Below are 56321 nucleotides of genomic sequence, written 5' to 3' on the forward strand. Positions count from 1 at the left end.
CTTCGCCTTCGGCGGAGTCCGCGAACTCGGGGGTGTCGAAGACCTCGCCGCCGAGCGGATCGACCGGCTCGTCGTGCTCCGAGTACTGAACGGCGCCGGTGTCCGGGTCGATCTGAAGTCGGCTCTGCGGTACCGACTGGACCGCGAGCAGCCCGGACGGAGTGGACAGGCCGTCCTTCGACGGGGACAGACCGGCGAACGTGGTGGAGATACCGCCGCGCTCCGGCCGTCGCGCCGGTGTCGCGCGGTCCACGGGCGGTGCATCTCCGGCAGGGGTGATCCGGACGTAGGACGGCGTGGTGGCCACCTCGTAGCGGAAGGCCTTCAGGAGTGACACGCACGCCAGCACCATGATGATCGAGAACGGCACCGCGGTCGCGATCGACGCCGTCTGCAAGGCCGTGAGTGATCCGGATCCACCGATCAGCAGCAGAACAGCGGCAGCGACGCCCTCGAGCACGGTCCAGTAGACGCGGGTGATCTTGGGTGTGTCGAGATCACCACCGGTGGAGAGGATGTCGATGACCAGCGAGCCGGAGTCCGAGGAGGTGACGAAGAAGAACACGATCACCGCGATGGCGAGAACGCTCGTGACGGTCGCGAGCGGAAGACCGTCGAGAAGCTGGAACAGGCTCGTGTCCGTGCCGACCGTTCCGTCGTCGGCGAGCATGGTGCCCTCGTTGCGCTGACGGAGGATTCCGGAGTCACCGAAGATGGTGAACCACAGCGAGCCGACGAGAGTCGGTGCGAGCAGCACGCCGAAGACGAATTCGCGGATCGTGCGGCCGCGCGAGATCCGTGCGATGAACATGCCGACGAACGGTGCCCAGCTCATCCACCATCCCCAGTAGAAGATGGTCCAGGCGCCGGCCCACCCGTCCTCGGCGAAAGGCGATGTACGGAGCATCAATTCCGGCAGTGCCTGGACGTACCCACCGAGGTTCTGCACCCACGACTGCATGAGGAACAGCGTCGGTCCGGCGATCAGGACGAACACAGCCAAGCCGGCGGCGAGTGCCATGTTTATGTTGGAGAGCCATTTCAGGCCCTTCGACACACCCGAGACGACGGAATACGTAGCGAGCAACGTGACGAAGGCAATGAGGGCGATGGTCAGCCAATTGTTCGTCTCCACCCAGCCGAGGTAGGACAGACCGGCGGAAATCTGCTGAACACCGAAACCGAGTGAGGTCGCGACGCCGAACAGCGTTCCGATGATGGCGATCGCGTCGATGGCGTGACCGATACCGCCCTCGATCCGTTGCCGTCCGAGCAGTGGCTCGAGGAGCCAGCGAACCGACAGGGGGCGGCCCTTGCGGTAGGTCATGTACGCGAGTCCGAGACCGACGACGACGTAGATCGCCCATGCGTGCAGACCCCAGTGGTACAGGGTGAGCTCCATGGCCTGGTTGGCGGCCGCGTCGGTCGATCCGTCGACACCCCCGGCAACCGGGGGAGTGATGTAGTGCGACAACGGTTCTGCGACGCCGTAAAACACCAGGCCGATGCCCATACCGGCGCTGAAGAGCATAGCGAACCAGGAGAGGACGCCGAATTCGGGGCTCTCGTCGTCGCGGCCGAGGCGAATGTTGCCGATACGACTGGCGCCGCAGTACAGAGCGAACACGACGAATCCCGTCGCCGTGAGGATGTACCACCATCCGACACCATCGGTGATGGCCCCGTTGAGGGCCTCGAAGGCGTCGGCAGCGGTACCCGCGAAAATGACGGAGAAAACGATCATGGCGACGATGATCGCGGACGCGGGAATGAATACCGGTTTGCGTATTCCGCGCCAGGCGGACCGTACTGAATTCACTTGTTCACATCCTGAGAAATAGACGATCGGTCAGTCGATCATGGCGGTGAGGCCGGGGTGGACGCGAATCCGCTACGTCCGGACCCGTCGATCGACCCGCTCGACCGCGGCGGTGAGCGCCCGCGGGCATTCGTGTTCCGGGAGGTGACCGCAGTCGTCGAGCACCGTCGTGTCCCGACCGGTGATCTCCCACACCTGGTCGTCCAGTCGACGGTGGTCGAGCACCGGATCACACGATCCCGCCACCACTTCGAGCGGCACCGCGCGGCTCCACTCCGCGAGCCGCCGCTCCGAGATGTGGCGATCCGCGCGCGTTCCGGCGCAATGCGTCGACACCAGAAGTCGCCATTCCACCAGGTCGTCGTCCGGACGGAAATGCTGTCCGCAGAGTGCGGCCACCGCCCTGGAGGTGCTGTGCGCTGACGTGCGGCGTCGCAGGAACCGCCCATCGGGGCGAGAGACCGGGACGATGCCTTCGGGACGGACCAGCACCATCGCGCCGACCGACGATCGGCAGGTGGCGGAGAGGGCCGCCGCGGCGCCGCTCCCGATGCCCAGCAGAACCGGCCGCGGGGCGCCGATCTGCGTCAGGGTGTCCTCCAGCCAGCGACCGTAGTCGGCCGAGGCCCGGCCCCGGCGCGGGCGCACCCCCGAACTGAGCCCGGGCTGGCCGGGCATGTCGGCGACGTGCACCGTGGCGTCGGGCATCGCATCGATCAGCGGCGTCAGAAGTGCCGCGCAGGACAGCTCGCCGGGCACCACCACGACGGTGCGCTGCGCGTCGGGTCGAACGACGGACGTGACGACGGTCGAGCCGAGCGAGGTGTCGATCCGGCGAACGGTGTGCGGCGTGGACCAGTCGGCGAGTCTGCGTCGGCACCATTCCTGCACGGCGTCTCGGCCTGCTGTGGTCCGGTACGTGCCCGTGTCGACGGCGAGCATCATGTCGAGGTGCCTCTTCCTGCTGGACGTCGTTCGGGGTCGCGGAAGCGACCGCCGACCAGACTTCCCGGCACACCGTGGGAGGACATTACTCGTGCGGTCGGCGGGTTGCCACTCGGCGACAGAGGTCCCGCGGAAGGACACGCGCCGGGCGTGCTCGACCGGCATGATCGGGCAATGGCGACGACCAGGCACCACCGCATCGACTACATCGAGCTGTCGGTCACCGACCTGACGGTCGCTCGGGCCTTCTACGCGGGTGCCTTCGGATGGACGTTCGTCGACTACGGCCCGACGTACGCCGGCATCGTGGGAGCCGACGGCGCCGAGGTCGGTGGGCTGGCCGTGGTCGAGACCCCCGCGCCGGCGGGAGGACCACTCGTGCTGCTCTACTCCGACGACCTGGACGCATCGGCTGAGGCGGTCGAGGCCGCCGGCGGATCGGTGGTGTCCGGCCCCTACGACTTCCCGGGTGGACGACGCTTCCACTTCGCCGATCCGAGCGGCACCGTGCTGGGTGTGTGGGCGGCGTCCTGAACCACGCGATGACGACAGTGGAATCGAGACCCCGGATTCCGGGGTCGGGAGTACACGATCAGCGGGCTGCTTCAGTCGACCAGGACCCCAGCAGTCGCAGTCGATCCGCGCTCGGGGATCCGGGCTCCGCTGTGTAGACCATGAGGACGGAACCGGGGTCCGCGGTGATCACCAGTTCCTCGTAGGCGAGGTGGACCTCGCCGACGACGGGATGGTGGAAGCGTTTGGTCCCGGCGCCGTGAGTGCGGACGTCGTGCGCTCCCCACAGCCTGCGAAAGGTCTCGTCGCGTGTGGACAGTTCGCCGACGAGGTCCTGCAGGCCCTTGTCGTGTGGGTCCCGGCCGGCCTCCGCACGCATGATGGAGACGCACATCTGCGCGAACAGGTCCCAGTCGGGATAGAACTCCCGCGACAGCGGATCGAGGAACTGGAACCGAGCCAGGTTGGGCACCCGGCCGCCGTCACCGATGACGGGCGCGTAGAACGCTTTTCCCAGTTCGTTGGTGGCCAGCAGATCCTGCCGTCGATTGCGTACGAAGGCGACGCCGTCGGTGATGGAGTCGAGTGCCCACTGCAGGCTGATGCGCGGTGGGGTGATGCGCTCCGCCCTGCGACGGGGGCGTCCCGACGTGGGGACACCGTCGGCCGCGCGAGCCAGATCGAGCAGATGCGCATGTTCGGTGTCGGTGAGCTGCAGGGCGCGCGAGAGCGCGTCGAGCACCGACGACGATGCACCGCCGATGGCGCCCCGCTCGATGCGGGCGTAGTACTCGACCGACAGGCCGGCCAACGACGCCACTTCGCTGCGACGCAGGCCGGCCACCCGACGGGTACCACTGGTCGTGATGCCTGCTGCCTCCGGTGTCAACCTCGCGCGGCGGGTCATGAGGAACTCGCGAACCTCGGCCTTGGTGTCCATGAATTCAGCGTAGGACGACCGGAGGCGATGAGGGAGGCCCTGTCATGACACCCCTCGCGCGGTCAGGCCAGCGTCGCCGTGTCGATGACGAACCGGTAGCGGACATCGGAGGCGAGCACCCGTTCCCACGCATCGTCGATCTTGTCTGCGGAGATGACCTCGATCTCGGCTCGGGACAGTGGCTCGTCTGCTGCGGTGGCGGCTCACGCCTTCACGGACGTGGTCATGTCTCCAGTCGACACCCGCGTCGGCGGTCGAGGGAGTCCCCGATGGAGGGTGTACCCGCAGGGCACCTCTCGTGGAGAAGGTCAGTCGAGAGGTGCTGCGAACGTGCGGAATTCGCCGCGCTCGGTGTGCATGGTCCACAGCCGTTCCGCGAGCGCGTCCGGTTCGTGCGACGGCTCGCCCGCGCCGATGCCCCGCGGAATGATCAGCTGGCCGACGTGCAGCCCCTCCGGTGCGAGTGCGTCGTGCAGCAGTTGGGCGTAGGCACTCTCGCCGGCGAAGGCGACCGAGGTCCCGGCGACGGTCGCGCCGGGACGAACTGCACTGCCTCCGTTCACGAACAGCACGGTGCCGCGTCCCAGCGACCGCATTCCCGGCAGTGCCCAGTTCACCGCGGTGACGGGTCCGTAGATGGAGAACTCGACCGGACCGACGAGATCGGCCACGCGTGTCTCGAGGACCGGCTTCATGAATTCCCTTGCCGGGACAGGGCTGTACTGCAGCACCTCGACCGGTCCGAGTCGCTCGGCCGCCGAGTCCAGCGCGGTGGTCAGGGACTCGGGGTTCCGGACGTCGGCCGCGAAGCCCGCGGCGGTGATCCCGGCATCGCCCAGCGAGTCGGCGATGCGGTCGACATTGCCCTGCTCTCGTGAGATCAGGGCGACCGAGAACCCCTCGCGGCCGAAGCGGCGAGCGACGGCGGCTCCGAGTCCCTCACCCGCACCGATGATGGCGATCGTGGTCATGGTCGTTACTCCTCTGATCGAGTGGAAGTCAGGACACCAGTGCGTCGTGCTGCGGGGTGGTGCCGGCGCGGTGGCCGTGTCCGGGCCTGGCCATGATCACGAGGGTAGCCAGCGGAACGAGCAGCGCGGCGGCGAACGCTGCGCCGACGACCGGGATCGAGGCCGGGCCGAACACACCGATGGCCCGCGCGGTGACCGCACTCCCCATCGCGGTGCCGAGGTTGAACATGGACGTGCACAGCGAAGTGGCCAGGGTGGGTGCACCCTCGGCGAACCTGAGGGCCATCGACATGAGGACCGGGTTCATACCGAGACCGGCGAGACCGGCGATCGCGAGAAGTGCGATCGACGGTGCGGCGTGGCCCGACACCGCGCCGAGCAGGGCGAGTGCCGCCGCGACGGCCATGCCCCCGCTCAGAGCAGTCCCGTACGGCGCGCGGCCTGCGAGCCGGCCACTGCCGAGTGTGCCGGTGACGGCACCGACGCCGAAGATCGCGAGACCCACCGGGAGGAGTTCGGCGGACAGGCCCGCACGCTCCGTCAGCAGCGGGGCGATGAACGAGTAGGTGGACATCACGGCCGAGGTGACGAGGACGCAGGCAGCCATGACCACCCACAGGCGCCGCGACATCAGCGCCGCCGTCTGCTCTCGCAGCGGGACGGTGGTCGAGGCGGAGCGACCGCCGGGAACGATGCGAGCGACCGGAACAGTCGCGAGCAGCGCCAGCCCGGCGAGGATCCAGAACGGGCCACGCCACCCGACGAGCTGACCGGCGACGGACCCGAGGGGCACGCCGATGACGGTCGCCAGGATGCCCCCGCTGAGGACCATGCCGATGGCACGCGCGGCGTCGTCCGGGCCGGACACTCGAGCACCGACGGACGCTGCGATCGACCAGAACGCCCCCGTGACCAGCGCGGTCACGAAGCGGGCGACGAGGACGACGGAGAGCTCGTCGGTAAGTGCCACGACGACATGTCCGGCGGCGAACACGGCGAGCGAGAGCAGCAGCGTCGTGCGCTCGGGAACTCGCAGCACCGCCACCGCCACCGCCGGCGTGGCGATCATGCCGATCGCGAATGCCGTGACCAGGAGACCCGCCTCGGAGATCCCGATGGCCAGGTCGCCGGCGATGTCGGGCAGCAACCCGGCCACGACGAACTCGGACGTGCCCATGAGGAACGTGCCCATCGCCAGGACGGAGACGAGGAAGGGCAGCGGTCGACGTTCGGTGGTGGAAGGCACGGTCGTCGACGCTATCGACGTCCTCGCGGCGCAACGAGACCCTGACGAGGCACCCTTCGGTAGGGCACCCGACGGTCGTCGAGGCGAAGTTTGTCAATCGTGCTCGACGAGACCATGCTGTGTCGGATGCCCACGCTCTCGCGCTGTCTGTCGTGACCGACCCGGCGCTGGACGCTGCCGTCCTGCGCTCGCTGCTCGAACGATCTCCGGACATGATCATGCTGTCGGAGTTCTCCGGTGCGGTCGTCCACGTCAACCCGGTGGGGCTGACACTCCTCGGTCTGGCCGCGCTGCCGGCTGCGGGTGTCACCACCGCGGAGGTCTTCACCACGCGGGGGCTCGAGGTCGCCGGCGACGTCGAAGCGGCGCTTCGGACGGTCGGACACTGGCAGGGGCGGACCGAACTTCGACACTTCGGCACCGACGTCGGTGTCCCGGTGGCACTGTCCACCTTCGTCGTACGTCGATCTCGAGGTACGCCCGACCTGATCGCCACCATCATCCGCGACCGCACGCACGGTCACCGTCGGGACGCGGATCTCGTCGCTGCAGCCCGTTCGGCGCTGCGCTCCGCAGCCGAACATCGTGCTCTCGCGGAACTGAGCGGTCTCGCGGTCTCCGCCGACATGCCGTCGCTGTTGGTGGCTGCCACGAGCACGGCGGCCACGGTGGTCGGCGTCGAGTCGGCTGCCATCGCCAGAAGCGTCGAGGACGCCGGGACGCTGCGCTTCGACGCGGTCACCCGCGAACTCAGACCCGACGTCGTGATCGCGGCCGGAACCGGCTCGCTCTCCGGGTATGCCCTGGCGCACCACGAGGCCACCGTGTGCGTCGACACGAGGGAGGAATCGCGGTTCGACGTCTCGGCGATGAACCTCATGGGTTATCGCAGCGGCGCAGCTGTTCCCATCACCACCGGAGCAGGCCAGTGGGGTGCGCTGATCGTCTTCGGCACCGAGCCGAGTGTGGTCGGCGAGGGTGAGCTGACCTTCCTGTCCGCGGTGGCCGGAGTGCTGTCGGGGGCGCTCGAACGAGTCGACCTCGATCGAAGGCTGCACCGTCGCAGCATGCACGACCCGCTGACCGGACTGCCGAATCGAGCGCTGGTCTACGAGGCCATCGACTCCGCGCTCGCCGACGAGAACGGATCCGTCGCCCTGCTGCTGCTCGACGTCGACGACTTCAAGATCATCAACGACAGCCTGGGTCACGACGCCGGGGACCGTGCGCTCGTCCGCTTCGCTCGCCGGCTGGTCACGGCGACTCGCCCCGAGGACATGGTCGCCAGGCTGGGCGGTGACGAGTTCTTGATCGTCTGCAGCGGAGTCGAGGACGCATCCCATGCCGAACGGCTGGCCGCCCACGTGCTCACCGCTCTCGCCACGACGTCCACGTTGGACGGCGCGCCGACGCCGGTGAGTGCGAGCATGGGTGTTGCTGTCTCCGAACGGGACTCGACTCGACGCGAACTTCTGAGGCGTGCCGATCTCGCGATGTACCGCGCGAAGGACACCGGTGCCGGTGGGTACGCCGTGTTCGACCCGGACGACCTTTACGACGCCGACCGCGTGCGCACGCTGTCCGTCGATCTGCGCGGTGCGCTCGCCCGTGACGAACTGTCGCTGCACTATCAGCCGGTGGTCGACGTGGGGACGGGACGCATCGTCGCGGTGGAGGCACTCGCTCGGTGGACGCACCCGAGCCTCGGCCCCATCGCGCCGTCGGAATTCGTCGCCGTCGCCGAGCGCACCGGCCTCACCACCCCGCTGGGCGAGTGGTCGTTGGGGAGTGCCTGCCGCCAGGTGGTGCAGTGGCGCCGGTTCTGCGACGTGAGCGTGCGCGTCAACATCAGCGGTCTGCAGCTGCGCGACCCGGCGTTCCCTGCGCGCGTAGCCGCAACCCTCCGCGAGACGGGTGCACTGCCCGGCGAGGTGGGTCTCGAGATCACGGAGACCGTCTGGCTCGCCGACACCGGCCGCGTCGCGGCGAACCTCTCCGCGCTGCGCGACCTCGGCGTCGCGTTGCTGCTCGACGACGTGGGCAAGGGGTACAACAGCCTGTCCTACCTCGAGCGGTTCCCGGTGTTCGAGAGCTTCAAGATCGACAAGGCGTACATCGACGCGGTGAGCACCCCGCGTGGGCGGGCCGTGGTGTCCGCCATCGTCCTGCTGGCCAAGGCCTATGACGTGACCGTGGTGGGGGAAGGGGTGGAGACACTCGAGCAGTGGGAGGCGCTCGCCGCCGCCGGGTGCGATCTGGTGCAGGGCTTCCTTCTCGGCCGCCCCGCGGATGTCGCCCGCACGACGGCCCTGCTGCACGAGCAGGCGGCGGGCCCGGTGTGAACCGCACTCGGTGATGATTTCATCAGAAACTCTTGACTGGGTGTCCGATCATGAGTGACGATGTGATCACCTACTTCAGGAGCGGCCATGACGATCGACCACGCGCACCGGATCCGCGACGTCGACGGGCATCAGGGGATGCACGTCGATCAGGGCGCGCTGCCCGGCGAGCATCCCGGACGCGCCGCGAATCCGGTGATCAAGGTTCAGGACATCGCATGGCTGGAGTTCCGTAAGCCCGATCTGGACCGTGCGCAGACGTTCGCGGAGGCGTTCGGATTCCGCGTGACCGTGCGGACCGACGACGAGCTGCACCTGCGGGGTCTCGCCGGCCGGGCGCCGTGCGTGATCATCCGAAAGGGGCGTCGGACGTCCTACGTCGGCGCTGCGTTCCGCGCTGCGGAGTCCGCCGACGTACTTCGTCTCGCCGAGGTCACGGGCCACCGAGCCGAGCGGTTGCCCGACTCGATCGGGGGGATCGGGGTGACCGTGACCGACCCGAGCGGTCAGCCGGTCCGGGTGGTCGCCGACCTCGACGACGGTCGGCAACTGCCGGGACAACGCACCCACGACTACAACTTCGGGGCGCTCGACGACGCGGGAATCACGCGCACCAATGCCACGCAGCGGCCACCGCACGAGCCCGCCCTCGTGGAACGGCTCGGTCACGTGGTGCTGCAACGTACGCGCTACCTCGAGAACCTGAACTGGTACCTCGAACACCTGGGACTGATCGTCAGCGACTTCCTCTACTACGACGGGCAACGTCACCGTGGCCCGGTCATGAGTTTCATCCGCTGCGACCGGGGGTCCGAACCGACCGACCATCACACCCTCGCGATGACGTTGGGTCCGTCGGACCGCTACGTCCACTCGGCGTACCAGGTGTGCGATCTGGACGCGATCGGTGCGGGCAGTCGCTATCTGACCGAACGCGGGTATCGGCACTCCTGGGGCATCGGCCGCCACATCCAGGGCAGTCAGATCTTCGACTACTGGCGTGATCCCGACGGGTTCCTCGTCGAGCACTTCAGTGACGGTGACCGTTTCGATGCGACGCTGGATCCGGGCTGGGCGCCGATGACGGCATCCGGTCTCGCGCAGTGGGGGCCGCCCGCCAGCAAGGACTTCCTGGGAATCGCTCCGAACCGGCGATCACTCTCCGAACTGCGCTCCATCCTCACCGGACTGCGCAGCGACAACGAATTCGACTCCGAACGCCTTCTCGGCCTGATGAAAGTAGCCTCGTCATGAGCATTGCCGTTCTCCGTACCGTCGACTCATGGTGGGTGCAGACCCGCGAGGGTGCTGTTCGGGTGGACACCGCGGCAGTCACCACCGCGGAGCTGCTCGCCGACCGTTCGGCCGTCGATGCCGCCGCGGCCGGCGCCGAGACCGTGCCGGTGGCCTCACTCGAGCTCGTCTCGCCCGTCACCGCACCGTGTCGGGTGGTGGCCCAGATGACCAACTACGTGTCACACGTGAAGGATTCCGGTATGAATCCGGAGACGGTGCCACTGACATTCTTCCGGAAGTCGTCGGGGTCGATCAGCGGACCGACCGCCGACATCGTCCGGCCGGCCCATGTCACCCTGCTCGACTACGAGGTGGAGATCGGGCTCGTGGTGGGGACGACCCTTCCCGTCGGATCGACGATCGACGACACGACGGTCGCCCGCCACATCGCGGCACTGGTGATCACCAACGACGTGTCGGCCCGCGACGTCCAGCTGCCCAAGACCCAGTTCTACGAGGCGAAGTCGTACCCGACCTTCACCCCCGTCGGCCCCGTCCTGTTGATTCTCGAGGACGGCGACCTGGCGCGGTTCGATCAGCTCCGGTTGATGCTGCGCGTCAACGGGGAGATCCGGCAGAACAGTACGGTCGCCGACATGATCTACAAGCCGGTGGAGGCGCTGCGCACTCTGACCGGATTCCAGCGCGTCGACCCGGGCGACCTGATCCTGACCGGCACGCCCGGGGGAACTGCGCTGAAGGCGCCGGCGAAGGTGATCGAGATGATCGGCGCCCTGGTGCCGCCGGCGGTCAAGTGGAAGACCTTCTTCAAGAAGCAGGCGAGCAACCCGGCGTACCTGCAGGACGGCGACGTCGTGGAGGTGACCATCGCCACCGACGACGCGATGCTCGACCTGGGGATGCAGCGCACGACGGTGCGGTACGCGTGACGCACCACCCGGCCGTCGTCGTCGGCGCGGGACCCACCGGCATGGTGGCGGCCTCGCTGCTGGCTCGGCACGGTGTCGAGACGCTCGTGCTGGACAGGTGGGAGGACATCTTCCCGCAGCCGCGTGCCGTCCACCTCGACGACGAGGTGCACCGCATCCTCGGCGATCTGGGCGTCGCCGACGCGTTCACCGACATCTCTCGCCCCGGACACGGCCTGCGCCTGGTCGACTCGGACATGGCCACCATCGCCGAGTTCGAGCGTGACCCGGAGTCTCGCCCCCACGGCTTCCCGCCGGCCAACATGTTCGACCAGCCAGAACTCGAGCGCATCCTGCGCACGGCGATGACACGCGACCCGCATGTGGAGTTTCGCGGTGGTGTGGAGATCATCGACGTCGCCACGATGAAGGACCACGTGGAGGTGGTCTTGCGAGACATCGCCACGGGTGAACGCAGCGCCGTCACCGCGGACGTCGTTCTCGGGTGCGACGGTGCGAACAGCGCTGTTCGCGCCGCACTCGGAACCTCCATGGAGACTCTGGCGCCCGAGCAGCGGTGGCTCGTCGTCGACGTGTCGAGCCCGGTCGACCCGGGTCTGTGGGACGGGGTGCATCAGCTCTGCGATCCACACCGCGCGGGAACGTTCATGCGCATCGGCGCCACTCGCTACCGGTGGGAGTTCGAGCTGCTGCAACACGAGACCGTCGACGACTACTCGGATCTCGACTCGCTCACACCCCTGCTCGATCCGTGGCTACGCGGCGCTCCGAACGCCGATCTCGAGCTGGTACGGGTCACGGAGTACACCTTCCGTGCCCAGATCGCGGACCGGTGGCGTGATCGACGGGTCTTCCTGCTGGGAGACGCCGCGCATCTGACACCGCCCTTCATCGGTCAGGGCATGGGTGCCGGACTGCGAGACGCCTACAACCTCACGTGGAAGGTGGCCGGTGTGTTGCGCGGCACCCTTCCCGAGCAGGCACTCGACACGTACGAGCAGGAACGAGTGCCGCACGCGCGGGCCATGATTCGCCAGGCCGTCGCCGTGGGCTGGGCGATGAACGGCGGCGGCGAACGTGTCGCCGGCCTGCGGCGCCGGGCCTTTCCGATGCTCACGCGCGTTCCCGGTCTGACTTCCCTCGTCACGGACAGCGCGACCCCGCGCCTGCATCCATCGGCGTTCGTGCGACGGGGGTCGATGTCGCCGCGTCGGCTCGAGGGAACGTTGTGTCCGAACGCACCGACGGAGCGCGGCGTGCGCTTCGATGCCGTCGCCCCGTATCGGTTCACAGTGGTCACCGCCGTGGTGCCCGAACCCGCTCAGCGTCAGGAGATCACGCGCCGTGGCGCGGAGATCCTGCTGGTCAGCCCCGGGTCGGACCACGGCAGATGGTTGCGTGGCGGACGTGTGTCCGCGGCCCTGGTCCGTCCCGACCGGACCGTGATGGCGACCGCGCGGTCCCTGTCCGCCCTGCACACGCTCATACCCCCTTCTCCACATCCGTTCCCCCCGAATCAGATCGGACGTGCCGATGAGAACTGACACGGCGATCCCGCGGTACACGCAGGACATCTACTCCACCGCCGCCATCCTCGATCCGTACCCGCACTACGCAGAGATGCGTGCGCTGGGTCCGGTCGTGTGGCTGTCTCGTCAGAAGGTGTACGCGGTCACGCGCTACGCGGAGTGCAAACAGGTACTGCTCGACGACGCGACGTTCATCTCCGGCGATGGAGTCGCCCTGAACCCCGTCGCCAACAGGCTCGGTCGGGGTACGACCCTGAACAGTGACGGCGACGACCACACCCTGAAGCGTTCGGTGCTCGCGCATCGGCTCACTCCGAAGGCCGTCCGGAAGATGGCCTCGGCGGTGCAGGAGAAGGCCGAGCACATCGTCGACGCGGCGATCGCGAAGCGGTGGGTCGACGGGGTCGACGACCTCGCCACGGCGCTACCCACCTCGATCGTGCCTGATCTCGTCGGCTGGCCCGAAGATGGCCGCGACGAGTTGTTGCGCTGGGCCGGAGCGACATTCGATGCGCTCGGTCCACTGAACCGGCACTCCGTGGCGGCGACCAGAGCAGCGACGGAGATGATGGCCTACTCCCGACGCGTGGTCGAGGAACGGTCGGTGCTGCCGGGCAGCATGGGCGCGGATGTCCTCGCCGCTGCCGACGAGGGCCGCATCGAGAAGTCACAGTGCCCGGCGCTGATGATCGATTATCTCGGTCCGTCCCTCGACACGACCATCGGCGCCATCTCCGGTGCACTCCATCTCTTCTCGAAGCACCCGGATCAATGGCAGGCGGTTCGCGAGGATCCGGCTCTGATTCCCAACGCGATCAACGAGGTGGTGCGGTACGAGTCGCCCATCCGTGCGTTCTCGCGCCGGGCCGTGCGACAGGAGGTGATCGGCGGTGTGGTGATCCCGCGGGACGCCCGGGTACTGGTGCTGTACGCCTCGGCGAACCGTGATCCGCGTGAATGGCACGACCCGGACTCGTTCGACATCACCCGGGACGCGTCGCGCCAACTCGGATTCGGATCGGGAGTGCACGGGTGCGCCGGCCAGGGTCTCGCTCGCCTCGAAGCGTCCACGATCCTGCGGGTCCTGGCCGAGCGCGTCGAGCGCATCGAACCGGCCGGAACTCCTTCGCGCGCAGTCAACAACGTCATCCACAGATTCGATCGGCTCCCACTGAGACTGGTCGCAGCAGAAAGGACACCATCATGATCGTCGATGTCGACTGGGATCGATGCGAGGGACACGGCATCTGCGCAGAGCAGGCTCCCGAGGTGTTCAGCCTCGATGACGAGGGCGAGCTGCACCACGCCTACGACGGCGCGGACATACCGGACGAGTTGGTGTCCGGTGCTCGATCCGCCGTGGGTGTCTGCCCCGTCGCGGCTCTGCGTGAGCGCACGTGAGCGGTGCGGAACGCCGAGTGGTGATCGTCGGCGACTCCATCGCCGGGTGCACCGCGGCACGTGAACTCCGTGCGATCGGTCACGAGGGTCCGATCACCATGATCGGATGCGATCCCGACGGCTGCTATGCCCGGCCGCCGCTGTCCAAACGCGTTCTCGCGGAGGGCATCGGTGCGTCCGATGTCTGGGACCTGTCCGATCTCGACCTGACCGCCGTCACCGCGCTGGCGACCGGAGTCGATGTCGGGCGACGAGTGATCACTCTCGCGGAGGGTGACGACGTTCCGTACGACGCTCTCATCGTGGCGACGGGGGCGGACGCTCGCAGACTGGCTGCACCCGACCAGAGCGGTGAGCTGGTGGTGCGCAGCCTTGCCGATGCTCGTCTGCTGCGGGAGCGGCTGGAGAATGCGACGTCCGCGATCGTCGTCGGCGCAGGGTTCCTGGGGATGGAAGTGGTGAGTGCCTGTGCGGCACGCGATGTTCCGGTCACGGTCATCGACGTGGATCCGCCGTTGCAGCGGATACTCGGCCCGTTCCTGTCCGAGGCGATCACCGCACGGGCGGCTGAACGCTCGGTCGACGTCCGCCGGGTGGACCGGCCCGTCGAGTTGATCGGCGATCCGGTGGGTGGGGTCCGGATCGACGGCATCGAGTCGACGGCCGATCTCGTGGTCAGCTGTGTCGGTGAGGTCCCCGGCACGCACTGGCTCGACGGCAGCGGGATCGGTGACGGCGGCGGCGTGGACGTCGACGACCGCTGTGCGACCGCGGTGCCGGGAGTGTTCGCTGCGGGAGACGTCACTCGTGGCTCGGACGAGAACGGCCGGGTTCGCCGTACCCCGTTCTGGTCCACTGCGATCGCGCAGGGCAGGGTCGCCGCGGCATCGGTGTTGGATGTGCCGCCCCGGTGCGCACCGACGGACGACTACTTCTGGACCGAGGTACTGGGATTGTCCATCAAGGTCGTCGGTCCGCTGCCTCTCGTCGGTGCACCCACCGTGTTGGAGGGATCGGTGAAGGACGGCTCGGCTCTCCTCGAGTGGACTCACGACGACGGTCGCAGGACCGTCGTGGCCTACGGGATGAAGAAGGCTGTCGGGTTGTTGCGACGCATGGTGTCGTGATCACCGATGCGGCACTGCGCGAACGAGAGTCGCGCAGTGCCGCATCGGTGAACTGTCAGATCACTTCCCGAGTTCGCCGAACGTGGCGTCGATGTCGGCCATCTCCATCTCTGCGGTCTGCTGGATCAGCTCCATGAGCTCCGGATCGAGCCCGGGTGCGAACTCCTCCGGTCGCTCGGGCGCGATGTCGAGGGGTGCACCCGCCGGCGCCTGTTCGCTCGCGTCGAGATCCGTTCCGTCCTTCGACGGCGACATGCCCTGGTAGATACGGCCCGCCTCGGACGCGCCGGTGAGGTCGAAGGTGTACTGCTTGCTCTGCAGGCCCATCTCCACGAGCTTCTTCACCTCGGGGAACTGCTCGGCGTTCGTCTTCGGAATGGGCAGCGTCTTCTTCCAGTCGACACCCAGTGTCTCGAGTGCCTTCGCGTAGCCGTTCTCGTGCGCCTGGTCCCGAACGATGAGGTAGGAGATGGTGGACCGGGCGGTCTTGTTGTCGGTCATCTCGTACATGCGGCACTTCTGTAGGCGCCCCGTCGATTCGAGCATGAGGTTGTACAGCAGATCGAGCACGAGGTTGCCCGAGTTGTAGACGTAACTGCCGCTCCACGGGTTGCCCACCGAGTCGACGGGCATCGCGCCCTGAGCACCGACGAGGTGGTGATGGATGTTGCCCTCGGACAGGGCGATGTTCAGCGGCACCGCGCCGCCTGCGCCCGGCGTGTCGAGCGGATCGTTCTGCTTGCCCTGGTATCGCGGCGACCCGTCGAGCAGGCGAGAGATGGTGGTGCCGATGAGTTCGACGTGACTGATCTCCTCGGTACCGATGCCCTGGATCAGGTCCCGGTAGGGCTTGGCCGCGGCGCCGCGGAAGTTCATCGACTGGAACAGGTACTGCATCATCGTGCGCATCTCGCCGAACTGGCCACCGAGGCCCTCCTGCAGCGCGTTCGCTGCGGCGGGATCGGGCTCGTCGGGAACGATGTCGTGGATCAGCTTCTGTACGTGCAGATACATGGGGCCTCCTCAGGCGTGGGGCGGAACTGCCGCCCACGCAGCACGGGTGCCCCGAGTCTGACCACCCTCAATCCTTCGGTGTTGTTCCAGCCTTCGGAGAACGCTGTTGTGACCCACCACATTTCACTGGTGTTAAGCATCTTTATTGTTCTGTGATACACGCCTCACGGAGCCGTCCGAGCACATTCCGTTCGGAGAATGACAGGTATGACCTCATCTGTGGCGATCAGCCGTGACACAGCAGTCGGCCCGGAAGCCCGGTTGTCCTGGATTCTGTCGGGCCTCGCCGGGATGGTCGGCGCCGTCGCATTTCTGCATTCCGCCGGATACTTCGTCACCTTCATGACGGGAAATACCGAACGCGCGGTCGTGGGACATTTCGGTGAGCCCGCCGGCAAGGAGGTGGCTCCGGGCGCATCTCCCTGGGCCGCACTGGCACTGATGGGATCGTTCCTGCTCGGCGTGGTCATCGCGTCGATCTGCCGACGGAAGTACTGGTCGAACCATCCGCACGGTGCCACCGTGGTGACGACGATCGCGCTCGCGGTGGCGGGGTCGACCGACATCGCACTGTCCGGGTGGTCGTCCGCCGACGTGAACTTCTATCCGATCCTTCTCATCGCTTTCGCGCTCGGCGCGTTGAACACCGCCTTCACCAAGAAGGAGGAGACCTACATTCCGCTGAGTTATGTCACCGGAACGCTGGTCAAGCTGGGGCAGGGAATCGAACGCCACCTCTGCGGTGGCGGAACCCGCTACGACTGGCTCTGCTACCTCATGCTGCTGGGGTCGTTCTCGCTCGGCGGTGCGATCGGCGCTTTCATCGGCGTCGTCATCACCGGTCCCCAGGTGCTCCTGCTCGCCGCGCTGTTCAGCTTCGGTGCCACGATCTTCACCTTCACCCACACCGAACGGCAGACGGTCTTCGGCTGACAGGTGCCTCGTCGGCTCAGATCGCGTGGAACGCCCTCCGCGCTGTCGCTGCCAGTGCCGCTCGTCGGCGATCGTGGTCGGACGCGCTCTCACCCGCGTGCGCGGTGTGGACGATCGCGGACTGCGCCCACGTGGCGGCGAGCGACACCAGCATCGACCAGAGATCCTCCGCCGCGACGTCGTCGACGAGAGTGCCCCGCTTCTGTGCGTCGCGGATGGCGTCCAACTCGGCGCGACCGGCATCCTCGCGGTGCGCGAAGAGGGGGCCGATCGGAGTCCGCTCCAACCGCGCCCAGGTCACCAGGCGCACCAGCTCGGGATCGCCGAGGTACATGTCGTAGAGGGCCGCGACGTATCCGGGCAGGTCGTCCGCGTCGAGCGGGACGTCCGCCATGTCGACGTCCACCCGGTTGTCGAAGACCGCGTCGAACAGTGCCTGTTTGCTGCCGAAGTACGCATAGATCTGCGACTTGTTGATGGCGGCGTTCGCAGCGATGCGGTCGACGCGCGCCCCCGCGATGCCGTGCTCGGCGAACTCGGCCGTCCCTGCACGGAGTATTCGTCGTCTCGTCTCGGCGGCGTCACCCATGGGTCGAGCCTACGCAGTGACCAACTGGTTGGTCACTGCGATCGTTCCCGGTTACGATTCCAACTAACCAGTTGGTTGTCACCGACCGGTCCACTTCGAAGGGACATCCAGTGAGAACCGTGGCCGCCTACAGCGCATCCGCACCCGGAGCCCCGTTGATCCGGGACTCGGTGGAGCGACGGGACCTGCGGGCCGACGACGTCGCCGTGCTCGTGAGCCACTGCGGTGTGTGCCATTCCGATCTGCACGCGCTCCGGGACGACGCGGGGTCCTTCCCGCTCACCCCGGGCCACGAGTTCGTCGGAACGGTGCTCGACGTGGGCAGCGGCGTCACGGACTTCGCCCCTGGGGACCCCGTGGCCGTCGGCAACATCGTCGACTCGTGCGACGTGTGCGACATGTGCGCTGCGGGGCAGGAGAACTACTGCCGTGAGTTCCCCACCCTCACCTACGGCGGGCGGGACCGCGTCGACGGATCGACGACGGCAGGAGCCTTCTCGGCGGAGTACGTCGTGCGGGATCGGTTCGTCTACCACCGGCCGAAAGGCCTCGATGCGGCCGCGGTCGCTCCCCTGATGTGCGCGGGCATCACGGTGTGGGAGCCGTTGCGCCGCTGGAACATCGGTCCCGGCTCTCGTGTCGGTGTTGCCGGAATCGGTGGCCTCGGTAATCTCGCCATGCGATTCGCGGCGACGCTGGGCGCCGAGGTCACCGTGTTCACCACCTCGTCGGCCAAGGCGGAGGAGGCGCGGGAACTGGGTGCTCACAACACCGTACTGTCGACCGACGACGCCGCGATGGCGGCGGTGCAGGGCGGACTGGATCTCGTCGTCGACTGCATCCCGGTCGCTCACGATCCGCAGCCGTACCTCGCGAGCCTGGCGCTCGACGGAACCCTCTGTCTGGTGGGCCACCTCGGCTCGGTCTCGATCGAGACGGTGGATCTCCTGGTCGGTCGCAAATCGGTGAGCTCGTCCGGCAGCGGTGGTCGCCGGCACACGCAGGAGATGCTCGACTTCTGCGGCGACCACGGCATCACCGCGCAGGTGGAGGTGCTGCCGTCGGCCCTCGTCGGCATCGCTCTCGATCGCCTCGAGGCCGGAGACGTGCGCTACCGGTTCGTGCTCGACATGGGTGATCTGGTCGGCGACGGCACACCCGCCTGAGGGTTGCGGAATCGGGGCGCGGGGCATTCAGGGCGTGACCCGACCACCGATCAGAGAGCAGGACCCCGCGATGACGATGCCCAGTGATGCTGCGGACGCCGTGCCCGCCGCCGGAAGCAACGACGGACCGCGCGAGCACGAGCAGGACACCGAGCACACCGCGTACGTCGACGAGGAGAACGTGCCGCACCCCGGGGATGCGAACACCGACTCCTGATCGGCGACCGTGGGTATCGACACCAGCGGGAAGACGCTGACACTCACCATCGGACACGACGAGTTGATCGTCCGTCAGCGGTGGGAAGTGGTCAGCATCGTCAACGACATCGCGATCGCGGTGTGGTTCATCGCGGGCAGTGTGCTGTTCTTCAGTGAGTCGACGACCGAGATCGGCACTGTCCTCTTCCTCCTCGGAAGCATCGAGCTTCTGATCCGTCCTGTCATCCGCCTGTGTCGACGTGTGCACATTCGCCGAGTACGCGGCGCGACCGACGGAGTGGACAGCCTCGACTTCTGACAGCGGGACGATTCGACGACCGTGTCCACGACGTCGTTCAGTAGCTGTACGTGTTCGACGGCGCCTCCGTCGGTGTCACCGCTGTCACCCGGAGGTCCGGCGTCCACCGATCGTCCTCGGTGGCGCTGCCCGAGACCACGACACCTGTCACGATCCACCACTGATCGGCACCCGCGCTGCGCATCGACTCTGTGCCGGGACCCACGAGGTGCAGCCTCGTCGTCCGGGCGTCGGCGGCGCAGCAGATGATGAGGATGCGCGCCAGATCGACGCCGCCGTCCTCGCGGGGCATCGCGTATCCCCGGACCGCGATCTCGCGGTCGTCGAGTGTGCCCGCCGTGTCCGACCGGGCGCGCTGCAGGACGTCGATCATCGTCAATTCGGGCGTGCCGTCGGCCGGCAACGGGGGAAACGCTCGCCCGCCCGCGACGGTGATCGGCGGTTCCGCCTGGCGCTGTACGAACGATCCTGGTCCCAGCGCAGGGGGCGCGAGAAACAGGACGACCAGCGCCGGAGCGAGGAGCAACCACGGCATGCGATGCGAGTGCGCGTGACCGTCATCGTGCTCGTGCACACCGCCTGCCCTGATGTCGGAGACGATCGCCGCCGCCGCCAGCAGGAGGACGACCACCGCGCTGACGATCAGGTACGGGCCCAGCCCCGGTTTGACGTAGCGGACGTACGTGCCGTCGAGGGTGGTCTTCAGGACGGCGATGCCGAGAAACACCAGGAACAGGTTCTGCGTCTCCCGGCTCACGACGACAGTCCCGGGACGAGTACGCCGGCCAGGCACGCGCACAGAACCGCCGCGCAGAACACGACCGGTGCGAAGCGCACCGCGAACGTGCGTCCGAACGTTCCCGCGTGCATCGCGAAGAGCTTCACGTCGATCGCCGGGCCGACCACCATGAACACCAGCTTCGGGAGCGCCGGCAGGGTGGAGAAACTCGCGGCGACGAAGGCGTCGGCCTCCGAGCACACCGAGAGCACGACGGCGAGGACGGCCATGGCTGCGATGGCGAGCATCAGTTGTCCTGCCAGAGTATCGAACACGCTCTGCGGAACGACGACGTTCAGCATCGCCACGAACAGCGCTCCGAACGTGAGGTAGGCAGCAGACTGCAGGAGGTCCGCTCTGGCCGACTCGGCGAACACCGCCCAGCGGGGCGCGTCCTCGTCCGGGCTTCTCGCCTCGGCGAGCCGGCGCGTGATCCACGTCGGATCCGCGAAGCGCGTCCACAGACCTGCGACGACGACGGACGTCGCGAGCGATCCGAGCGCTCGCGCCACCACCATTCGTGGCTCGCCCGGAAAGGCGACGGCTGTCGAGACGAGCACGACGGGGTTGATCGCGGGTGCGGACAACAGGAAGGCCAGCGCGGGGCCGACGGGCACACCCCGGTCCAGCAGTCGACGGGCGATGGGGACCGATCCGCACTCGCACCCCGGCATCACCGCGCCGGACAGGCTCGCAGCGGTGATGGCCAGCGGCGTTCTGCGGGGCAGGATCCGCCGCACCATGGCAGGGGTGATCCACGCGGCGATTGCTCCGCTGACGAGCGTCCCGAGTACGAGGAACGGAATTGCCTGCACGACGACGCCGACGAAGATCGCTGCCGCGGTACTCGCCCGCGCGTTCGACATCACCACGTCGGACACGGGCACGGCGAGCAGTGCGGTGACCAGGACGATGCCGACGAACACCAGGGTGGAGGCGGACCTGGCCCGCGTCTCCGTCGCGGGGGTTCCGTCGCCCGGATCCGCCGCTGTGCTGTGGTCGTCGATGGAGCCACCCTAGGCCGACCGCAGACGCACTCGCGAGGTCGGCCGATTTCGCCGCGGGAGTACCGCAGGTTAGCCTGTGCTAACTCCACACCGTCGTGTGGTGGGCCGCCGGCGTATGTCGGCGGCTTCTCGCTGTCACACGAAGGAATCGTCTGTGGTGCACGCTGCTCGGCGCGTCGGCATTCTCGCCGCCGCCACCCTCGTTCTCGGTTCGCTCGTCGCCTGCGGCGCGTCCGAGGAGGTGACCGAGACCGCGGCCGCGACCACCGACGGCGGCACCACGTATCCCCTGACCGTCGACAACTGCGGTGAGACGGTCACGTTCGACTCGGCCCCGACCAGGGTGGTCTCGCTGGATCAGGACTCCACCGAGATCCTGCTGTCGCTGGGTCTCGCGGACCGCATCGTGGGCACGGCGTCGTGGACCGATCCGGTGCTGGACGAACTCGCCGACGCGAACGCCGGCGTGCCCCGGCTCGCCGACAACGCGCCCACCTACGAGGTCGTCGTCGATGCGGAACCCGATCTGGTGACCGCCTCCTTCGGTCGCCATTTCAGGCAGGGCGGCGTCGCAGAGCGGTCACGCTTCACCGAGACCTCGACCGCGACGTACCTCTCGCCGACCGATTGCGACAAGGGCCTGAGCGTCAACGGCGGCAACACGCGCACCACCCCGTTGACCATGGACTCGCTGTACCAGGAGATCACCGAGCTCGCGGCCGTCTTCGACGTCAACGAGCGCGGCGCGGAGTTCGTCGCCGAGCTGAAGGAGCGCATGGCCGCCGCGACGGCTCCGACGACGACCGACGGTGTGACGGTGGCATTCTGGTTCGCCGACACGAAGAGCCCGTACGTCGGTGGCGGTCTGGGCGCGGCGAACCTCCTGGCCACCTCTGTCGGAACGACCAACGTCTTCGCGGACCAGACCGACGACTTCCCCGCCGTCGGCTGGGAGACGGTCGTCGACCGTGATCCCACCGTGCTGGTGCTGGGAGATCTCACGCGAGCACGATTCCCCGGTGACCTCCTGGCCGACAAGATCGCATTCCTCGAGTCCGATCCGGTCACGAGCACGATGCAGGCCGTCCGTGACAAGCGCTACGTCTCGCTCCACGGCGCCGAGATGAACCCCTCCATCCGCACCGTCGACGGCGTCGAGAAGATGGTGGCCGGTCTCCGCGAGATGGGACTGTCGTCCTGACCTCCGCCGTCCTCGACACCGGGTCCCCGACGACCCCGCGTCGTGGTCGGGGACACACGGTCCGCGTCGCTGCGGTGTCGATCGGCGCGCTCGCTGCCGTGGTGTTCTCCGTACTGGTCGCCATCACTCTGGGGCCGGCGAACATCTCGATGGTCAACGTCCGCGACATCGTGCTGAATCACCTCGGTCTCGCGGACGTTCCCGTGAAGATGTCCAAGGACGCGATCGTCTGGCAGGAGCGGTTGCCCCGTGCTCTGGTCGCGGCGGCCAGCGGTGTCGGACTGGGTATCTGCGGTGTCGTCATGCAGTCGTTGCTGCGCAACCCCCTGGCCGACCCGTTCATCCTCGGGATCTCGTCGGGTGCCTCCACCGGCGCCGTGGTGGTCGGCGTGCTCGGCATCGGGGGAGCGGCGTTCGGGTTGTCGAGCGGCGCGTTCGTCGGTGCCCTGCTGGCCTTCGGGTTGGTGCTGTTCCTCGGCCGGCTCGCCGGGAACGGCACCGACCGCATCATTCTCGCGGGTGTGGCCGCGACGCAGTTGTTCTCGGCCCTCACGTCCTTTCTCATCTTCGCGTTCGCCGACTCCGACGAGACGCGTGGCGTGATGTTCTGGCTGCTCGGATCGTTCGAGGGTGTGCGCTGGAACGACGTGGCCCTGTGCGCCGGCGTCGCCCTGGTCGGCGTGGCGTTGTGCACTCGCCATGCGTACGTGTTGGACGCCTTCACCTTCGGTGACTCCGTCGCCTCCTCGCTCGGATTCGACGTCCGACGAGTGCGACTCGTGCTGCTGGTAGGCACCGCCCTGGTCACCGCGACATTGGTCAGTGTGGCGGGAGCCATCGGCTTCGTCGGTCTGGTGCTGCCCCACGCAGCGCGATTGCTGGTGGGTCCGAACCACAGTCGCCTCGTTCCGGCGACCGCGATCATCGGCGCGATCTTCATGGTGTGGGTCGACGCGGTCTCGCGCGTCGCGTTCGCGCCCACCCCACTGCCGGTGGGAGTGGGAACCGCACTGGTGGGCGTTCCCGCCTTCATCGTCATCATGGCGAGGCGAGGTCGGGACCGATGACCCTCCACGCACGGGACGTCTCGTGGAAGAGAGGCGCCGCACTCGTGGTCGACGGTGTGACCCTGACGCCGGAACCGGGGGACGTCGTCGGGCTGCTCGGTCCGAACGGATCGGGCAAATCCTCGCTGCTGCAGCTGATGTCCGGAGCGACGAACCCCACGTCGGGGGTGGTGCATCTCGACGGCGACGACGTGTCGTCCCTGCGCCGCCGCGACGTGGCCAAGGCCGTCGCCGTCGTCGATCAGGACACGCACACCGACGTGGACGTCACGGTCCGAGACGTGGTGCGGCTCGGGCGGATCCCACACCGCGGCATGTTCGGCGGATCCGATGGCGACGAGCTCGCCGTCGACGAGGCTCTGGCGCACACCGGTCTCGAGGACAAAGCGGATCGGCTGTGGCGCAGACTGTCCGGTGGCGAGCGCCAGCGCGTGCACATCGCGAGGGCGCTGGCGCAACAGCCGCGCGAACTGCTGCTCGACGAGCCGACCAACCACCTCGACATCCACCACCAACTCGAGATCCTGGCACTGGTCGCCCGGCTGCCCGTCACCAGTGTGGTGGCCCTGCACGATCTCAATCTGGCCGCCATGTTCTGCGACCGGGTGATGGTGCTGAAGAACGGCCGCGTCGTCGCCGGCGGTACCCCCGAGGACGTGCTCACCGAGGAGCTGATCGCCGACGTCTACGACGTGCGGGCGCGCGTCTCGGTCGACGCGCCCGGCGGGCGTGTACACGTCCGATTCGAACCCGGAGCGGTGCAGCGCGTTCCCGCCGGGTGACCGCAGGGTCGCTGTCTCGGGCGGTTCCTCGGCGCCGGCGTCATCGAGGTCCGGGTCCGCGGCGATCTCGACGGGCTCGGCGCCGCAGCGCTCGGACTCGGGGGTACGGCTCGCCGGACGGGACCACCACGGGTCCCGACGGGCTCCGATCGATGCATCGCGATCCGTTCCTTCGGAGCCGCCGGGAACTGCGGACGAGGATCGGGCGCATACTTACCGGATGCCCCCCAACGCGAAGCGCACGATTCTGAGCAACGGCGCCGACCGCGTCACCGTCTTCCACGACGGGAGGGTGAAGGTCACCTCGAGTTCGCACGTCTGGGACATCGTCGACCGCGGCCGTCACAGCGCCCTCGGCCAGTACGTCACCCTCGCGCCCGCACCGGCCCGCCACGCGGACGTTCGGGCGGACGACCGCGAGGCCGCACCGGGCACCCCCGACTTCGTCGCGGAGCTGGATCCGGAGCTCGGATCGGCCGTCGCCGGAACCGCTGCGGCCACCAACGGAACCTTCGTCCAGTTCGTGCACGACGGGACCATCATCGTCGGCAACGACGGTCGCGACCTCGCCGAGACGTTCAACACCGGCCGTGAGGCCACGGAGGAGGCGGCGGCGGAACGCGGCGGCGCGGTGACCGTGACGTTCAAGGGGTCCTACCGGCCGAGAGACGTCCGAGACCACGACTGGCTCATCGAGATCCCGCCGAAGGAGAAGCCCTTCAGCAATCGTCTGTACCGCGGGGACTACGAGAACCCCGAGAACAAGGTGGGTCCGCACCGCAGGTAGTTCACAGTCCACCGGCCACCCGGAGCACCGCACCCGTCACGTAACTCGCGTCCTCGGACATGAGCCAGACGACGGCTCCCGCGATGTCGTCGACGGTGCCCGCTCGACCGAGCGGCACCGTCGGGGCGACCTGCGCGGGCCGGTCCGGCTCCTGGTGGAAGTCGGTCCAGATCGTGCCGGGCGACACGGCGTTCACGCGAATCGCGGGGGCAAGTTCTTTCGACAGTCCGAGTGTCAGTGCGTCGACTCCGGCTTTCGCTGCCGCGTAGTGGACGTACCTCGACGGACTTCCGAGCGTCGCGGCCGCGGACGAGATCGAGACGATCGATCCACCGCCCTGTCTCATGAGTGCTGCCTGCGCGAACTTGCAGCAGACGATCACTCCGAAGAGGTCGACGTCGAGGTCCCGGTGGATCGCCGCGAGGTCGTTGTCCTCGAGCCGCCCCACTGCGGTGGCCGCGCCGGCGTTGTTCACCACCCCGGTCACCGGCCCGAACGTCTCCGCTGCCGCGAAGAACGCGGCGACGGAATCCTCGTCGACGATGTCGACCGCGCAGCACAACGCGCGGCGACCGAGGGCTGTGACGTCAGCTGCGACGGCGTCGGCCGAGTCCGCGTCGGAGTGGTAGCCGATCACCACGTCCCACCCGGCGCGGGCCAGGGCCAGGCTGATGGCCCGTCCGATCCCGCGTCCACCGCCGGTCACGATGGCGACCCTCGTGTCAGTCATGGGCACAGTCAACCCCGTCGGTTCCGGTGTTGCCGAAGGAATCGGAGCGCGGAACCCTCGACATGCCGCTGTCACCGCATCGGATAGTGCTGGCGCCAGCGTTCGAGGAATCTCGTCAACTCGGCCACACCCGACGACGCCGGCGAGGTCGTACGCCAGGCCACGTGCCCGTCCGGGCGGACCAGCACGGCTCCCTTCTCGCCGACCTCCAGCAGGTCGATCAGTCGACGTCGGTCTGCGGGATCCGGTGCGTCGACGGGGGCCACCACGACGCCCGGGCCCACGATGCGGTGAGTGCCGAGCTCGTTCTCCCACCCGTCGTCGTCGAGGGCGAGGAGGGTCAACGAGGTCCGGTGGAGTACGTCGTGGATGCCCGTGGTGAGCCCGCGCGTCGAGATCATCGCGTGGGGAAGCCGGGCGCCGGGGTAGGTGGTGGGGAGATAGTCGACCACGTCCTCGGGCGGCCGCACTGCAGGGTCGTCGTCGGCGACGAGGTCGCTCGTGTGCAGATAGCCGAACTGCAGACCGGTGGAGACGAAGTGTTCGATCTGACCGGGCAACGCCTCCGTGATCTGCCCGCGCAGTGCCGTCGAACCCGGAGCCCGAGGATGCAGTCGCCGCGCTCGACGCATCTGCCGACGCATCATCGCCGTGGCCATCGGCGCGACGAGCCGGTCGGGGAGCGACGCGAGCGGTGCACGCGCCGCGACCCGGGTCGCGACCGCCAGCATCCTGTTGGTGATGCCGATGCGTCCACCGATGTCGTCGAGCCGGAAATGGTTGGCCACACTCTGCTCCGCGAACTTCTCCACCACCGGTCGGCGTTCCGTCTCGTAGGTGTCGAGCAGAGTGGGAGAGGCAGTGCCGGACAGCACCGCGTCGAGCTTCCACGCGAGATTGTGCGCGTCCTGCACCCCGGAGTTCAGGCCGAAGCCGCCGGTGTGCGGGAACCGATGCGCAGCGTCACCGAGGAGCAGGAGCCGCCCGCGGCGGAACGAGTCCGCGGTCTGCGACGTCATCACCCAGGTGCCGGTCGACTCCAGCTCGAAGTCTTTGTCACCGAGCACCTTCGGCAACATGTCGGCCCAGAACTGGCGGCTGTTCGCGGCGATCTCCTGGGCCGGGTGCAGGTAGGCCGTCATGAGGATGTACCGGTGATCGGCGTGCGAGATCAGGACGCCGCACAGATCCGGCGTGTAGATCCAGCTCAGAAGTGGACGAGCGTCGTCCGGGAACAGCGTGTGCGAGGTGAAGAACGCGCTGCCCATGTTCGCCAGGACCGGCCCGTCGAGGTCGATTCCACTGGCATCGCGAACAGGGCTGTTGGCCCCGTCGCACCCCAAGACGTACCGAGCGGTCAGCTCTCCGTCGTCATCTCCACTGCGCGTTCGCACTCGGGCGACCTCGGGTGTGGACTCGACATCCAGAACCGTGACGCCGCGGCGGAAGTCGATGAGCGGGTCCTCGTCCAGCGCGTTCCACATCACGGGCATGAGCAGGTGCTGTCCGATGTGGGAGACCATGTACGGGCTCTGGCTCTCGACGACTGCTTTCCGCTCGGGATCGGACAGCAGGTCGATGGACCCGATGGGGCCGTCGTCGATGCCGCCGAACCAACTGATGAGGTTCACCTCGTCGTGCGGAGGCGACATCGACGCGATGACCGACGCGAGATCGGGGCTGTACTCGTGCCAGATCTCGAGCGTGCGGGCATTGATCACGTGTGCGGCCGGATGGAAGAGCGGCGTGGCTCGACGCTCCAGGACAGCGGTGCGGATACCCCTGCGAGCCAACAGCAGTGCGGCTGTGGCGCCTGCCGGACCCGCGCCGACGATCACCACCGGAGTCGTCATCGGACGACGGTCCGCTGAGTGCCGAGGTCGATGGTGCCGTCGGCCGTGCGGATGGTGGCGGTCACGACGTCGTCGACGGAGAGATAATGCGGATTGCGCGCCTGTCGAGCGAAGAAGATCTTCCACTTGACCGCCGGCGGAAGGAGTTCGCCGATCTTCTGCACGATCTTCGGTGGGGCGGAGATGGCGGTTCCGACGGGCGTGCCCGTCAGGAGAACGTCTCCTGCGGAGAGGGACTGGAAACGAGACAGGCGGGTGAGTGCCTCGGCGGGTGGCGTGATCAGGTCATCGCCGATGGTCTGATCCTGACGGACGTCGCCGTTGACTGACAGGGTCATGTGCAACTCGGGAAGCCGCGCCCAGTCCGCTGCGTCGAACAGGACGAGTCGCGGGCCGAGTGGCGTGAAGGTGGGATAGGACTTGCTCTCGTAGACCTGGACGCGGGTCAGCTGGATCTCGCGCGCCGACACGTCGTCGGCCACGACCACCCCCGCGGCGTAGTGCGGCAGGGTGTCCTGCGTGACCGTGGTCCCGACAGGGACGTCCGCCCCGATGACGATGCCCAGCTCGATCTCGTGATCCAGCAGGGCGACGTCGGCGGGTTGGCGGATCGGATCGTTGGGGCCGCTGATGGAGGCCGACGATTTCCGGAAGAACGTGGGGTACAGCGTTGCCGGGTCGGCTCCGATGTCCAGCGCGTGCGACCGGTAGTTGAGCAACTGAGCCACGACGCGGCACGGTGCGGTGATCGGCGAGAGGACGTCGAGATCCGCCGCGACGGCGTCCTCGCCGTGTGCGCTCTCGACGGCCGCACGATCGGCGAGCAGATCACGGGTGGTGTCGGCCGTGGTGTCGATGCGGGCCGCGGTCTCACCGTGCAGGCGCCACCATCCCTCGGCAGTGCGAACAATGTTCACGGGCATGGTGATTCGCTTTCTCGAGAAGGGATCACAAGGTACGGAACGAGATGGTCTTCTTGTTCGCCACGACCGGCCGGCCCGGCCTGGTCCCGGCCTCCCGCCGCCGCAGCTCCTTCGGCGACTCGCCGTTGCGCAGTCGGCTCAGCAGGTAGTCGGGGTCGATGTTCACGCCGATCGGATTGCGGGCGAACTCGTCGCTGTAGAAGAACGCCGCGGTGTGATCCGGGTCGAAGTTCTCCACCTGGAACTCGAGTCGGATGCCGTCGGGATCCTCGTAGTAGAGGGAGATGGTCGGGCCGTGGTTGATGGACCAGACCGGGCGGATGCCCTGGCGCTTCAACCGCACGTAGTTCTCGAGCAGCCGTTCGAGGGACGTGAAGGTCAGCGCGATGTGGTCGATGCCGTAGACCTTGCGCTTGAGCCTCGCGAGCGGGAAGAGAAGCCGCAGAACCGGGGGCACGGCGATGATCGCCAGGCGGTGCGACTCGTCGTCCCAGGTCAGGAACGTGATCTCGTCGTCCTGATACGCGACCTGCGCCCCGAAGACGGTGCCGTACCACCGCACCATCTCGTCGGTGCGAGTCGATTTCACCACCCAGTGGGCGATGCGATCCGGTCCGTGCCTGCCGAGACCGGCCGAGCCGGTGTGGTCACCCGTCGCGTTCATCGTCGCCTCTCGTCGTGGGGAAGTGACCGCGACGCTACGAGCACTTTGACTGTCAGTCAAGAAATTGACTCGTGCTCGAGGTGCAGGGCGGGGTGCACTACCCTCGGTGCCATGTCCGCGAACCCCCCCGACGGCGCGCGTCGTCCGCGACGGGATCGTCGACAGGCACTCATCGATGCGGCCATCGCCCTCATGAGCGAGGGCGGCGACGCGGACATCAGCGCGGCCGCCATCTCCCGGCGGGCCGACGTGGCACACGGGTTGCTGTTCTACTACTTCACCGACAAGCAGGGCCTGGTGGCCGCGGCGCTCGCAGACGTGTTGTCGCGCTTGGTGCATCACCAGAGCCCGAGGGTGGACGAGCAGACTCCGGAGCAACGCCTCGACGGTTTCGTCCGACGGCACATCGAGTTTCTGGAGAACCATCGGACGCTGTACGTCCGCGTCGTCGTCGAGGGCGTGCTGGGAGATCAGGCCGTCGAACGTGCGCTCCGCGAGGCACGCGCGGCAGGCGCGCGTCAGGTGGCGGACATCGTCGGACTGGAGCAGCCCCTGACTCCGGTGATGCAGACGGCGGTCGTCGCCTGGACGGGATTCCTCGACCGGGCGGCCGACGAGTACGTCGAGCGCGACGACCTGTCGCTCGACGACGTCGTGGACCTCGTGGTGAGAGCCTTCGGCGTGGTCACCGGGCACTGACGCCGCGCATCCCTCGTGGCGGTGGGCACGTGCACAACGCAACGTGCGGCGCCGTGTCGCGACAGCCATCGTGCGCGACGCTCCCGAAGGCCACACTCGAGTGATCGATACCGTCGTCCGGCAAGGAGTGGCCCGTGATCATGATGCTGCGCTGGGTCCTCCGCATGCACTCGTTCGGACGGACGGCGCGAGTGGGTGATCCTCTCGAGACACGGTTCCGCGTACTCCCGGCGGATCTCGACATCCTGATGCACATGACCAACGGCCGGTACCTGTCCGTTCTGGACGCGGCCCGCATCGCGTACTACGCGAGAACCGGTCTGTGGCGCCAGTTCCGCGTGCGGGGCTGGAGTCCCGTCGTCACGGCGCAGAGCATCACCTACCGGCGCTCGCTGACCTTCCCGCGTGCTTATCGCGTGCGGACCCGTCTGATCGGTACCGATGCCAAGAACCTGTACTTCGAGCAGGTCTTCCACATTCGCGACGTCGATCATGCCACCGCGGTGGTGTCCGTCCGACTGACCGATCGGGGCGGCGGGTCGGTGCCGCCGGCGCGGATCCTCGCTCTCGACGGCACGTTCGTGCTGCCCGACCGCATCCCGACAGCAGTCGCGGAATGGTCGGAGTTCGCCCGTCACCACCACGCAGGGAAAGAGGGTCAGTGATGACATCGTCCGGGACCACCACGAGTTCCGACCACCACACGCTGGCGGTCATCGGCTCGGGTTTCGCGGGAGTCGGAGCAGCGATCGGGCTGGCACCGTTGCACCAGGGAAGCGTCGTCATCTTCGAGCGCGCGGCGACGCTCGGCGGGGTATGGCGCGACAACGACTATCCGGGTGCTGCGTGCGACGTCCAGAGCCTCCTCTATTCGTTCTCGTTCGCTCCCAGCCACCGGTGGCGTCACACCTACGCACGGCAGCCCGAGATCCGCGAGTACCTCGACCGGGTGGCGCGGGACCACGGGTTGCTCCCGCGACTCCGGACGCAGTGCCCGGTCACGTCCCTCACCTGGGACGCGAGCGCGGCGCGATGGACTCTCGAGACGCCGCGCGGGACGTCGACCGCGGATCACGTCGTTCTCGCCACGGGATCCCTCGCCGACCCCTCTCTCCCCGCCGTCGACGGCATCGAGTCCTTCGCGGGTCCGATGTTCCACTCGTCGCAGTGGGACCACGACACGGATCTGACGGGAATGCGCGTCGCCGTCGTCGGTACCGGTGCCTCCGCGATCCAGTTCGTCCCGAGAATCCAACCGCTGGTGGAGTCCCTGACCCTGTTCCAGCGCACGGCACCGTGGGTGATGCCGCGCGACGACAAGCCCATCTCCGCACGCACGCGGACCCTGCTGAAGTCGGTTCCCGGATACCAGCGTGCTGCGCGCGCGGCCGTCTACCTCGAGCGGGAGGTGAAGCTCCTGGCCTTCCGGCACCCTGCGTTGATGGCGATCGGGGAGCGCGAGGGTCGTGCGCACCTCGCACATGCCGTGAGCGATCCTGTTCTGCGGCAGAAACTCACACCGGACTATCGGATGGGCTGCAAGCGGATCCTGTTGTCCGACGAGTACTACCCGGCCCTGGCGCAACCCAACGTGTCCGTCGAGACGGCGGGCGTGGCGACGGTGACTCCCACCGGAGTGATCGACACGAACGGCACCGCGCACGAGGTGGACGCCGTCATCTTCGGCACCGGGTTCGACACCAGTCGACTTCCGCTGACGGACAGTGTCTTCGACGGGTCGGGTCGATCGATGGCGGACACGTGGGGCGACAGTCCGCGGGCCTACCTGGGAACGACCGTCGCGGGATTCCCGAATCTCTATCTGATGCACGGACCGAACATCGCACTCGGCCACACGTCGGTGATCCTGATGTTCGAGTCTCAGATCGCATACATCGAGAAGGCGATGCGTTGTGCGATGACCGCACGCGGTTCCATCGAGCCGACCGCCCGGGCGCAGGCCGAGTACTCGACCGACATCGACGACCTCACCGACGGGACGGTGTGGACGAGCGGTGGGTGCTCGAGTTGGTACCTCGACCCCGCCGGCCGCAACAGCAACCTCTGGCCGGGCAGCATCCTCGGGTATCGACGCCGTGCCGCGCGATTCGACGAGAAGCACCACGCGGTCCACACCAACGCGGTGCCGCGATGAGCGAGCCCGTCGTCCTCCTGCACGGACTCGGCGGGTCGCCTGCGATCTGGGATCGCGTTCGACCGCTGCTCACCGGTACGGTGCTCGCGCCCGAGATCGCGGGTACCGCGTCGATCGAGCAGGACGCCCTCGACATCGCCCGGGCGGTTCGGGCCGCCGGCATCGGTCCCGCTGTCCTGGTGGGGCACTCGCGCGGCGGACTCGTCGCCACGTCCCTGGCGGAGCAATTCCCGGGCCTCGTGACCCGTCTGGTGCTGGTTGCGACTCCGCCGACCACGGCGAGTCGGCTGACGGCCAGAGGTGTCTCCGAGATGGTTCTCGGTGTGCCGGTCCTCGGCGCCGCGGTGTGGACGATGCTGCCCGAGCGCAGGCTCCGGTCCGGTCTCGCGTCGGCGTTCGCTCCCGGTGGTCCGGTTCCCGAGTTCGCGGTGCGGGACCTCGTCGCGACGGGACTGCGTCGGTTCCGCGCGTCCTCGACGGCGATCGACCACTACGTGACCGAAGCGCCGCTGAGAGAACGACTGTCGAGACTGTCCGTCCCGGTCTCACTGGTGTACGGCCTGATCGACCGACGTGTGGATCCGGCCGCGATGGCCGACAGTGCAGGCGGCCCGCGCACCACCGCGTATCCGCTGCGGCGCGAGGGGCACGGTGCCCCGTGGAGTTCGGCCGGTGCCGTGGCCGCCGTGATCGCCGGCGACGCGCACCCGAGCGAGGCCGTTCGACCCACTTCCACGGTGGCTCCGCGACTACGCCCGGTCCGGTGGACTCCACCGAGCGCGCCGGCCCGAGCACGGCAGGTGACGAGCAGGGAGCCGGTGGCGTCGATCCGGCGTCTCGAACTACCGGGCCGCGGGCCGGAGGACGTCAGGCTGGACTCGCGGGGGCGAGTACTCACCGGCCTGGAGGACGGGCGCATCGTCCGGGTCACCATCGACGACACCGGTCACGGCGTCGAGACTCTCGCGCACACGGGAGGTCGACCGCTCGGCATCACCGTCGTCGACGACGCCACGTTGCTGGTGTGCGATGCCGAACGAGGTGTTCTCCGCGTGGATCTCGGCACCGGGGTGGTCGACGTCCTTCTCGACCGACTCGACGGCGAACCGATCACCTTCGCGTCGAACATCGTCCAGGGGCGGTCGGGCAACATCTACTTCACGGTGTCCACCCGGCGGTTCGGGTTCCACGACTTCCTCGCCGATCTCCTCGAGCACTCCGGCACGGGCCGGCTGGCGGTGGTGTCGCCCGACGGCGCCGCGCGCACGCTCGTCGACGGTGTCCAGTTCGCCAACGGGCTGGCGGTGTCGGACGACGAGGATTCCGTCACCGTGATCTCGACAGGCGACTTCGCCGTACTGCGGTACCCCCTCGTCGACGGTCACGCCGGACCGCCGCATGTCGTCGTCGACAATCTGCCTGCCTTCCCCGACAACGTCTCGGTCGACGGTGACCTTCTGTGGGTGGCCCTGGCGACGCCGCGCAGCACACTGCACGATCGGGTCGCGCAGCTCCCCGGCATCGTCCGGAGGTTCGCGTACCGCCTCCCCGAGAGTGTGCGACAGGGCGAGTCCACGACGTGGGTGATCGCTCTCGACTCCGGCGGCACGGTCGTGCACGACCTGCAGTCGGCATCTCCCGAGTACTCGATGGTGACCAGCGTGGTCCGACGCGGCACGCAGCTGATTCTCGGAAGCATCACCGAATCCGCGCTGGCGGTCGTCGACCTCCCGCCCACGTCACAGGGGAGAGTCGAATGGTGAGCCGCCTCGACGGCCAGGTCCTCGTCGTCACGGGCGCGGCCGGAGGCATCGGTTCCGCGACGGCGCGGCGGTGCTCGGACCTCGGTGCGATCGTCGTCCTGCTCGACGTGGACGAGGGCGGTCTGACCCGCACCGCGCGGTCGCTGACGGGCCCGTGCGACACCCACGTGCTCGACGTCCGGGACGCCGATGCCTGCCGCCGAGTGATCGACACCGTCGTCGCCGAGCGGGGGCGGGTCGACATCGTGTGGGCCAATGCCGGTGTGTCGGAGTACGGTCCGCTCGACCTTCTGCCCGACGGAGCGTGGAAGCGCATGATCGACATCAACCTGGTCGGTGCCCACAACATCGTGCGGGCCGCGCTCCCGGCTGTCCTGGTCTCGCGCGGCCACATCGCCTTCACGTGTTCCTGGGCGTCCTTCGCTCATCAGCCCGGCCACTCGGGCTACGCCGCGGCGAAGGCCGGGCTGGAAGCGTTCGCGAACGCCCTGCGACTGGAACTCAGCGGCACCGGGGTGCGCGTCGGATCCCTGCACCCGGGATGGATCGACACGTCGATGGTCACGGGAAAGATGGCGCAGCCCGCGTTCGCGGCCCTGCTCGCCGCCCTTCCCGGCCCGTTCGGTGCGGTCAGCCCCGTCGACGACATCGTTCCGCACATCGTCCGCGCGCTGGAGCGGCGGTCGTCGCGCATGGTGTACCCGAGAGCCGGCCGCGTCCTCCTCGTCCTCCGTGCCGCGCTCCCGACGGCACCGTTCACTGCCCGGAGTCGAGCAGCAGCTCCGCGGATTCGTGCGCTCGCTGCTCGGGATGTGCGACGCTCGTGAACCGGACAGGCAGGGTGGTGGAAGAGGAGGCGCGATGAGCGACCGGACGGGTACTCCGCGGGAGCGGGAGATCGCCGCGCGCATCGCCTCCCTCGTCACCGACGCCGAGCAGCAACTCGATGCCGTCGCGTCGGACCTGACGTCGTTGTACCGCAGAAGCATTCCGGTGTACGACTCGGTGGCGCACGAGGAGGTGCAGCGCAACACGCGCGCCGTCCTGGACATCGTGCTGTGGCGAGTGCGCAGCGATGCACCTGCCGTGAACGAGCGGGACGTCGCCGATCTGGTCCGGCGGTGGGCCGATCAGCGGATCCCCCTCGAACTCGTCGCACACAGCATCCAGCTCGGTGCCCGCGAGCTGTTCAAGATGATCCGGCGCAACGCCGTCGAGCAGCGGTTGTCGACCGATGTCATCGACGACATGCAGGACATGATGTGGGAGTGGGCCACGTCGTACTCGGCCGCCGTGAACACGGTGATGCAGGAACGAGCGGTCACGGGTGCCACCCGGCGTGCGGATCTCATCCGGCAGCTCCTCGACGGGTCGTACGTGCCCGCGTCCGTCGAGCGGGACGCCCGTGAGCACGGTATCGCGCTCGATCACCACTACAGCGTCGCCTGTGTGACCTGGAACGACTCGTCGATCGTGTCGGACATCCGGTCGATGCTGCGACTACGTTGCGGCACCGATGATCTCGGCGTGGTGGACGCGGTCATCGACGGCTGTCTCGTCGCCCTGCTGCCCGTGGTTCCGGACCGCCTCGCGGCCTCGGTGGCGGTCGGTCTGGGCGATGCTCGACCGGCCACGGACGCGCGCGCGTCGTACGGGCAGGCGCGGCACGCACTCGACCTCGCCACCCGCTTCGCGAGGACTGGGGTGGTCGACCTGGCCGCACTCGGACCGCTTCCTCTCCTCGCGCTGGGGGAGGAGGCCGCGGATCGACTCGCGTCCGCGCATCTGACCACGGTGGCCGAACGCGGCGAGGCGGGTCGCGAGATCCTGGACACCGTCGCGGCGTACCTCGACCATGATCGGCGCGTCGACGACACCGCCGCCGCCCTCTTCGTGCATCGCAACACCGTGCGCAACAGGGTGGCACGTTTCGGTGATCTGACGGGCCTCGACATCGACCGGACAGCCGATCTCGTCCTCGCCTGGTGGCTACTGACGCGTGAGCGCAGCGCGCGCTCGGCTCTCCAGGATCCCCCGCTCCAGTAGCGGAACCGTCTTCCGCATCTTCGGACGGAGAATCGCGTCCCACAACGAGCCGGTGAACACACCGCGGATCTTGTCGACGCCGCGCAGAGCGCCCGGCACGTACACCTTCCGGCGGCGCCGGACGATGGCGTCGACGAACGCGTCGGCGCAGTCCTCGACGTCGGTGACGACATCGAACGGCCAGGGCAGTTCCTCGATGCTCGCCCGCACCGACTCGATGCTGTGCTGCGACTCGAACATCGGAGTCCGGACGAATGCGGGATGCGCGACCCCGACGCCGACGCCCTTGTGTGCCACCTCGAGGCGCAGTCCGCCGCCGAATGCCTCGACACCCGTCTTGGCGGCCGCGTAGGCGGACTGGCCCGGCACGGTCTTCAGGGCGGCCGCGGACGAGACCAACAGATAGAAGCCGCGCTGTGCGGTCACGGCGGGCAACGTGGCGTGCACGGTGCGGATGACGCCGTTCAGATTGATGTCGACGATTCGGGTCAGTGTCTCGACGTCGCTGATGGCGACGGTGCCGGCCTCGGCGATGCCCGCATTGGCCACCACCACGTCGAGGCACCCGTACTCCGAGAGGATCTGTGCAACAGCTGATTCGAGCGACGCGGTGTGCGTGACGTCGGCGGTCACGGCCAGGTGCCGGCCGTGAGCGCTGGTGTCCAGGCTCCCGATCACCGATGCGGGTATATCGGATCGGTCCACGAGCACCACGTGCGCGCCCTGCGACGCTAGTCGGCGTCCGGTCTCGAGACCGATCCCGGACGCACCGCCGGTGATGAGTACGACCTTGCCTGCCATCGATGCCATGCGCTGTCCTTCACGGGTCGTCGTTCGCGGTCCCCTCAGCGTCGCTCGGCGAGCAGCCCCGCGACAGGTGCGTGACTCCACGTCGGGTCGGCCTGCGCTGTGCAGCCGCACAGCGAGCGATCGACCGGTCTGCGTAGGCCTGACGCCGATCGGGTACCCGCGGAACGACGACAGGAGCAAACTCACGTGAGTACGGACGATCTCGACCCCGGTGTCGCCGCGGCCGTACGGTCCCGCATCGCATCCGCTGGTGAGATCCCGCTACCGGGGTCCGGTGCGACCAGGCGACGCTGGGATCTGCTGGCCGCGTGGTGCCGCGACGACGCGGTGGTCGGCCGGTTGCTCGAAGCCCACTTCGACGCCGTCGCCATCTGCGCGGAGCTGGGTGGTCCCGCGACCTCGTCCGAGCAGATGTGGGGAGTGTGGGCCGCAGAGACGCCGCCGCCCGTCAACGCGGTCTCCGACGAGCACGGTTCCTGGTCGCTGACCGGCCGGAAGATGTGGTGCTCGGGCGCCCACAGTTGCTCGCACGCGCTGGTGACGGCACGGGCGGGGGAGGACTCCGCCTTGTTCGCCGTGGCGCTGGACAGCGGCACCGTGATCCCCGAACCGAACACGTGGCACGCGACGGGTATGCGCGAGAGCGATTCCGGCGCAGTGTCTCTCGCGGGAACGCCCGCGGTCGCGGTGGGGCAACCGGGTGACTACACCGCGCGTGCCGGATTCTGGCACGGTGCGATCGGGGTGGCCGCCTGCTGGTTCGGGGTGGCACTCGCCGTCGCCGACCCGCTCTACCGCCGGGCCGCTGCGGACCGGGCCGGACCGCATGCGCTCGCGCACCTCGGAGCAGTGGACGCGGCACTGACGGCCTGTGTCAACACCTTCGACGTCGCTGCCGACGAGGTGGACCGAGACCCATTGGCTCTGGACGAGGCGAGAGTCCGCGCCATGCGGGTTCGCGCCATCGTGGAGCGGGCCTGCACCGAAGTTCTCGACCGGGTCGGCCGCGCGCTGGGTGCGGCACCCCTCGGTCTGGACGCGGAGCACTCCCGCCGGGTGGCAGACCTGACGACGTATCTTCGCCAGAGCCACGCCGAGGTCGATCTGGAGAACCTGGGCCGGGCGGTCGCGGCGTCGGGTTCCGCATCGTGAGTGTGGACAGGTTCGCGGAACGCCCGGTGGCACAGCGTGGAACGCCGGAGTCCGTGTGGCGCGAGAACGGTCCGACGTACCCCGACCTTGTCCACGACGGGCTGGCGCATCTGGTCCTCGTCGCTCCGCACCCTGACGACGAGGTCCTCGGTCTGGGCGGCTGGGCATCGATGCTGGCCGCATCCGGTGTTCCGGTGACGGTGGTCGCCGTCACCGACGGGGGCGCGTCTCACACCCCCACGCCCGCGCGGTCGCGCGCCGACCTGGAAGCGGTGCGCAGAGCCGAGAGTGCCTCGGCGCTCGTGGATCTCGGTATCGTCGACATCCGTCGGCTGAGCTTGCCCGACGGACAGGTGGCCGAGCACGAGCGCGCCCTCGTCGACGCTCTCGTCGACGTGCTCGACACCGTGGGGCGCGGTACGACGGTGTGGTGCGCGACGACGCTGCGCGGCGACGGCCACCCCGATCACGAAGCGGTCGGGCGCGCGTCGGCCGCGGCGGCGAGCCGGAACGGATGCACGCTCGTCGAGTACCCGGTGTGGATGTGGCACTGGGCAGAACCGGGGGACGAGGCCGTGGACTGGGAGTCGGCCCGCACGATCACGCTCGACGCGGACGCGATCGCGCGCAAGGAGGTAGCGGTGAGCAGATTCGTCAGCCAGACGACTCGGGACGGGAACGAGGACGAGATCCTCCCGCCGTGGGTTCTGGAGCGGCTCCTGCGTTCTCACGAGACGGTGTTCGTGTGAGCGGGCAGGCCGGAGGCCGGTCGGGATCGGGCGGGCAAGCCGGAGGCCGGTCGGAATCGGGCGGGCAGGCCGGAGGCCGGTCGGAAACGGGCGGGCAGGCCGGAGGCCGGTCGGAATCGGGCGGGCAGGCCGGAGGTGTCCCGGCGAGTTATTTCGAGCGCATGTACGAGGCCGATCCGGACCCGTGGGGGTTCGAGAGCCGGTGGTACGAGCGACGCAAGTACGCCCTCACGATGGCAATGCTTCCGAACGAGCGGTACCGGTCGGCCTTCGAGCCGGGGTGTTCCGTCGGAGTTCTGTCCGAACTCATCGCGGGCCGAGCCGATCGCCTGCTCTCCACGGACATCGCGGAGGCACCGTTGCGTCGCGCGCGGGAGCGTGGGATTCCGAACGTGGAGTTCCGCCGAGAGTCGCTGCACGACGGGTGGCCGGACGAGCAGTTCGATCTCGTCGTACTGAGCGAGATGTGTTATTACGTCCATCCGACGGAGCTCGACGCTCTGGTGTCGAAGGCGGTCGACGCGGCAGAGCCCGGCGGAACCGTGTGCGTCGCACACTGGCGCCACGACGTTCCGGAGTACCCGAGCACTGCGGCCGAGGTGCACACCGCGTTCCGCGCGTCTCCGCACCTGCTCCTCCGGGCGGAGTACCGCGACGACGACGTTCTCGTCGACGTCTTCACGCGGGGTACCGGCGCACACTGATCAGGCGGTGACGGGAGTCGCCATCTCGTCGAGGAACGTGGCGAAACCACCTGTGGTGCGCGTACTGGTGCGGGCCGACGTGGTCACGCACGGAGCGCCGGTGCGGCGTATGCGGTACCCCCGGCGTCCGAGTCGCGCGACCAGATCGACGTCCTCGTGGACGGCGAGCGCACGGAATCCGCCGACCGCACGGTAGGCGTCGGCGCGCACCGCGAGGTTGGCTCCGTGGACCTGCAGGAGACCGCGTCGTTCACGGTCCGCGTAGTCGCGCCGGAATCGCCGGAGCACGACGGGATCACGCAGGCCCTCGTCGACGCGCACCGGTCCGGGGACGACGTGTGCCTGCGCAGCGCACGCCACGATCGATCGGAAGTGGTCGGGGTCGACCAGCGAATCGGCGTCGGTGTTGACGTACCAGGTGGACGATCCGGCGCTCGACGTCTCGGACCGGAACCCCAGGGCCCGTGCAGCTCCCACGTTCGCGACGTCCGTCGTGACGCACCGGACGCCCCCACCCACCACCTCCGCGGTGCGGTCACTGCAGGCGTCCAGCACCACCACCAGTCGGACGGGGACCGGCGACAGCGTGCGAGCGGTGCGCAGGGCATCGAGGCACGCAGACAGCGACGCGTCCTCGTTGTGGGCGGGCACCACTGCGACGATGCGCTCGACCCGGGCCGGCGTGAAGTGCACACCTGTGAAATGCCCGATTCCCGTCGTCGCCAATCATGCGCAGCACGCGGTGCTGTGCGCGCTACGCCGTGCGGTGCGCGCGGCGCCGCATGGCGGGGCGTACCGCCTCCAGGACCGCGATACCCACTGCCGCGGAGACGAAGGCGAGCACGGTGTAGGACACGTTGCCCGCATCGAGCTCGAAGAAGCGGGCGAGCGGCGGCACGGTGAAGATGACCGCGTAGGCCGCCACGGACACGGTCAGCAGAGTCACCTTCCACCACTGCATGGGCCGGGCCACCGTCCCGAGGACCCACATCGCGACGACGATCAGCGTGATGAGCGCCGAGGTGCTCGACTGGATCCGGTCCGCCCGCGAGGCATCGGGTCCGTCGTAGGTGGCGAGGCAGGTCGCGAACGTGGCGATTCCCACCACCAGTCCTGCAGGCACCGCCTTGCGCAGTACCCGAGGGACGAAGCCGGAGCGGGCCCGTTCGTTGTTCGGCGCCAGCGACAGCAGGAACGCGGGAATGCCGATGGTGAACCACGCCGCGATGGTGACGTGGCGGGGAAGAAACGGGTAGGGCAGCGGGTCGACGTTCACGACCAGGGACAGCAGGCCGGACAGCCCGACGAGGACCGCGAGCACCACCGAGTAGACCGTCTTGGTGAGGAACAGCGTGGAGACCCGTTCGATGTTGCCGATGACTCGTCGACCCTCGGCCACCACGTGGGGCAGCGTCGAGAAGGCGTTGTCCAGCAACACGATCTGCGCCACGGACCGCGCCGCGGGACTTCCCGCGCCCATGGCGACACCGATGTCGGCCTTCTTCAGTGCGAGAACGTCGTTGACGCCGTCACCCGTCATGGCCACCGTGTGACCACGGCTCTGCAAGGCGGTGACCATGTCCCGCTTCTGTTCCGGGCGTACCCGTCCGAACACGGCATGACGCTCCATGGTGTCCGCGAGATCGTCCGTGTTCGACGGGAGACTGCGAGCGTCGACCGCATCGCCCGACGGCAGCGCATCGAGCGACCCGGCCACCGCGCCCACGGACACCGCGTTGTCGCCGGAGATGATCTTGACCTGGACGGACTGATCCGCGAAGTAGTTCAGTGTGTCGCCGGCGTCCGCCCGGATCTTCTGCTCGAGCACGACGAGGGCTCGGGGCGTCACGACACCCGGCGCGTCGGCGTGATCCATCGGGAGGTCGCTGGTGGCGAAGAGCAGCACCCTCTTTCCGGCCGCGCCCAGCTCGGTGGCGCGTGCGGAGGCCTCCGATGCCGGATCCAGCAGCACGTCCGGAGCACCGATCAGGAAGTTGCCCGCGTCGGGGAAGGAGACTCCGCTCCACTTCTTCTCCGACGAGAACGGAGCCCGCGCGGACGCCGTCCGGGCAGGCGCGGTCGGAAGCGCGTCGGCGACGGCGATCATGCTGGCGTTCGGTCGATCGTCGTCGGCGACGACGGCGGACAGGTCGCGCCGGACGTCCTCGTCGGACTCGGCCGACAGCACGAGGAGGTCCGACATGACCATCGCGTTCTCGGTCAGCGTTCCGGTCTTGTCGGCGCACACCACGTCGATACGGGCCAGCCCCTCGACCGCCGGAAGCTCCTGCACGAGGCACTGTCGACGTCCGAGGCGGACCACGCCGACGGCGAAGGCCAGTGAGGTGAGCAGGACCAGTCCTTCCGGCACCATCGGGACCAGCGCCGCCACCATGCCGTTGAGCGCGGGGCCGAGCGGCTGGCCCGTGACGACGAGCTGGTTGACGACGATGACGATGCCGGCCGGGACCATCACCCGGGTGATGTGGCGGAGGATGCGGTCGATACCGGACCGGAGTTCGGAGTCGATGAGCGTGAACTTGCCTGCCTCCTCGGCCAACTGGGCCGCGTACGCTTCCCTCCCCACCTTGGTGACGCGGTAGGCTCCGCGGCCGGCGACGACGAACGACCCGGAGAACACGGAGTCGCTCGGGGTCTTGGTCATCGAGTCGGACTCACCCGTCAGCAGTGATTCGTCGACGTCGAGCGAGTCCGCCTCGATCACGTCGCCGTCGACGATGATCTGATCGCCCGGACCGAGTTCCACGACGTCGCCGAGCACCACCTCGTGGGGAGCGAGGTCCCGTGCACGGCCGTCTCGTCGCACGAGGGGCCGACTCTGGCCCACGATGGCGAGCGCGTCGAGGGTGCGCTTCGCGCGCAGTTCCTGGATGATGCCGATCCCGCTGTTGGCGACGATGAGCAGACCGAACATCGCGTCGATGATCGATCCGGTCGACAGCACGATGACGAGAAGTACCGCCAGAATCGCGTTGATGCGCGTGAAGATGTTGCCGCGCAGGATGTCTGCGACCGATCTTGAGGAGCGGGCCGGCACGTCGTTGGACCGACCCTGCGATGCGAGGGTCTCCGCTTCCACTGTGGTGAGTCCGACTGCGGTGGGGACGTCGCTCGACAGCATGAAGGGGAGCCTAGTGGGTGTCGGCGACGACGGTCGTCAGCCTCGTTGGTCGTCCAGCACCCGTCGAGCCTGCTCGGTGACCGTGGTCCCAGCGCTGTAGGCCTGTGCTCGCAGCAGTGCCGACGCTGCCTGGACGCCGAGGTGGTGCCGAGCGACCACCACGCCGATCGCCAGGTGCACGGTCGACAGGTCGAAGCCGTGGTCGGGCCCGCCGTCGACGGCCGTGAGGACAGTGTCTCCGTCCAGGTCGTCGCACAGGGGAACTCGCGGCGCAAGCAACTCCGGGCGGCGTTCCACGAGCGCTGAAATGGCGGCGTCGGAGTGCGTGCTGCTGCGGCGTCGACCACGCCAGTACATCTGGAGCGTTCCCAGGGGGGTGGCGGGTGCACCGATGGGGAACGTCGCGACCTCGACGACTCCGAGGGTCGCCAATTCGTCGACGAGAGTGGTCCAGCGGACGCCGTGGTCAGGGTCCTCGACATCGAGTCGGCTGTGTCCCGCTCCCGCCATCGACTCGGTGTGCGGTCCGCAGCCGAGCAGGTACTGGAGGTCGGCCAGCCGCTCCGCCAGGTCGTCCGTCGCGTACGTGACGAGCCGGACGTCGGCATCGGCCGCCGATTCCGCCACCACGGCGGCTCCGTCCGCCCGGCACCACTGCACGCACGCGGCCAGCCATGTCTCCGCAGTGCGTCCGGACCGCAGGGCGCCCATGACGCGTTCGTCTGGTGGATGGGGCTCGCGGGCCGAGTTCGATGCCATGGGGCGTCCTTCGCTGCGTTCGTGTAACCGGTTCGTGGACCGCAGCTGAGGGTGTGTCTCGCCGTTCATCGTGTACCCGTCCGTCGGCTCCGCACACCACATCCGGCCGGTGTCCTCGAACACGGGCGCCCACTCACCGGGTGTCGCCGGTCACCCGAGTGGTCGACACGCTCGGAACACCCACGACGACATGCGGTGCTGTGCGCAGAATGCTCGGTCGCGGAGCCGGATCTTGCGCAGTCGGCAAGACCGTGGTCACCTGGGGATCTCCGCGAAGCATCGAGCCGGAGATGACGTCCTGAGGGGGAAGCGCCATGACCAGCAACGAGCATGTCGATGATCGAGCGCCACAGACGGTGGAGACCCTGGAGGAGATCGCACAGCGTGTGTTGTGGCTGTCGACCTCGATGATCCACCACGCCAATCGAATTCGGCCCAACCCCAGCGGACTCAAAGTCGGAGGCCACCAAGCCTCGTGCGCGTCGATGGTGTCGATCATGACCTCCCTGTGGTTCGAACAGTTGCAGCCCGGGGACCGGGTGTCGGTCAAGCCGCACGCGTCTCCGGTGCTGCACGCGATCAACTACCTCCTCGGTGAGTTGGACGAGAAGTACCTGACGACGCTGCGGTCCTACGGCGGGCTGCAGTCCTACCCCTCGCGCGCCAAGGACCCCGACACCGTCGACTACTCCACCGGGTCCGTGGGAATCGGAGCGACCGCACCGATCTGGGGCGCGATGTCGCGCCGCTACGTCGACGCCGCCTTCGGTGACGCGCACGACGACGCCCGGACAGCGACCGGATTCCGGGGGCGGCAGTACTCGCTCGTCGGCGACGCCGAACTGGACGAGGGCGCGGTGTGGGAAGCGGTGATCGACCCGGGAATCGCCGACCTCGGCGAGATCGTGTGGATCGTCGACCTGAACCGCCAATCGCTGGATCGAGTGGTGCCGAACTTCGCTGCGCGGCGGCTGGAGAAGATGTTCGACGCCGCCGGCTGGCAGGTCGTCACGGTCTCGTTCGGCACCCTTCTCGACGCATTGTTCGCCCGCCCCGGCGGCGAGGCCCTGCGCGAACGCATCGTCGACATGCCCAACCCGGAGTACCAACGCCTCCTGCGCTGCACGGCGGACGAACTGCGCACCCGACTGCCCGGCGCCGGGCCCGGTGCCGAACGGATTCGTGCCCTCGTCGCCGATCTGGACGATGCCGCTCTGACGGAGGCCGTCCGCAACCTGGGCGGACACGACCTCGCCGCACTGCGCGCCGCGTTCGCCCGTATCGACGACACCCGTCCCACCGTGATCATCGCGTACACCGTCAAGGGCTTCGGGTTGCCGACGCAGGGTCATCCGCAGAATCACTCGTCGTTGCTGACGGTCGAGGAGTACGCCGAACTCGCGGGCGCGCTGGGCACCGACCCCGACGCGCCCTGGGCACGATTCTCGGACGACAGTCCGGCAGGGCGGGTGTGCGCGGACACCGCGGACCGGCTGCGCCGGGAACCGATACACACGGCCGAGCCTCCCTCGGTGCCCACCGACATCGGGCGCACGCCCAAGGGAACGGCGACGACACAGGCCGCGCTCGGTCGCGTCCTGCTCGACCTCACCAGAGCGGCTCCGGACGCCGCGCGGCGGGTCGTCACCGTCAGTCCCGACGTCAGCTCCACCACCAACCTCGGCGGCTGGGTGAACAAAGTCGGCGTCTGGTCCTCCTCGGAACGCCACGACTGGTTCGGTGACGACGCCGAGACGATCATGCACTGGCGCGAGAGCCCCACGGGGCAACACATGGAACTGGGCATCGCCGAGACCAACCTCGTCGGACTGATGGGTGAGCTCGGTGCGACGTGGAGTCGGTGGGGAGAGCCGCTGTTCCCGATCGGAGTCATGTACGACCCGTTCGTCGAGCGCGCGCTCGAGCCGTGGTCGTACGGCATCTACGCAGGCGGACAGTCCATCCTCGTCGGCACCCCCTCGGGAGTGACCCTGGCGGCGGAAGGTGGTGCGCACCAGTCGATCAAGACCCCGTCGATCGGTCTGGAGCAGCCCGGGTGCGTGAGCTGGGAACCGGCGTTCGCGATCGACGTCGAGTGGACGCTGCTGGCGGCGATCGGACGGTTGGGGCGCCCGGGCGGCACGTCGGCGTATCTGCGCCTGTCGACCAGACCGGTCGATCAGTCGCTGGCGAACGTTCCGGCGGATCCGGCGGCGCGGGAGCGCCGACGGCGGCAGGTGGTCGCCGGGGGATACCCGCTGGTGCGGCGGGACGGTGCGGTGGTGACCATCGCGGCGATGGGCGCAACGGTCACCGAGGCCCTCGCCGCGGCGGAGCGGCTCGAACAGATCGGGCTCGCTGCCGACGTCCTGTGCGTCACGAGTCCGGGGGAGCTGTATCGGGCGGTGCAGGCACGGCAGGGGCATCTCGAGGCGGAGTCGTGGATTCTCGATCATCTGCTGCCGGCAGAGCGGGCGACGCCGATGGTGACGGTCCTCGACGGTCATCCCCACACGCTCGCGTTCCTGGCGACGGTGAATCGGGTGCCGTCCACGTCTCTCGGGGTGAGTGAGTTCGGTCAGGTCGGCGCACTCGACGAGGTGTACCGCCACCATCAGATCGACACCGACTCGATCGTCCGGGCCGCACTCGACGTCACCGGGCACTGACTGCTCGGCAGGTTCATCGAGCGGCCGCGGCACCGAGTTCGATGAGCAGGACGCCGACGACGATGCATGCGATCCCGCCGAGCATGCGGCGGGTCAGGGGTTCTCGGAAGAGGTACCGGGAGGCCACGGCGGTGAGGGCAACTCCGGACGCGGCCCAGATGCCGTAGGCCACTCCCAGGGCCAGACCGGAACGGAGCGCACCGAGCAGGGCGACGAACGCGAGGAGATAGCCGAGAGCGACGACACCGTAGAACGCGGGGCGTCCGGTGGCCGCCACGCGGAGCGACAGCGTGGCCGACACCTCGAGGAGGATGGCGCCGAGGAGGAAGAGGTACTGCATCACGGTTCCCGCTCTGCGGGGTGGGACCCGGTCTCGACGAGGAGTACACCGACGATGATCAGTCCGATTCCGAGACCCATCACGATGGTCAGCGGTTCACCGAAGAGCGCCGAGGCGAGAAGGGCGGTGAGAGCGACACCGCCTGCTCCCCAGATACCGTAGGCGACACCGAGGGCCATACCGCGGCGCAGTACGGACGCGAGTCCGACGAAGGCCAGCAGATAACCGAAGATCACCACGACATAGAGGACGGGACGGGTCTCGGAACCTTTGAGCGACAGGGTGGCGGACACTTCGGCCACCACGGCCGCCGCCAGAACGAACCACACCATGCGGTAGTTCTACCGCGGGCGGGACTAGCGAGCGATCTGTCCGCGGCCCACGCGCAGGAGGAGCATGCCGAGGGTGCGGCCCTCGCGGCCGAGATCACCGAAGTGCTGGAGCACCGACATCTCGCGTGCGGACGATGCGGCCGAGCGGGGCTCCATCATGCCGACGGTGCGAGTGAGCTCGGTGCGTCGTGCCACTGCGGCCAGGATCTGGGCGTCGAGACGCTCGATCTCGTCGTGCATGGAGTCGATGTCGTGGGCGGTGTCGGCACCGTGGTTGCGCGTGACGTCTGCGGTGGCGAAGTCGGTTGCAATGCTCATGTCTACTGAATCGCGCCCATCCCGAATTTCATTACCGATCTGCCGAGATATTTTTCGGCGACCAGTCGAGAACGGGTCTCACCTGCGGTGATGCTGATTGTGAGCTGGATCGCAGTGCGCCCGTGGGCCTCAGGTGAGGTTAGGCTAACGCAATGTTTCTCACCGTGTGTGCGCCCGTGAGGCGACTGATCCCTGTACTCGTCGCGACGGTGGCCCTCACCGTGTCGTGCTCGTCGGCCGCCACCGAGGACGGCCGCGACGCGGCGCAGACAGCGGCCGGCGGCGTCTATCCCGCGACGGTCGACACCGCGTTCGGCGCCGTCGACCTCGAATCGGCGCCGACGCGCGTCGTGGCGCTGGGGTGGGGGGACGCGGAGACGGCATTGGCCCTCGGGTTCCAGCCGGTCGGTGCCAGCGACTGGCTCGACTTCGGCGGAGAGGGCGTCGGTCCGTGGGCGGAGGGTCTCTACGACACACCACCCGAGATCATCGGAACCCTGGAACCGTCCTACGAAGCCGTGGCGGCACTCGAGCCGGATCTGATCCTCGACACCAAGAGCTCGGGCGACGTCGGCCGGCACGACCGCCTGGCGGCCATCGCCCCGACCGTCGGCATCCCGGAGGGTGCGGAGAACTACACGACGTCCTACGAGGATCAGGTCACCATGGTGGCCGCGGCGCTCGGTGTGCCCGAGAAGGGCGCCGAGCTGATCGCAGGGCTGGACGACGGCTTCCGCACGGCCGCTGCGGACCATCCGGAGTTCGCAGAGAAGACCGTGACGGTGGGCGCCCTCAGCGGAACCGGCTACGGCGCCTACATAGAGGACAGCGAGCGGGTGCAGTTCCTGATGCGGCTCGGGTTCCGGCAGAACCCGACCATCGCATCGATGACCCCGGTGCGGTTCTCCGTACCGATCGCGGACGAGCAGCTGGGTCTGCTCGACGCGGATCTCGTCGTCATGTTTCCGATCGGCAAGACTGCGCAGGACATCGAGCAGAACCCGCTGTTCCGCAGCATCCCGGCCGTGGCGCAGGGGCATGCGATCGTGTTCGACGACCCGGCGGTGGCGAAGTCCTACTCCACCAACTCGGCGCTCTCGCTGCAGTACGCACTCGACACCGTGGTGCCCATGCTGGCGGGGGCGCTCCGGTCGTGATGCTCGGAGGCGATCGCTCACGCGTGCCTTCACCAGCGGCGCGACCTCGGTGCCGAGCAACTCGATGCCCCGCAGCATGGTCCGTCCAAGAGATGCGCCACCCGCTCGCGAGCGGTGACGCGGTGGCCGGTGTCGTACTCGACGACGGCCGACACGAAGTTGCCGATCCCGATCTGCATTGGTGCCGTTCTGCCGATGTAGTGAAGTGTCAACACACTGTAGTGTCGTCGAGTTGAACCTTCAAGTGAGGGTAGCGAAGGTTCACGACACCTAGGCTGGGTGCGTGAACGACGACGTCGAGTGGCTGCGACCCGACGAGGTACGCGCGTGGCTCGCGGTCGCAGGCCTCCTCGAGGCGCTCCCCGCAGTACTGAACTCGCAATTGAAGAACGACGCGGGGGTCAACCACTTCGAATACATGCTTCTGGCCGGTCTGTCCGAGTCGCCTGGTCGGAGTTCGCCGACGAGTGAGATCGCTGCCTTCGCCGCAGGATCACTTTCTCGGGTCTCCCACGCACTCACGCGTATGGAGTCGCGGGGGTGGGTCGAACGGGGGCCACGCGGAGGCCCCGGTGGGCAGACCGCGGTGACGTTGACCGACGAGGGCATGGAGATCGTTCGTCGCGCGGCTCCCGGTCACGTCGCGCAGGTGCGAGAACTGGTCGTCGACCGCCTCGGTCGTGAGGACGCACTCGAGCTCGGGCGACTCGCGGGCCGGGTGCTCGAGGGTGCGAACCCGGCGGTCCACAGGATGCTGATGGACCGGTATCCCGAGCAGGACGTGCGCCCGGACGACCGGGACTGACGGAGAGGACCCCATGTCGCTACCGCTGACCGGCATTCGAGTGCTGGAGCTCGGCAACTACATCGCCGCGCCGACCGCGGGACGCATGCTCGCGGACTTCGGCGCGGAGGTGATCAAGGTCGAGCGACCCGGCACCGGCGACGAGATCCGGAACTGGCGTCTCTATTCCGGTACCACGTCGATGTTGTACCGGACGATCAACCGCAACAAGAAGTCGATCGTGCTCGATCTGCGCACCGAGCAGGGGCGGCAGGACGTGCTGGATCTCGCCGCGCAGTGCGACATCGTGCTCGAGAACTTTCGGCCCGGCACTCTCGAGAAATGGGGACTCTCGCCGGAGCGGTTGAGCGAGAGGAACCCCGATCTCATCATCACCCGCATCTCCGCTTTCGGGCAGACCGGTCCGATGGCCGAGCGTCCGGGCTTCGCCGCCGTCGCGGAGGCCTACGGGGGATTTCGCAACCTCGTCGGCGACCCCGACCGACCACCGGTTCGCGTCGGAGTGTCGATCGGTGACTCCATCGCCGGCCTCTACGCCGCCTTCGGTTGTGTCATGGCTCTGTTCCGACGCCAGACCGCGTCGAGCGAGCTCTCGCTCGAGCAACGCTCGATCGACGTCGCGCTCAACGAGTCGATTCTGTCGATGATGGAATCGCTGGTACCCGACTACCTCGCCTACGGAGTGGAACGCGAACGCACCGGTGGGCGGATGGAAGGCATCGCGCCCTCGAATGCGTACCCGTGCAACGACGGTCACTCGATCATCATCGCCGGCAACGGCGACGCCATCTTCCAGCGCTACATGGAGACGATCGGTCGGCCGGATCTCGGCGCGGATCCCGAGCTGTCCGCCAACGCCGGCCGCTGGCGACGTCGTGACGAACTGGACGCGGCCATCTCCGCCTGGACCATGCTGCACTCCCGCGACGAGGCGTTGGCGGTGCTCGATCGGGCCGGTGTGCCGTCGGGGCCCATCTACACGGCCGCCGACATCGTGCGGGATCCACAGTACCGAGCGCGCAACATGATTCAGACGTTCCCCGTGGACGTCGGTGGTGAGACTCCGGTGGACGTGGGTTTCGTCGGTGTGGTGCCCGTCATCGGCGACGCGTCCGTTCCCATCCGATCGCTCGGACCGGACCTCGGCGAGCACACCGCCGAAGTACTGCGGGAACTGTTGGGACGCACCGAGAGCGAGCACGACGCATGACACGGATTCTGGTCACCCTGCCGATTCCCGAACCAGGTATGGAGATTCTGCGCCGCGCCGCCGACGTCGACGTGATCGCGCTCGATCACGTCGCGCTGGCGGAGCGATGCGCCTCCGGCGACTACGACGTGGTGGTGGCCCAGCTCCGGGACCGGTTCGACAGCGCACTGCTCGCCGGTGCGCGGCTGCGTGGGATCTCCAACTACGCGGTGGGTGTCGACAACATCGACGTCGGCGCCGCCACCGTCCGAGGCATCGTCGTCGGGAACACTCCGGGCGTCCTGACGGACTCCACGGCGGACATCGCTCTCCTGCTGATGCTGGCCACCGCGCGTCGGGCGCTCGAGGCGGACCGGACGGTGCGCGCCGGTGAGTTCACCGGATGGGCACCGGACCTGATGCTCGGCACGGACGTGTCCGGACGGGTGCTGGGACTGGCCGGATTCGGGCGCATCGCTCGCGCGACGGCGCGGCGCGCTCTCGGATTCGGTATGACGGTGCGGTTCTGCCCACGGCCCCCGTCCGACAGGCCCGTCGACGATGCGGAGCTCGACGAGTTCGGCGGTCGCGTCGAGCACGTCTCGTGGGACGAGTTGGTGGCGACGAGCGACTTCCTGTCCCTGCACGTTCCGCTGACCGAGGCGACGTACCACCTCGTCGATGCTCGGGTTCTCGGCGCGATGAAGACCTCCGCGATTCTGGTGAACACCGCGCGCGGGCCGGTGGTCGACGAGTCCGCTCTGGTGGAGGCGTTGCGGGACGGCGTGATCGCCGGTGCGGGGCTCGACGTCTACGAGGACGAACCGGCCACGGCACCCGGCCTGTCGGAGCTGGCCAACACCGTGCTGCTGCCGCACGTCGGGAGCGCGACGGTGTCGGTGCGGAGCGAGATGGCGCGTCTGTGCGCGGAGAACGCCGTCGCGATGGCCGCCGGCACGATGCCGCCCCACGCCGTCAATCCGGAGGCATGGGCGGACCTGTGAGAACTACAACTAGGTCGCGAGTGCGGCGTTGACCGCGTTCTCCGTTCGGGTCGGATCGTCCACCGTCAGGACGAGTCGATCGAACCGTCCGGTGCCGTCGAGCTCGATCACAATGTTGCGCACCGGGTCCCCGACGTTCCAGAACACTTTCTCGCCGTCACGATGGAAGGTGCCGGCGTACTTTCCCGGTATCGAGAGGCCCGGAGCCCTGATGCCCCTGGGCTCACGCCGTACACCGGTGTCGACGGTGGCGCCCTTCACCTCGGACAGCGGAATGTCGAGTCGGCGCGTGAAGCTCCAGAGCTTGTCGAGGCCGCGTGGTTCGACGACCAGTCGGCCGTCGACGATGGTCACGGTGTTCATGCTGTGCCCTTTCTCTCGATGCAGGCGCGCGTGAGTACCGCGTCGCCCAGTGCTTGTGCGTCGATGTTCTCGGCAACCAACTTCTCGTGAATCTCCTGCCTCACCGAGGGATCGGAGGGGGCCAGATCCATGAGAGCGACGAGAAGCAGAGGCATCGTGGAGTGCGTCGAGCGCAGTGCGGTGAGGAACAGTCCGCGCTTGCTTCCGAACGCGTTGTAGAGGCTCGCCCGTCGGATGCCGACGGCGTCGAGGATCTGATCGACGGACGCGCCGGTGTAACCGTGACGGACGAACGTGTCGACGGCGGCCGCGAGCACAGTGTCCGTGTCGAACTCGCGCGGTCTCGGCATGCACCCATTCTAGACTGATCAGTCAATAATGGCGAGCGCCCGCACGGCATCGACGAACGCGTCCACGTCGCGCGCAGTGTGCGCGAACGACGTCACGAGACGCACGACCCCCGGCTCCCACCGGTCGTCGTAGAACGTGAATCCGCGGTCGTGCAGTGCCTGTGTCAGAGCAGCGGGGAAGCGGAAGTAGGACATGTTCGCCGACGCGTCGCCCACGACCTCGATGCCCCCGATCTGTCGGAGCCCGTCTCGGAGCCGCGCGGCCATCGCGTTGGCGTTCCGCGCATGACGCATCCAGAGGTCGTTCTCCAGGTACGCGACCAGTTGCGCGCTCTGGAACCGCATCTTGGACGTCAGCTGGCCACCGCGCTTGTGTCGGAACGCCAGTTCGGTGGACAACGAGGGATCGAACGACACGATGGCCTCGGCGGTCATCGTGCCGTTCTTCGTCGCGCCGAAGGACAGGATGTCCACGCCTGCTCGCCAGGTCATCTCGGCCGGCGTGCACTCGAGGGCCACGAGCGCGTTGGCGAACCGGGCGCCGTCCATGTGCACGCGGAGTCCGGCATCGTGCCCGATGGTCGACACCTCACGCACCTCGTCGAGGGTGTGGACGCTGCCCGTCTCGGTGACCTGCGTGAGGCTCACCACCGACGGCTGGACACTGTGGACGTCGCCGCGTCGTCGCACGACCGCGGCGCGCAGTGCGGTGGGATCCATCGTCGAACGGGGGCCGTCCACGAGGACGATCTTGGCGCCGTCGGTGAAGAACTCCGGAGCGCCGGCCTCGTCGTTGGTGATGTGGCCGTCGGGATGAGTGAGGATGCTGCCCCACGGCGGTGTACACGCGGCCAGCGCCAGTCCGTTGGCCGCCGAACCGGTTCCGACGACGAACACGTCGACGGGACGCTCGAAGACGTCGGCCATCAGCGTCGTGAGACGAGCGGACGTCGGATCGTTGCCGTACGGGGCTGCGAGCCCGGTCGATGCCTCCGCCATGGCCGCGAGGATCTCCGGGGCGGTGCCCGCGGCGTTGTCGCTGAGATATCCGGTGAGTGGGGCAGTGGTGCTCGTGGCCATACCCCCATGGTGGCAGAACCTCGACCGGCTACCGCAGCTCCGCCGCCAGCCGAGGGAGCAGCGCGAGGGGATTGGCGCGTTCCACCCGTGCCCGGCCGTCGCCGTCGAACACGTCGGACAGGCCGGGGGCCGGGTCGTCCGTGTCCGAGGCGGAGTAGGTGAGTCCGCTGAAGGGCCAGTCGGTTCCGAAGACGATGTGGTCGATGTCGGTCACTTCGAGCACCGATCGCAGCGACGACGCCGAGGCGGACAGTGCGGTGTCGTAATGGAAGCGTCGCAGTGCACCCTCGAGGCCGAGCAGCGACACGGACGGGATCTGATCCGGTGCGACGGCGCGGGGCGCATTCAGCCGCGTGGCGAGGTACGGCAGGCAACCACCCGCGTGAGCGAGGACGAAGCGGATGTTCGGATACCGGTCGAGGGTGCCGGCCGCGATCATCTCGACCGCGGTCCGTGTGGTCTCGAACGGGAACTCGAGGAGGAAGCTCGGAAGCGGCAGTGGGGGAGCCGAACCCGCGGGGAGCTCGCCGGGGTGCACGAAGACGAGGGCGGACCGCGCGTCGAGCAACGCCATGATCGGCTCGAAGCGTGGGTCACCGAGGTAGATGCCGTCGTACGACGACAGCAGTGCCACCCCGTCCATTCCCAGCACGTCCAGGCCGTACGCGATCTCGGCGAGGGACGCCGGCACGTCCGGAAGTGGCACGGTGACCAGGGAGCCGAAACGAGTGGGATGCAGTCGAACCTGGTCGGCCGCGTAGTCGTTGCAGGAGCGCGCGAGGCGCACCGCCTCGAGGCCGCGCACGAACCGTACTCCGGGGTCGGAGATCGAGAGCACCTGGGCCGCGATGCCGAACTCGTCCATGAACGCGAGAGCGGACTCCGGCGACCACGCGGGCAGCGGTAGGCCGCCCGGAACCAGAAGCCCGGCGCGCAGCACGGCCTCCCGATACATCGGCGGGATCATGTGCGCGTGTAGGTCCACTCGATACGCGCCTGTGGGAGCGGCCGAGGCCGTCGGTCCCGTGGCCGCGAGCAGCCCCGTGCCGAGCACGCCTCCGCCGATCAGAGTCTGCAGAGCCTGTCGTCGTGTCGCCATCGTCGTTCCCCCCGTGTGCGGAAGCCGTCCCCCCGGCTCTGCGGCAACGTAACAGGCGTCGGTGCCACTCCTGATGTTTTCATCGGAATTCGGGACCGGTCACGAGTCGACGTGGTCCTGCGTGTCGTCCAGTCGGCCGGCAGCTGCGCGTCGACGAAGGACCTCGCGGTGTCCGAACGTCGCACGGAGAATCTGCTCCCGGTCGGCCACGGTGCTGCCGACGGCGCCCGCCACGGTGCCGAGTGATGCCGAGAGCCAGGCCAGGCGAACGTAATCGGAGAGGTTCGCCGCACGCCCGATCTGTTCGGACAGGAACGACGGAGAGATCACCACCGCGGCCGCCGCGCCGACCACCGCGAACAGGACCGCGTACATGACGGCCACCCCGGACACGACCGTACCGAGGGTGGCGAGGTTGTACATCGTGCGATCGAACCCACGCTCGCGTCGAGCGCGCCTCTCCCACAGTCCGTTCGGCACGATGAGCCATGTCGTCACGGCCACGAGGGCGGTGGCGGACACCGCTGACAGACGCACGATCGACATCGAGGCCGCCATCTGCCAGATGCTCGAGTAGAAGAGGCCGAACGCGGACGTCGCGGTCGCCGCGGCGAGTGCGCCGGACAACGTCGGCATCAACCGCCACGGGCGGTTGGTGCGGATCATGCCCGCGACCACTCGCGCTCGTCCCGCCAGGGCGGGCGCCACCAGGGCGTCGTGGCCGGAGACGGTGGACCAGTGCGCGAGACCCGTGGCGGGATCGGGCCTGTCGACACCGGTGGCGTCGCGTAGCGCTTCCAGCGCGGCCAGCGTGACGGCGCGCGCCCGCGGCGCGACTCGGTGGGTCCCGAACGACGGAACGTAGACGACCACCATCGACGGCCCGACGATCTCGGCGAGTACGGGGCGGGACCGCACGCGCCGCGGTATCTCGGACACGCACACGGTGAGGATGTCCTCGCTGCCCCCGGTATGGCCGAGCAGGGACGCCCACGTGTCGAGATCGGGGCTGCCGCTCTGCACCGGTGGCAGCGGGATCGTGATCCTCTCGACGCCGAGCACGTCCCCGTCGCGCGTGGCCGATCCGTCGAGGCCCACGACCACGGAATCGGCGACGGTGGCGGCGAAGCCGGGATCGGACGCGACTCTGACGACGGGCATCCTGGTCGGCTACCCGTGTCGGTCGTTCGGAAACGGCGCGGCGGCGACTCCAGCCCTTGCGTCGCGGCCTCTCTCGCGCGAGACCGCGCTCGCTAGCGTTCGGCCCGAAGTAGTTCCACGTCGGAGACCAGGCGGATGTGATCGGCCATCGCACGTCCGGCTTCCACGGTGTCCTCGCGCCGGATGGCCTCGGCGATACGCCGATGACCTTCGAGAGACGATCGTGGGCGATCCGATTGCGACAGCGACTCGATGCGGGTCTCGCGAATCAGTTCGGCGATCTCGCCCATCAACCGGGCGAGGAGCGGGGAATGCGCCGCGGCCGTCACGGCCCGGTGGAACAGTTCGTCCCCCGACACTCCTCGCTCACCGCCGGAGATCTCCGCCTCCATGACGTCCAGGGCGTGGTCGATGGCGCGCATCTCGTCGTCACTGCGCCGGGCCGCGGCCAGTTCGGCCAGTTTGACCTCGAGTGCCTCACGCGCCTCGATGACCTCGGGAAGGCGATCGGCGTGCTCGCGGAGCGCCCGAATGGCCATGTCGCCCACCGGTCTACGAACCAGTACTGCTCCGTCGCCGTGCCGCACGGACAGGATGCCCTGCACCTCGAGAGCCACCAGGGCCTGGCTGAGGGACGCGCGACTGACGCCGAGCTGGCCGGCGAGTTCGCGCTCGGCCGGCAATCGTTCGCCGACCTGCATGTCGCGCGCCGCGATGTGGTCGCACAACTGCTCGACGATCACCTCGTACAACCGCGGGCGGTTCACCGGACGGATCTGGTCGGCCACTGGGTCACCCGTTCTCTGCGTCACTCGTGCTCTGCTCCACTCACCCACAGAGTAGCGCCACCACGGCGTCGTTACTCCGCCCACAGTGAGGGTTGACAGTGACTCAGTTCACTGCCAGAGTCATCGGTGTCTCAGTGGCTAGTCCACTTCGCCACTAACGCTCTCGGGCAGACGCCCGCGAGACACTCACACGGACCGGAGACCATCGATGTCGACCGAGTTGATACCCATTCTCGCGCTGGTCGTCATGTTCCTCGCAGCCACGGTGCTGCCGGTGAACATGGGCGCCCTGGGCTTCGTCGCAGCGTTCCTCGTCGGCACGCTCGCCGTCGGCATGGACACGGACCAGATCATCGGGGGATTCCCGAGCAGTCTCTTCCTCACCCTCGTCGGCATCACGTATCTCTTCGCGATCGCCCAGAACAACGGCACCGTCGACCTCCTGGTCCGTGGCGCCGTACGACTCGTCGGGGGGAGGGTCGCGCTCATTCCGTGGGTGATGTTCGGTATCACCGGCGTTCTCACGGCGATCGGGGCACTGGGCCCCGCCGCCGTGGCGATCGTGGCACCCATCGCCCTCGGCTTCGCGGCGCGCTACAAGATCAATGCGCTGCTCATGGGCATGATGGTCATCCACGGTGCCCAGGCGGGCGGGTT

Annotated in this window: 57 protein-coding genes and 1 pseudogene (2 of these 58 cut by a window edge); 31 read left to right on the forward strand and 27 right to left on the reverse strand. The window is 68.2% G+C overall.

The genetic code is table 11. The annotated features are described in order from the left end of the window. On the reverse strand, positions 1 to 1744 hold the 5' portion of the coding sequence (locus HQ314_RS18775; protein ID WP_235578789.1) for a BCCT family transporter. It extends 44 nt beyond the left edge of the window; 1744 of the gene's 1788 nt are visible here — the first part of the coding sequence; it begins with the start codon at positions 1742 to 1744; its stop codon lies off the left edge, out of view. A gap of 147 nt (positions 1745 to 1891) precedes the next feature. Next, positions 1892 to 2764 carry an alpha/beta fold hydrolase gene (locus tag HQ314_RS18780; RefSeq protein WP_222650912.1) on the reverse strand — a complete coding sequence of 291 codons (873 nt, stop codon included), beginning with the start codon at positions 2762 to 2764 and terminating at the stop codon, positions 1892 to 1894. A gap of 174 nt (positions 2765 to 2938) precedes the next feature. Here HQ314_RS18780 and HQ314_RS18785 point away from each other — a divergent pair, with 174 nt between their 5' ends. Then, the gene (locus HQ314_RS18785; RefSeq protein ID WP_222628033.1) at positions 2939 to 3298 is read left to right on the forward strand and encodes a VOC family protein; all 360 of its coding nucleotides are present in this window, start codon (positions 2939 to 2941) and stop codon (positions 3296 to 3298) included. Between the two features lie 58 nt (positions 3299 to 3356). On the opposite strand, the gene HQ314_RS18790 is transcribed toward HQ314_RS18785, so the two are convergent. From HQ314_RS18790 to HQ314_RS18800, 4 genes and pseudogenes are all read right to left on the reverse strand, one after another. After that, positions 3357 to 4217, reverse strand: coding sequence for a helix-turn-helix transcriptional regulator (locus HQ314_RS18790; RefSeq protein ID WP_056446493.1), 861 nt, complete (start codon positions 4215 to 4217; stop codon positions 3357 to 3359). Between the two features lie 62 nt (positions 4218 to 4279). Then, a pseudogene (locus HQ314_RS21825) lies at positions 4280 to 4387 on the reverse strand (alcohol dehydrogenase); the annotation flags it as partial. Between the two features lie 138 nt (positions 4388 to 4525). Beyond that, the gene (locus HQ314_RS18795) at positions 4526 to 5188 is read right to left on the reverse strand and encodes an SDR family NAD(P)-dependent oxidoreductase (RefSeq protein ID WP_222650913.1); all 663 of its coding nucleotides are present in this window, start codon (positions 5186 to 5188) and stop codon (positions 4526 to 4528) included. Positions 5189 to 5216: 28 nt separating this feature from the next. Then, the gene (locus tag HQ314_RS18800; protein ID WP_308119488.1) at positions 5217 to 6434 is read right to left on the reverse strand and encodes an MFS transporter; all 1218 of its coding nucleotides are present in this window, start codon (positions 6432 to 6434) and stop codon (positions 5217 to 5219) included. 119 nt (positions 6435 to 6553) lie between these two features. On the opposite strand from HQ314_RS18800, the gene HQ314_RS18805 reads away from it, so the two are divergent. The 7 genes from HQ314_RS18805 to HQ314_RS18830 all read left to right on the forward strand — a co-directional run bounded on the left by HQ314_RS18805 (position 6554) and on the right by HQ314_RS18830 (position 15019). Next, on the forward strand, positions 6554 to 8776 hold the full coding sequence (locus tag HQ314_RS18805; RefSeq protein ID WP_308119490.1) for a GGDEF domain-containing protein: 2223 nt from the start codon (positions 6554 to 6556) through the stop codon (positions 8774 to 8776). An 87-nt stretch (positions 8777 to 8863) separates the two neighbouring features. Then, positions 8864 to 10030, forward strand: a complete 1167-nt coding sequence (locus tag HQ314_RS18810; RefSeq protein ID WP_222650914.1) for a VOC family protein — start codon at positions 8864 to 8866, stop codon at positions 10028 to 10030. Further along, positions 10027 to 10962 carry a fumarylacetoacetate hydrolase family protein gene (locus HQ314_RS21545; RefSeq protein ID WP_261781859.1) on the forward strand — a complete coding sequence of 312 codons (936 nt, stop codon included), beginning with the start codon at positions 10027 to 10029 and terminating at the stop codon, positions 10960 to 10962. The genes HQ314_RS18810 and HQ314_RS21545 overlap by 4 nt, the downstream gene beginning before the upstream one ends. Then, entirely contained in the window at positions 10959 to 12506 is a 1548-nt protein-coding gene (locus HQ314_RS21550; protein WP_308119492.1) for a bifunctional 3-(3-hydroxy-phenyl)propionate/3-hydroxycinnamic acid hydroxylase, read from the forward strand. Before HQ314_RS21545 ends, HQ314_RS21550 begins: the two co-directional genes overlap by 4 nt. Next, the gene (locus HQ314_RS18820; RefSeq protein WP_222626979.1) at positions 12496 to 13698 is read left to right on the forward strand and encodes a cytochrome P450; all 1203 of its coding nucleotides are present in this window, start codon (positions 12496 to 12498) and stop codon (positions 13696 to 13698) included. The genes HQ314_RS21550 and HQ314_RS18820 overlap by 11 nt, the downstream gene beginning before the upstream one ends. Then, on the forward strand, positions 13695 to 13892 hold the full coding sequence (locus tag HQ314_RS18825; RefSeq protein WP_222626980.1) for a ferredoxin: 198 nt from the start codon (positions 13695 to 13697) through the stop codon (positions 13890 to 13892). The genes HQ314_RS18820 and HQ314_RS18825 overlap by 4 nt, the downstream gene beginning before the upstream one ends. Continuing rightward, positions 13889 to 15019 carry an FAD-dependent oxidoreductase gene (locus tag HQ314_RS18830; protein WP_222650915.1) on the forward strand — a complete coding sequence of 377 codons (1131 nt, stop codon included), beginning with the start codon at positions 13889 to 13891 and terminating at the stop codon, positions 15017 to 15019. The genes HQ314_RS18825 and HQ314_RS18830 overlap by 4 nt, the downstream gene beginning before the upstream one ends. Before the next feature lie 60 nt (positions 15020 to 15079). Here the strand turns inward: HQ314_RS18830 and HQ314_RS18835 are convergent, their stop codons facing one another. Further along, positions 15080 to 16033, reverse strand: coding sequence for a manganese catalase family protein (locus HQ314_RS18835; RefSeq protein WP_222626982.1), 954 nt, complete (start codon positions 16031 to 16033; stop codon positions 15080 to 15082). 207 nt (positions 16034 to 16240) lie between these two features. Between HQ314_RS18835 and HQ314_RS18840 the strand changes: the two genes are divergently transcribed. Next, positions 16241 to 16966 (forward strand): YoaK family protein, encoded by a 726-nt coding sequence (locus tag HQ314_RS18840; protein ID WP_051613006.1) that lies wholly within the window; start codon positions 16241 to 16243, stop codon positions 16964 to 16966. A 16-nt stretch (positions 16967 to 16982) separates the two neighbouring features. Here the strand turns inward: HQ314_RS18840 and HQ314_RS18845 are convergent, their stop codons facing one another. Beyond that, entirely contained in the window at positions 16983 to 17555 is a 573-nt protein-coding gene (locus tag HQ314_RS18845) for a TetR family transcriptional regulator (RefSeq protein WP_056446518.1), read from the reverse strand. A gap of 110 nt (positions 17556 to 17665) precedes the next feature. Between HQ314_RS18845 and HQ314_RS18850 the strand changes: the two genes are divergently transcribed. The 3 genes from HQ314_RS18850 to HQ314_RS18860 all read left to right on the forward strand — a co-directional run bounded on the left by HQ314_RS18850 (position 17666) and on the right by HQ314_RS18860 (position 19238). After that, positions 17666 to 18721: an NAD(P)-dependent alcohol dehydrogenase gene (locus HQ314_RS18850; protein ID WP_222650916.1), complete on the forward strand. Its 1056-nt coding sequence runs from the start codon at positions 17666 to 17668 to the stop codon at positions 18719 to 18721. Between the two features lie 70 nt (positions 18722 to 18791). Further along, entirely contained in the window at positions 18792 to 18938 is a 147-nt protein-coding gene (locus tag HQ314_RS18855; protein WP_197027715.1) for a hypothetical protein, read from the forward strand. Between the two features lie 9 nt (positions 18939 to 18947). Then, positions 18948 to 19238, forward strand: a complete 291-nt coding sequence (locus HQ314_RS18860; protein WP_308119493.1) for a YrhK family protein — start codon at positions 18948 to 18950, stop codon at positions 19236 to 19238. A gap of 37 nt (positions 19239 to 19275) precedes the next feature. Here HQ314_RS18860 and HQ314_RS18865 read toward each other — a convergent pair whose 3' ends face one another. After that, the gene (locus tag HQ314_RS18865) at positions 19276 to 19995 is read right to left on the reverse strand and encodes a TIGR03943 family protein (protein WP_222650917.1); all 720 of its coding nucleotides are present in this window, start codon (positions 19993 to 19995) and stop codon (positions 19276 to 19278) included. Then, entirely contained in the window at positions 19992 to 20942 is a 951-nt protein-coding gene (locus tag HQ314_RS18870; protein WP_285187616.1) for a permease, read from the reverse strand. Before HQ314_RS18870 ends, HQ314_RS18865 begins: the two co-directional genes overlap by 4 nt. Before the next feature lie 235 nt (positions 20943 to 21177). Here HQ314_RS18870 and HQ314_RS18875 point away from each other — a divergent pair, with 235 nt between their 5' ends. The 4 genes from HQ314_RS18875 (at position 21178) to HQ314_RS18890 (ending at position 24860) form a co-directional block, all read left to right on the forward strand. Then, positions 21178 to 22224 (forward strand): ABC transporter substrate-binding protein, encoded by a 1047-nt coding sequence (locus tag HQ314_RS18875; protein WP_285187618.1) that lies wholly within the window; start codon positions 21178 to 21180, stop codon positions 22222 to 22224. 74 nt (positions 22225 to 22298) lie between these two features. Continuing rightward, positions 22299 to 23291, forward strand: coding sequence for a FecCD family ABC transporter permease (locus HQ314_RS18880; protein ID WP_374197855.1), 993 nt, complete (start codon positions 22299 to 22301; stop codon positions 23289 to 23291). Then, the gene (locus tag HQ314_RS18885) at positions 23288 to 24073 is read left to right on the forward strand and encodes an ABC transporter ATP-binding protein (RefSeq protein ID WP_222626986.1); all 786 of its coding nucleotides are present in this window, start codon (positions 23288 to 23290) and stop codon (positions 24071 to 24073) included. Before HQ314_RS18880 ends, HQ314_RS18885 begins: the two co-directional genes overlap by 4 nt. Before the next feature lie 220 nt (positions 24074 to 24293). After that, the gene (locus tag HQ314_RS18890; protein WP_222626987.1) at positions 24294 to 24860 is read left to right on the forward strand and encodes a hypothetical protein; all 567 of its coding nucleotides are present in this window, start codon (positions 24294 to 24296) and stop codon (positions 24858 to 24860) included. A 1-nt stretch (position 24861) separates the two neighbouring features. Here the strand turns inward: HQ314_RS18890 and HQ314_RS18895 are convergent, their stop codons facing one another. The 4 genes from HQ314_RS18895 to HQ314_RS18910 all read right to left on the reverse strand — a co-directional run bounded on the left by HQ314_RS18895 (position 24862) and on the right by HQ314_RS18910 (position 29030). After that, complete coding sequence (locus tag HQ314_RS18895; protein ID WP_027504368.1) at positions 24862 to 25590, reverse strand: SDR family NAD(P)-dependent oxidoreductase; 729 nt, start codon at positions 25588 to 25590, stop codon at positions 24862 to 24864. 71 nt (positions 25591 to 25661) lie between these two features. Further along, a complete protein-coding gene (locus HQ314_RS18900; RefSeq protein ID WP_222650919.1) occupies positions 25662 to 27443 on the reverse strand; it encodes an FAD-dependent monooxygenase in 1782 nt (593 codons plus the stop codon). After that, positions 27440 to 28366 carry a fumarylacetoacetate hydrolase family protein gene (locus HQ314_RS18905; protein ID WP_222650920.1) on the reverse strand — a complete coding sequence of 309 codons (927 nt, stop codon included), beginning with the start codon at positions 28364 to 28366 and terminating at the stop codon, positions 27440 to 27442. Before HQ314_RS18905 ends, HQ314_RS18900 begins: the two co-directional genes overlap by 4 nt. A gap of 25 nt (positions 28367 to 28391) precedes the next feature. Beyond that, the gene (locus HQ314_RS18910; RefSeq protein WP_222639689.1) at positions 28392 to 29030 is read right to left on the reverse strand and encodes a VOC family protein; all 639 of its coding nucleotides are present in this window, start codon (positions 29028 to 29030) and stop codon (positions 28392 to 28394) included. Between the two features lie 111 nt (positions 29031 to 29141). Here HQ314_RS18910 and HQ314_RS18915 point away from each other — a divergent pair, with 111 nt between their 5' ends. The 6 genes from HQ314_RS18915 (at position 29142) to HQ314_RS18940 (ending at position 35693) form a co-directional block, all read left to right on the forward strand. Then, the gene (locus HQ314_RS18915; protein WP_222639687.1) at positions 29142 to 29729 is read left to right on the forward strand and encodes a TetR/AcrR family transcriptional regulator; all 588 of its coding nucleotides are present in this window, start codon (positions 29142 to 29144) and stop codon (positions 29727 to 29729) included. Positions 29730 to 29869: 140 nt separating this feature from the next. Beyond that, positions 29870 to 30394: a thioesterase family protein gene (locus HQ314_RS18920; RefSeq protein ID WP_261781887.1), complete on the forward strand. Its 525-nt coding sequence runs from the start codon at positions 29870 to 29872 to the stop codon at positions 30392 to 30394. Continuing rightward, positions 30394 to 31884 (forward strand): NAD(P)/FAD-dependent oxidoreductase, encoded by a 1491-nt coding sequence (locus tag HQ314_RS18925; protein ID WP_222650922.1) that lies wholly within the window; start codon positions 30394 to 30396, stop codon positions 31882 to 31884. The genes HQ314_RS18920 and HQ314_RS18925 overlap by 1 nt, the downstream gene beginning before the upstream one ends. Beyond that, positions 31881 to 33647, forward strand: a complete 1767-nt coding sequence (locus HQ314_RS18930) for an alpha/beta fold hydrolase (RefSeq protein WP_222650923.1) — start codon at positions 31881 to 31883, stop codon at positions 33645 to 33647. The genes HQ314_RS18925 and HQ314_RS18930 overlap by 4 nt, the downstream gene beginning before the upstream one ends. Beyond that, a complete protein-coding gene (locus HQ314_RS18935; RefSeq protein ID WP_222646551.1) occupies positions 33641 to 34474 on the forward strand; it encodes an SDR family NAD(P)-dependent oxidoreductase in 834 nt (277 codons plus the stop codon). Before HQ314_RS18930 ends, HQ314_RS18935 begins: the two co-directional genes overlap by 7 nt. A gap of 34 nt (positions 34475 to 34508) precedes the next feature. Then, a complete protein-coding gene (locus HQ314_RS18940) occupies positions 34509 to 35693 on the forward strand; it encodes a CdaR family transcriptional regulator (protein ID WP_222650924.1) in 1185 nt (394 codons plus the stop codon). Here HQ314_RS18940 and HQ314_RS18945 read toward each other — a convergent pair. Then, positions 35637 to 36503 carry a short-chain dehydrogenase/reductase gene (locus tag HQ314_RS18945; protein WP_222650925.1) on the reverse strand — a complete coding sequence of 289 codons (867 nt, stop codon included), beginning with the start codon at positions 36501 to 36503 and terminating at the stop codon, positions 35637 to 35639. The two genes, HQ314_RS18940 and HQ314_RS18945, sit on opposite strands and share 57 nt — an antisense overlap. Positions 36504 to 36689: 186 nt before the next feature. Here HQ314_RS18945 and HQ314_RS18950 point away from each other — a divergent pair, with 186 nt between their 5' ends. The 3 genes from HQ314_RS18950 (at position 36690) to HQ314_RS18960 (ending at position 39108) form a co-directional block, all read left to right on the forward strand. Further along, a complete protein-coding gene (locus tag HQ314_RS18950; protein WP_373425242.1) occupies positions 36690 to 37655 on the forward strand; it encodes an acyl-CoA dehydrogenase in 966 nt (321 codons plus the stop codon). Continuing rightward, positions 37652 to 38404: a PIG-L family deacetylase gene (locus HQ314_RS18955; RefSeq protein ID WP_308115494.1), complete on the forward strand. Its 753-nt coding sequence runs from the start codon at positions 37652 to 37654 to the stop codon at positions 38402 to 38404. Before HQ314_RS18950 ends, HQ314_RS18955 begins: the two co-directional genes overlap by 4 nt. A gap of 161 nt (positions 38405 to 38565) precedes the next feature. Beyond that, positions 38566 to 39108: a trans-aconitate 2-methyltransferase gene (locus tag HQ314_RS18960; RefSeq protein WP_222640420.1), complete on the forward strand. Its 543-nt coding sequence runs from the start codon at positions 38566 to 38568 to the stop codon at positions 39106 to 39108. Here HQ314_RS18960 and HQ314_RS18965 read toward each other — a convergent pair whose 3' ends face one another. From HQ314_RS18965 to HQ314_RS18975, 3 genes are all read right to left on the reverse strand, one after another. Beyond that, positions 39109 to 39801, reverse strand: a complete 693-nt coding sequence (locus HQ314_RS18965) for a glycosyltransferase family 2 protein (RefSeq protein ID WP_051612999.1) — start codon at positions 39799 to 39801, stop codon at positions 39109 to 39111. A 61-nt stretch (positions 39802 to 39862) separates the two neighbouring features. Next, positions 39863 to 42250, reverse strand: coding sequence for an HAD-IC family P-type ATPase (locus HQ314_RS18970; protein ID WP_222650926.1), 2388 nt, complete (start codon positions 42248 to 42250; stop codon positions 39863 to 39865). Between the two features lie 36 nt (positions 42251 to 42286). Next, positions 42287 to 43009 carry an ANTAR domain-containing protein gene (locus tag HQ314_RS18975; RefSeq protein WP_222650927.1) on the reverse strand — a complete coding sequence of 241 codons (723 nt, stop codon included), beginning with the start codon at positions 43007 to 43009 and terminating at the stop codon, positions 42287 to 42289. Positions 43010 to 43323: 314 nt separating this feature from the next. Here HQ314_RS18975 and HQ314_RS18980 point away from each other — a divergent pair, with 314 nt between their 5' ends. Continuing rightward, positions 43324 to 45678, forward strand: a complete 2355-nt coding sequence (locus HQ314_RS18980) for a pyruvate dehydrogenase (protein ID WP_222650928.1) — start codon at positions 43324 to 43326, stop codon at positions 45676 to 45678. Positions 45679 to 45691: 13 nt separating this feature from the next. Here HQ314_RS18980 and HQ314_RS18985 read toward each other — a convergent pair whose 3' ends face one another. From HQ314_RS18985 to HQ314_RS18995, 3 genes are read right to left on the reverse strand one after another with little or no spacing between them, the layout of a single operon-like run. Beyond that, on the reverse strand, positions 45692 to 46018 hold the full coding sequence (locus HQ314_RS18985) for a multidrug efflux SMR transporter (protein WP_222639653.1): 327 nt from the start codon (positions 46016 to 46018) through the stop codon (positions 45692 to 45694). Beyond that, positions 46018 to 46350, reverse strand: a complete 333-nt coding sequence (locus HQ314_RS18990) for a multidrug efflux SMR transporter (protein WP_222650929.1) — start codon at positions 46348 to 46350, stop codon at positions 46018 to 46020. The genes HQ314_RS18985 and HQ314_RS18990 overlap by 1 nt, the downstream gene beginning before the upstream one ends. A 24-nt stretch (positions 46351 to 46374) precedes the next feature. Continuing rightward, positions 46375 to 46668, reverse strand: coding sequence for a chorismate mutase (locus HQ314_RS18995; protein WP_222650930.1), 294 nt, complete (start codon positions 46666 to 46668; stop codon positions 46375 to 46377). A gap of 152 nt (positions 46669 to 46820) precedes the next feature. On the opposite strand from HQ314_RS18995, the gene HQ314_RS19000 reads away from it, so the two are divergent. From HQ314_RS19000 to HQ314_RS19015, 4 genes are all read left to right on the forward strand, one after another. Then, the gene (locus tag HQ314_RS19000) at positions 46821 to 47825 is read left to right on the forward strand and encodes an iron-siderophore ABC transporter substrate-binding protein (protein ID WP_222650931.1); all 1005 of its coding nucleotides are present in this window, start codon (positions 46821 to 46823) and stop codon (positions 47823 to 47825) included. A 283-nt stretch (positions 47826 to 48108) separates the two neighbouring features. Next, complete coding sequence (locus HQ314_RS19005; RefSeq protein ID WP_056446583.1) at positions 48109 to 48630, forward strand: MarR family winged helix-turn-helix transcriptional regulator; 522 nt, start codon at positions 48109 to 48111, stop codon at positions 48628 to 48630. A 13-nt stretch (positions 48631 to 48643) separates the two neighbouring features. Beyond that, the gene (locus tag HQ314_RS19010; protein WP_222639630.1) at positions 48644 to 49840 is read left to right on the forward strand and encodes a CaiB/BaiF CoA-transferase family protein; all 1197 of its coding nucleotides are present in this window, start codon (positions 48644 to 48646) and stop codon (positions 49838 to 49840) included. After that, positions 49837 to 50823, forward strand: coding sequence for a D-glycerate dehydrogenase (locus HQ314_RS19015; RefSeq protein ID WP_222627972.1), 987 nt, complete (start codon positions 49837 to 49839; stop codon positions 50821 to 50823). Before HQ314_RS19010 ends, HQ314_RS19015 begins: the two co-directional genes overlap by 4 nt. Positions 50824 to 50832: 9 nt before the next feature. Here the strand turns inward: HQ314_RS19015 and HQ314_RS19020 are convergent, their stop codons facing one another. The 6 genes from HQ314_RS19020 to HQ314_RS19045 all read right to left on the reverse strand — a co-directional run bounded on the left by HQ314_RS19020 (position 50833) and on the right by HQ314_RS19045 (position 55664). Then, positions 50833 to 51186 carry a hypothetical protein gene (locus HQ314_RS19020; RefSeq protein WP_056446591.1) on the reverse strand — a complete coding sequence of 118 codons (354 nt, stop codon included), beginning with the start codon at positions 51184 to 51186 and terminating at the stop codon, positions 50833 to 50835. Next, positions 51183 to 51536, reverse strand: a complete 354-nt coding sequence (locus tag HQ314_RS19025; protein WP_222650932.1) for a TetR/AcrR family transcriptional regulator — start codon at positions 51534 to 51536, stop codon at positions 51183 to 51185. Before HQ314_RS19025 ends, HQ314_RS19020 begins: the two co-directional genes overlap by 4 nt. An 18-nt stretch (positions 51537 to 51554) precedes the next feature. After that, positions 51555 to 52616 (reverse strand): low specificity L-threonine aldolase, encoded by a 1062-nt coding sequence (locus HQ314_RS19030; RefSeq protein ID WP_222650933.1) that lies wholly within the window; start codon positions 52614 to 52616, stop codon positions 51555 to 51557. 28 nt (positions 52617 to 52644) lie between these two features. Next, entirely contained in the window at positions 52645 to 53715 is a 1071-nt protein-coding gene (locus tag HQ314_RS19035) for an amidohydrolase family protein (RefSeq protein ID WP_222639623.1), read from the reverse strand. 99 nt (positions 53716 to 53814) lie between these two features. Then, entirely contained in the window at positions 53815 to 54876 is a 1062-nt protein-coding gene (locus HQ314_RS19040; RefSeq protein WP_222650934.1) for a hypothetical protein, read from the reverse strand. Between the two features lie 92 nt (positions 54877 to 54968). Next, positions 54969 to 55664 (reverse strand): FadR/GntR family transcriptional regulator, encoded by a 696-nt coding sequence (locus tag HQ314_RS19045; protein ID WP_222627962.1) that lies wholly within the window; start codon positions 55662 to 55664, stop codon positions 54969 to 54971. A gap of 208 nt (positions 55665 to 55872) precedes the next feature. On the opposite strand from HQ314_RS19045, the gene HQ314_RS19050 reads away from it, so the two are divergent. Beyond that, positions 55873 to 56321, forward strand: the beginning of a protein-coding gene (locus HQ314_RS19050) for an SLC13 family permease (RefSeq protein WP_222627960.1). It continues 925 nt past the right edge of the window; only the first 449 of its 1374 coding nucleotides appear in the window; its start codon is at positions 55873 to 55875; its stop codon lies beyond the right edge, outside the window.

The organism is Rhodococcus sp. BP-332 (assembly GCF_019836065.1).
Classification (GTDB): domain Bacteria; phylum Actinomycetota; class Actinomycetes; order Mycobacteriales; family Mycobacteriaceae; genus Rhodococcoides.

Coding starts and splice junctions, on each gene's coding strand:
- HQ314_RS18970 (WP_222650926.1), bottom strand. CDS start 42,250: ATGCTGTCGAGCGACGTCCCCACCGCAGTCGGACTCACCACAGTGGAA.
- HQ314_RS18795 (WP_222650913.1), bottom strand. CDS start 5,188: ATGACCACGATCGCCATCATCGGTGCGGGTGAGGGACTCGGAGCCGCC.
- HQ314_RS18890 (WP_222626987.1), top strand. CDS start 24,294: ATGCCCCCCAACGCGAAGCGCACGATTCTGAGCAACGGCGCCGACCGC.
- HQ314_RS18840 (WP_051613006.1), top strand. CDS start 16,241: ATGACCTCATCTGTGGCGATCAGCCGTGACACAGCAGTCGGCCCGGAA.
- HQ314_RS18925 (WP_222650922.1), top strand. CDS start 30,394: ATGACATCGTCCGGGACCACCACGAGTTCCGACCACCACACGCTGGCG.
- HQ314_RS18885 (WP_222626986.1), top strand. CDS start 23,288: ATGACCCTCCACGCACGGGACGTCTCGTGGAAGAGAGGCGCCGCACTC.
- HQ314_RS18935 (WP_222646551.1), top strand. CDS start 33,641: ATGGTGAGCCGCCTCGACGGCCAGGTCCTCGTCGTCACGGGCGCGGCC.
- HQ314_RS19035 (WP_222639623.1), bottom strand. CDS start 53,715: ATGGCGACACGACGACAGGCTCTGCAGACTCTGATCGGCGGAGGCGTG.
- HQ314_RS18995 (WP_222650930.1), bottom strand. CDS start 46,668: ATGAGCATTGCAACCGACTTCGCCACCGCAGACGTCACGCGCAACCAC.
- HQ314_RS21545 (WP_261781859.1), top strand. CDS start 10,027: ATGAGCATTGCCGTTCTCCGTACCGTCGACTCATGGTGGGTGCAGACC.
- HQ314_RS19010 (WP_222639630.1), top strand. CDS start 48,644: ATGTCGCTACCGCTGACCGGCATTCGAGTGCTGGAGCTCGGCAACTAC.
- HQ314_RS18785 (WP_222628033.1), top strand. CDS start 2,939: ATGGCGACGACCAGGCACCACCGCATCGACTACATCGAGCTGTCGGTC.
- HQ314_RS19025 (WP_222650932.1), bottom strand. CDS start 51,536: ATGCCGAGACCGCGCGAGTTCGACACGGACACTGTGCTCGCGGCCGCC.
- HQ314_RS18915 (WP_222639687.1), top strand. CDS start 29,142: ATGTCCGCGAACCCCCCCGACGGCGCGCGTCGTCCGCGACGGGATCGT.
- HQ314_RS18975 (WP_222650927.1), bottom strand. CDS start 43,009: ATGGCATCGAACTCGGCCCGCGAGCCCCATCCACCAGACGAACGCGTC.
- HQ314_RS19040 (WP_222650934.1), bottom strand. CDS start 54,876: ATGCCCGTCGTCAGAGTCGCGTCCGATCCCGGCTTCGCCGCCACCGTC.
- HQ314_RS18985 (WP_222639653.1), bottom strand. CDS start 46,018: ATGCAGTACCTCTTCCTCCTCGGCGCCATCCTCCTCGAGGTGTCGGCC.
- HQ314_RS18790 (WP_056446493.1), bottom strand. CDS start 4,217: ATGGACACCAAGGCCGAGGTTCGCGAGTTCCTCATGACCCGCCGCGCG.
- HQ314_RS19030 (WP_222650933.1), bottom strand. CDS start 52,616: ATGGCCACGAGCACCACTGCCCCACTCACCGGATATCTCAGCGACAAC.
- HQ314_RS18980 (WP_222650928.1), top strand. CDS start 43,324: ATGACCAGCAACGAGCATGTCGATGATCGAGCGCCACAGACGGTGGAG.
- HQ314_RS18940 (WP_222650924.1), top strand. CDS start 34,509: ATGAGCGACCGGACGGGTACTCCGCGGGAGCGGGAGATCGCCGCGCGC.
- HQ314_RS19020 (WP_056446591.1), bottom strand. CDS start 51,186: ATGAACACCGTGACCATCGTCGACGGCCGACTGGTCGTCGAACCACGC.
- HQ314_RS18960 (WP_222640420.1), top strand. CDS start 38,566: ATGTACGAGGCCGATCCGGACCCGTGGGGGTTCGAGAGCCGGTGGTAC.
- HQ314_RS18820 (WP_222626979.1), top strand. CDS start 12,496: ATGAGAACTGACACGGCGATCCCGCGGTACACGCAGGACATCTACTCC.
- HQ314_RS18945 (WP_222650925.1), bottom strand. CDS start 36,503: ATGGCATCGATGGCAGGCAAGGTCGTACTCATCACCGGCGGTGCGTCC.
- HQ314_RS18825 (WP_222626980.1), top strand. CDS start 13,695: ATGATCGTCGATGTCGACTGGGATCGATGCGAGGGACACGGCATCTGC.
- HQ314_RS18855 (WP_197027715.1), top strand. CDS start 18,792: ATGACGATGCCCAGTGATGCTGCGGACGCCGTGCCCGCCGCCGGAAGC.
- HQ314_RS18810 (WP_222650914.1), top strand. CDS start 8,864: ATGACGATCGACCACGCGCACCGGATCCGCGACGTCGACGGGCATCAG.
- HQ314_RS18920 (WP_261781887.1), top strand. CDS start 29,870: ATGATGCTGCGCTGGGTCCTCCGCATGCACTCGTTCGGACGGACGGCG.
- HQ314_RS18835 (WP_222626982.1), bottom strand. CDS start 16,033: ATGTATCTGCACGTACAGAAGCTGATCCACGACATCGTTCCCGACGAG.
- HQ314_RS18900 (WP_222650919.1), bottom strand. CDS start 27,443: ATGACGACTCCGGTGGTGATCGTCGGCGCGGGTCCGGCAGGCGCCACA.
- HQ314_RS18910 (WP_222639689.1), bottom strand. CDS start 29,030: ATGAACGCGACGGGTGACCACACCGGCTCGGCCGGTCTCGGCAGGCAC.
- HQ314_RS18905 (WP_222650920.1), bottom strand. CDS start 28,366: ATGCCCGTGAACATTGTTCGCACTGCCGAGGGATGGTGGCGCCTGCAC.
- HQ314_RS18845 (WP_056446518.1), bottom strand. CDS start 17,555: ATGGGTGACGCCGCCGAGACGAGACGACGAATACTCCGTGCAGGGACG.
- HQ314_RS18895 (WP_027504368.1), bottom strand. CDS start 25,590: ATGACTGACACGAGGGTCGCCATCGTGACCGGCGGTGGACGCGGGATC.
- HQ314_RS19015 (WP_222627972.1), top strand. CDS start 49,837: ATGACACGGATTCTGGTCACCCTGCCGATTCCCGAACCAGGTATGGAG.
- HQ314_RS18930 (WP_222650923.1), top strand. CDS start 31,881: ATGAGCGAGCCCGTCGTCCTCCTGCACGGACTCGGCGGGTCGCCTGCG.
- HQ314_RS18780 (WP_222650912.1), bottom strand. CDS start 2,764: ATGATGCTCGCCGTCGACACGGGCACGTACCGGACCACAGCAGGCCGA.
- HQ314_RS18990 (WP_222650929.1), bottom strand. CDS start 46,350: ATGGTGTGGTTCGTTCTGGCGGCGGCCGTGGTGGCCGAAGTGTCCGCC.
- HQ314_RS19000 (WP_222650931.1), top strand. CDS start 46,821: ATGTTTCTCACCGTGTGTGCGCCCGTGAGGCGACTGATCCCTGTACTC.